We start from the raw sequence: 57,671 nt of genomic DNA, 5'->3' as shown, positions 1-57,671 counted from the left end.
GTGACCCGACCTTGATTTGGATATTCTTCACGAGTTACGGTTGGGTAATAGATCAGTTTTTCTTTTGCGCCAAGTTCCGAGAAGAACTCATGATTTGGCACTTCATTCAGGATTAAATCTTGATAAGCCAGTTCTGAAATAAAACGCGTACCGTGAACCACGATAATTTTTTCAAAACGTTCGTAAGTTTCAGGATCGCGAATAGTGGACAAAAATGGCGCAAGTCCTGTACCTGAAGAAAGAAGATACAGGTTTTTGCCTGGATTCAGGTCATCCAGTACCAATGTGCCTGTCGGTTTTTTGGAAATCAAAATCTCATCGCCGACTTTAACTTTCTGTAAAATCGAAGTCAGTGGACCATCAGGCACTTTAATTGAGAAAAACTCTAACTCTTCTTCGTAGTTGGCGCTTGCAATTGAGTATGCGCGCATTAACGGCTTGCCATTGACTTCAAGGCCGATCATTACAAACTGACCGTTTTTAAAACGCAAAGCAGGATCACGAGTCGTTTTAAAAGAGAATAAAGTATCATTCCAGTGGTGGACGTGAGTAATCTTTTCGACGTTAAAAGCAGCCATTAAAGGTCTCAATAAGTTATCAAATTAGAACAGCTTGCTATTCTAATCTAAATTCATTCTCGATAAACTGAATATATTTAATTGAGCTTATCAAAAAAAGTGATGATGACTGAACTGACGCTACCGATTATTGGCTATATGCGTTCTCCCTACAAAGAAAAATTTGGTATCCCGCGCCAGCCCAATCTGGTTCAGGTCGAAAGTTATATTGAAATGGCCGGACCCTATAATGATCTGCTCGCCTTTGAGGGAATTGAAGAATTCAGCCATCTCTGGTTAGTCTGGCAATTTCATGACAATAAAAACCAACACGAGAGCAGCCAGTTTCGTCCACAGGTTCGTCCGCCACGTTTGGGCGGCAACAAGAAAATAGGCGTATTTGCTACGCGCAGTATGTATCGTCCCTCACCAATTGGCCTTTCAGTCGTTAAACTCAAAGAAGTTAGTAAGGTGGGCAAGCATGTCCGGGTATATGTCACAGGGAGTGACTTACTCGATGGCACACCCATTGTAGATATCAAACCTTATATTCAATATTCGGATGCGATTGTTGAAGCGCAAAGTGGTTATGCGCAGGATGAGCCTGAGCGTAAAGCCGTCATCTGGAGTGAAGAGGCGGAGCAGCAAAAACTGCATTTACTGAAATGCGGGAAAATCTCATCACAGGGTATTCAGGAGCTGGAAGCGGTTTTATCTCTAGATCCAAGGCCAGCCTATCAGGATGATAAGGAACGGATTTATGGGATGAAGTTTGCTACGGTAGATACCCATTTCAAAGTTCATACTCAGCAAGTGATAATTACTGCTATTCATCACGCTCCCTCCTGATTTATAGACTCCACCACACTAGTCCAATCAATACTGCCATTTGAATAAGCTGGACTGGGGCAAAATACAGGGCAAATTTAAATCCACCAGTCAGGGCAGCATTTACTGATTTGGCCACTGCATGGGCACCCAGACCTAATAATAGGGCATAAATAAGATGGGTGTTGGAAGGATCTCCCTGAATCACCACACCTGCCATTGCGGCATGAACCTCAAATAATGAAGCAAGCAAGGTGCCGGCCAATAAGCCGGCATTGCCAAGCCACAATTCCAGCGCATAAATTCCGGCCTGAATCAGGGTTAAAGTCACTGCAATAATGACAGCTTCTTTTAGGCTGAACATCGGGCTGTCCGCAGATTCGAGCTCTTGGACCGGTTTGGCCTTGCGCAATAATAGAAATGCGCAGGCGACCAGAATAACCATGCCCACAACGGAAGGAAGGAGCAAGAGTTTAAGCCAGGCCCAAGACACACCTCCAACGACAATAAGCAGCAAGACCAGGGTGGAGACACATGACATCAGTGCAGCCCCGGCATTTGGCTGCGCATCCATTTCACCTTTGCGTACCTGCAGGCCTAATTGGGCAATGGTCGCAGTACTGGAAACAAAGCCTGAGGCCAGTGAAGAGAGCATCAGGGCATTTTTAGTGGATAAAAAACGTTTCGCAATATGGGCTAAAGCTTGCACGACTAAAATCAGGGTCAGTAATTTCAAGATAACATAGGGGTTAAGAACTTCTCCCCATAATGGACGGTCAGGGGTAAGCGGCAAACCGATCAGTATAAGTGCAAGTAGTAACAGTCCATCCCTGAATTCAGCCTCTTTAATCCATTTTCCCGCAAAATCATGCATGGAGTGCTTGGCCATCAAAATAATGGTTAACAAGACGGCCAGTCCCGCAGACAGCGGAATATTCCAAAGACACATTGCCCCTATAAAATAAGTCATGAGGAAGGCGAGTTCTGTAGTAATGCCCGGGTCTTCAGGCTGATTACGAAGGGAAAAAATGACTATCCCTCCAATAATAAGCGCACCAGCCAGCCCGATGACCATGCCGAATAAAAAACAGAGTGCGCCCAGCAGAGCACTGAGCGCAAAGGAGCGTAATCCTGCAAAACTGGGGTGGCTTTCGCGCTGTTTATGACGTTCTCGTTCCAGGCCTATAAGCAGGCCACAGCCAAGTGCGGCAGCCAAGAGGGTTATAAGGTCCTGGAAAGAGCTGATGCTATTAAGGGGCACTGCGCTAAAATCCATATTCGGCCTCAGCGATTTAAGACGGACTGGTTAAAATATAGAAGATAAACTCCAACTTAAACAAGCAGGAAATGGTTATGTTCCGAAACAATGTGATGGTTTTGGCATTGCATGAAGAAATAGGAACATAGTGGATCGGCCAGTGTAGATAGAGCCTGCGAAAAACTGCAAAAAGTTGTTATAGTGGAGTCAAGTTTGGGGACTGATAATAATGAAATTTGACTTTGAAATTGATACAGCCTGGTGTTTAGAGCAACTTTTTAAAGACGGTAAAATCAGTGAACGCGACCGAATGCTGGTACAGACGACGCATCGGCAACGTGAACAATTAAAATGGCATCCTTTGCAGTGGATCGCCAATTTTCATCTGGTCGATCAATCCCATCCTCAAACGACACTCACCCTGAACCGTTTATGTCAATGGCTGGCAGAAAAAACCGGCTTGATGTTCTATATCATTGATCCACTCAAAGCTGATGTGCAGGCATTGACCAATGTCATGTCACAGGAATATGCATTACGTAACCGTATTCTGGCAGTAGAAATTCAGGCAGACAAAGTTCTGATCGCTACAGATCAGCCTTATAAAACTGAATGGATGTCGAATCTTCAGCAGAATATTGCACCGAAGAAAATTGAACGGGTACTGCTTAATCCGGAACAGCTCCAGCGTTATATGGTTGAGTATTATCAGGTCAGCCGTGCAGTGAGTGGATCGCAGAAATCCTCTGCCTATGACCGGGAAAATAAGGGCGTCGAAGCCTTGCTGCAACTGGGCGATTCCCAGAATCCGGACGCCAATGACCAGCATATTGTCAAACTGGTGGACTGGGTGCTGCAATTTGCCTTTGAGCAGGGCGCCAGTGATATTCACATGGAACCGCGTAAAGATACGGGCAAGATCCGTTTCCGGATTGATGGCGTACTGCATACGATTTACAACATGCCGGCCAATACCCTGACCGCGGTCATTTCCCGGATCAAGATTCTGGGCCGGATGAATGTGGCAGAAAAACGTAAACCGCAGGATGGCCGACTAAAAACCCGCACGCCGAAAGGACAGGAAACTGAACTACGTTTATCGACCTTGCCGACGGCCTTTGGTGAAAAACTGGTCATGCGTATTTTCGATCCGGAAGTACTGGTCAGAAGCTTTCAGCAACTCGGTTTTGAAGGTCATCTGCTCAACGACTGGAACAATCTGACCAGCCACAGTCATGGCATTATTCTGGTAACGGGCCCGACCGGTTCCGGTAAAACTACTACGCTTTATTCAACCCTGAAGCAGCTGGCGACGGAACAGGTTAACGTTTGTACCATTGAAGATCCGATCGAGATGCTGGAACCCAGCTTTAACCAGATGCAGGTCAATAATGGTATTGATCTCGGTTTTGCTGATGGCGTGCGTGCGCTGATGCGTCAAGATCCGGACATTATCATGGTCGGGGAGATCCGTGATCAGGATACTGCCAATATGGCGATTCAGGCGGCATTGACCGGTCACCTGGTTCTATCGACTTTACATACCAATGATGCACCGTCGAGTCTGACCCGTCTGCATGATCTGGGGGTGCAACCTTTTCTGACGGCCGCGACTATACTCGGGGTTTTGGCCCAGCGTCTGGTACGTCAGCTGTGTCCACACTGCAAACAGGAAAGTTTCCTGAACGAGCAGGAGTGGCAACATCTAGCCACGGATTATCCTTTACCTCGGCCAGAATTTGTCTTTAAGGCGGTAGGCTGTGAAGAATGCCGGCATACCGGCTATAAAGGCCGTATCGGGATTTATGAGTTTATGCCGCTGAGTCTGACCACCAAACAGTTGATTGGTGCCAATGCTAACCTGAACGAGCTGCGTCAGCAGGCCAAAAAAGAAGGGGTAGAGCCGCTCAGAATTGCCGGCGCGCGCAAGATTCTGGAAGGTGTCACTACGCTTGAAGAAGTCCTGAGAGTGGTACCCTTAAATTAATTTTAAAAATGAGGCAATCTTAAGATTCAATTCATCTTTGGCTGTTTTAATAGCATCATCGAAACAAGGGCAGAACTTTAAAAGAGGTGATTGCGATGAAAATGATGATAAATACAGTTTTGGCAGCTGCATTGATGGGTTCTATTGCAACTGCTGCAGTAGCAAGTAGCGAAACAGTTGTGAATCAGGCCGCTTTTGCCAAATCGACTACGGTCAAACAGGCACTTGCGATGAAAGATGACAGCAAAGTCCAGCTCAAAGGTTATATCGTAAAAGCAGTCGGGGATGAAAAATACCAGTTCCGTGACAGCACAGGTACTATAACTGTTGAAATTGATGATGAACTTTGGCAAGGTAAACCGATTTCAGCCAAAACCCCGGTAGTGATTACAGGTGAAATTGATATTGACTATAAACCGGCAAAACGTGTTGAAATTGATGTTGAACAGGTTCGCTTTTAATCTCGACTAAGTTACCAAAATTAATCTGAACACAGCAACAAAAAGCCACATGCAAGTTACCAAAAAGCATGTGGCTTTTTTGAGTCTGGTGCTTTTTCAGGGCAAGATAGAATAAATAAGCAGAGGGAGCACAGCATGCGTATTCTTTTGGCAGAGGATGATCAGTCTCAGGCAGAAAGTATCCAGACCTGGCTGGAAATGGATGGTTATGTAGTTGATCGGGTTGAGCGTGGTGATCATGCTATTCTGGCGATTGAGCAGCATCAGTACGATTGTATTTTGCTGGACCGTGGTCTGCCGAATGCAACAGGTGACGATATTCTAAAAAATTTGCGTAGCCAACAGCGAGATACCCCGGTAATTTTTATCACTGCCAAAGACAGTATCAATGACCGGGTTCAAGGCCTTGATTTGGGGGCCAATGATTATCTGGTCAAGCCTTTTAGCCTGGAAGAGCTTTCCGCACGGGTACGAGCCCAGCTCAGACTGAAACAGCAAACACCGAATCATATTCTGCACTGGCAGGATCTCAGTCTGGACACTCAGGCCAAAACCCTGACCAAAGCGGGACAAGCGATCAATCTGACTGCGAAGGAATTTCAGATTCTATACAAGTTGATGCAGCAGCCTGAACATATTGTCACGCGTGAGCAGCTGGAAGAATCGCTGTATGCCTGGGGAGATGAAATTGAAAGTAATGCCATTGAAGTATTTATCTATCAGCTGCGTAAAAAAATTGGCAGTCAGATGATTAAAACCATTCGCGGTCTGGGCTATCGCATGCATAAAGCTGAGGCCTAAGCTCATGTCGGCTCCAATTTCCTTGCAAACTAGGTTAATTAAACATGCGCTGTTCAGTTCCATATTGGCTGGAGTATTGGCCTGGCTGTTGTTATTGGGGATTGCCAGTTATCAGGCCAATCAGTTGCATGATGAATTAATGGAACAGATTTCTGAGCTGTTACTCGGTGATGTCACCCAAGCCAAAGACACCCAGGTTGATGAGCTCAGCGAAGAGTTTGATATCCAATATATTCTGTTACTTGATCAGCAGGTACTGACTACTTCTGTTAATCATGAGCTAATTAATGCCATTCCCGTGACACATAAGAATGGCTTTCAGTTTGCTTATGAAAATGGCCGTTTTATCCGTATCCTGAATGAAGAAGAGAACGGTTTACAGGTAAAAATCGTACAGCCGCTTGCAGTACGCTTCAATGAGCTTTGGCAAACCACACTCGGTTTTGCCGGAATTTTATTTATTTTATGGCTCATGCAATGGCTGATTCTAAGGGTCTCGGTCAAACGCCAGTTGCGGCCATTAAACAAGATTTCGCGTGCCATTGGTTCTAAAACTGCCCAGGATCTCAGTCCGATCAAAATGCCTGATCCTGAAATCACTGAGCTGCAACCGATTGTACGCCAGCTAAATGCCATGCTCGGCCGGCTGAAGAAATCATTGGCTGCTGAACAGCGTTTTACTGCAGATGCTTCACATGAGCTGCGTTCGCCACTGTCTGCCATTCAAATGCGTCTACAGGTTTTAAAACGAAAATATCAAGATGATGCTCAGCTCCCCCAGGCATTGCAGTTGATCCAGAATGATGTCAATCGTGGTACGCAGGTGCTGGAAAACTTACTTTTACTGGCGCGACTTGATCCGGAGCGAACCGGGCAATTACCCATGCAGGCGGTCAATCTTAAAAATCTGGTTCAGGAGGCTTTACAGGCCTTACAGCCTTTTGCACAGGAAAAGGACATTCACTGGAACCTCAACCTTGAAGATGTCGTTATTGAAGCGAATCCAGAGCTGATGTTTAGCTGTATTCGCAATCTGGTCGACAATGCCATTCGTTATACGCCGTCACAGGGACGGGTTGTGATTAGAATGGTTAAAACACCGCATCCACAGTTACTGATCGAAAACTCAGGAGAGGGAATTGCTGCCGATGTACTGGAACGTTTGGGTGAACGTTTTTATCGGGCGTTAGGAACACGCACTCAGGGTTCAGGTTTAGGCCTATCGATTTGCCAGAAAATTATGGCACTGCATGCAGCCAAAATTGATTATGCGCCATCGGACTTGGGCGGACTTAAAGTGTCATTGAATTTTAAGCCTGAAAGTGAAATTTCATGATGGGCAAAATAAAAAAGCAGTATGCGCTGATTCATACTGCTGCTTCCCACGTTTGTTATTATTAGAACTGATTTAATTATTTGGTCAGAATGAGACGGTTGTTGCGGGTCAGACGCAAACGATATTCTTCGCCAGCATGCATGATCCGGATTTCACGACCCAGTGCAAACAGATTGTTGGAGTGCAGCATTGGCAAGGCATGATGAGTATCATTGTTACGGGTAAATAGGCTAAATGGGGCGTTCATTCCGTCGACTCCGTGGTGTGTTTTGGATTGATTTAAATGATAATCATTATCGAATAGGTCTGTCAACGAAATATTGAGCAATTTATAAAAAACTCTAATTTGCTTACAATCTGTAAAACTTTACCGGTTCTGTACATCATGACTAAAGCTACGATTCATGTCGCAATTGCTCTTTTATTTTATCAAAATCAAGTTCTAGTCGGCTGGCGTGAAGCCAGGCAGCATCAGGGCAATAAATATGAATTTCCAGGCGGAAAAGTTGAAAAGGGTGAATTACCAGTCGAAGCCTGCCGACGCGAAGTGATGGAAGAGGTCGGTATTGATATTGAACGCTGGCATGTCTCTGATTTTATCTCCCATGAATATGAAGATCTCATCGTCAATTTGCATATTTTTCATGCTTCAGTGCAGCCTGCGCAACTGGCTGAAATTAAACAGCCCTGGCGCTGGTATCATCGGGAAGAGCTTGGACAGCTGAATTTTCCGAAAGCCAATCACTCTATGATTCAAAAGCTGCAATGGCCGCAGCGGATCAAGATTTCTGAAGATCTGAATATCTTATCAAATCTGGATACAGACCAAATGCTGTATTGGCGCGTAGACCTAACGTCTGAACGGATCATGCAATTAGCACAATGTCCGGTAGATCAACTCTCCAAGTTAATTGTTAACCAGCAGCTTTGGTCACACTTGAATGAATTGCAGCAGCAAACGATTCGCACGATCCATCTGAAACAAACCCAATTGATGGAATTGAAACAAGGCGACTTGAAATCTGGTTATCGTTACTTGGCAGCTTGCCACGACCTGAGCGCTTTGATACATGCAGAACAGATCGGGTGTGAAGCTGCACTCCTCAGTCCGGTACTGGCGACCGAGACGCATCCGGACACCCCTGCACTAGGCTGGGAGCGATTCGAGCAAATGGCAGAGCAGGTACAGATTCCGGTTTTTGCTTTAGGTGGATTAAGAGCGGAAGACCTACATTATGCAAAACGCCAGCATGCCTATGGCATTGCCGGCATTCGTTATGTGTAAATGCTGTATTTGAATGTAAGCTTTCTTTTGGTAAGTCAATTTCTATAAAAATGGCTTTAAAGCTTTTTTAATGCCTGCTGGGCTTGTTGAATCGATTTGGCATTTTTTTGCTGCTGTGCAGATTTGAGACGAACTTGCCAGAGCTGCTTTTTCATGGCACTGGACTGGGCATAACTCAGGCCGCGTAAGGCAAAGGCATCCGCTCGTGCTGGCTGATTTTTACGATTGGCAATCATCCCCAAATACAAATACGTTTCGGATGCCTGAGGAGCCAGTCGCTGTGCCTGAGTTGCAGACGCTTCCGCTTGATCGTACTGCTGCTTGCTGTATGCCTGTTGGGTTTGCAGCATCAGACTCTTGAATGCCGGCAAATTACGCCCATCATCAAACTTTTGGCTTTTCTGCTTTTGCTCAGGAATTACAATCTTCTGACGTTTGATCTCAGGACGCTCATAAGGCGTAATCACTACACCGTCTGGTGTAGGTGTTTTAGGCTTTTCCGTTGCAGGCTTGGCAGGGCTTGCTGGCTTTTCAGGCTCTACTATGGTTTGGCAGCCCACCAGACTGAGGATGAGCAAACCAGGGAGGATTTTTTTAAACATATACATGGACTCAATTATTGGCTATAACTTCCACTGGCGATAATACGTGTTTCGCTTTCAAGATCACGTTCTATTTCTGTTTCACTTTCTTGTATATAGCGATTCATGTCATCCTGTTCTGCATCAGATGCTGGAGGTTCTGAGTTAATATCATAAGGCTCAGTCGCATAATGCGAGATTCCGCAGGGAGTTGCCTGACTTGGTAGGGCATGCCGCGAAATCGGGATGTACATGGCACCTTCACAACCTTGCGCAGACAATAAACCCGTATAACGATCCAGCCAGTGCCATTGTATTTCATTCGGCTGTGGCAGATTCACCGGTTTCTGACGTAACTGTTTCATGACATTGGTCCAAACCGGCAAAGCACCTGAAGAACCGGTTAATCCAGTGACTTTATTGTTATCCAGCCCCAGCCAGACCACAGTCATATAATTTCCCGAATATCCAGCAAACCATGAGTCTCGACTATCATTGGTCGTACCGGATTTTCCGGCAAGATTCAGAGTCCGTGGCAAGCTGTTATACGCTGCACGACCTGTACCACTCGCCATAACCTGCTGCAAGCCATAATTCAGGGCATAAGCGGCAGCCGGATCAATGGTTGGCTGTACACTCAGACTATAACGATCGAGAGATCGGCCATTGGCATCGACCACAGAACGGATGGCTTTCACTGGATATCTAAAGCCGCCTGTAGCAAAATTCCCATAGATATTCATAACTTCCATAGGCGACATATCCACTGCACCCAGATAGATAGATGGATAGGAAGGTATGTTTGAAGTCACGCCAAATTGTTTGAGATGATTAATAAAAGTCGACAGGCCAAATTCCTGACCTAAACGAACGGTCGACAGGTTATAGGATTGGGAGAGCGCCTGAATCATCGGCACCATGCCATGTCCGCGCCCGCTATAATTTTTGGGTGTCCAGGTTTTTCCGTCACTCTTGATACTGATTTCACTGTCTTCGATCGGACTGGCCCAGTTGTAGCGATTAGACTCCAGTGCAGTCAGAAAAATGACCGGTTTCAATAGCGAGCCGACCTGACGCTTGGCATCTACTGTACGGTTAAAGCCAGTAAAATCTTGGGTAGAACCCACAGCGGCTACCAGTTCTCCATTTTCCGGATGTGCTACCAATACCGCACCCTGTAAATCTTTCAGGCGTCCTGGATTGGATTTACTTAAGCGTGCCACGGTATCTTTAAAACTTTCTTGAATTCGGGTTTGGGCTAAAGGATCTAAAGTGGTAAATATTCGCAGACCCTGATTGGTTAAATCGGTTTCCTGATAGTCGGTACGTAACTGACGGCGAACGATATCCAGGAAATCCGGAAAACGCGCTGGACCTAAAGTCGGTTTTGAAATGACATTAAGAGGGCGGGCTTTTTCTGTTTCATACTGATCCTCTGTCAGATACCCCATGACCAGCATGTTATGTAGGACCACATCACGACGTTTTTTGGCAATTTCCGGATTACGCCACGGGTTATACAGGCTTGGACCCTGAACCAGACCTACTAGAAAGGCCTGTTGGGAAATATTCAGTTCACGTAGCGGCAGGCCAAAATAGAACTGTGAGGCCAGACCATAACCATTAATGGAATAGTTACCATTTTGGCCCAGATTCACTTCGTTTAAATAGGCTTCCAGAATTTCATCTTTGTCATAATGCAATTCAATCAGCATTGCCATAAGGGCTTCATTAACCTTACGCTTTAAAGTACGTTCAGGGGTTAAATAGAAATTTTTGACTAGCTGCTGGGTCAGAGTTGAACCGCCCTGACGTTTACCGCCGGTAATGTTGCTGACCACTGCGCGCGCAATCCCGCGAGGAGATACGCCATAATGATGGTAAAAATTACGGTCTTCAGTGGCAATTAAGGCGTCAATTAAAGGCTTAGGAACCCGGTTAAGTTTAATTAGCACGCGGTCTTCATTATGCTGCGGGTAAATACCGCCAATCAATAGAGGTTCCAGACGGGCAATGCCGCTAGAAGAAGGCTTGGTCGCACTTACTTCAGCAATCTGATCGCCACTAAAACTGACTTTTAATACCTGTTCAGGTTCAACCCGATCACCAAAATCAAAGCCACGGGTATGTACATACAGGGTATTGCCAGTGCTGACAAAGCTGCCAGATTTGGTATAACTATCTGAATTTTTATAACCTAATAATTTGAGTTCTTGCTGGAAATCCTGCTGACTGACGGGGGCATTGACATACACTTCCATCGGGCGTGCGAAAACCTTGGCTGGAATGTCCCAGCGTTGACCTTCAAATTTTTCACGCACGATATTATCTAATCTAATCAAATAGATGCTAAATGCTACAAATGCAGAAATGACTAGAATGGAGAAGATTAAGGCAATTAACCCCATACCTCGTTCAGATTTCATAAATGATAATAAGACCCTGTGAAATTGTGCTAATCATGCGAAGCTTTTCGTTATTTTGCAATATTTAATCAAATATTGAGATTAAAATTAAAATTAAACTTCACATTTTCTCCTTAATTTCAGTCTATTTCAAATTAAATCCTAGACAGCTTTATCATGTTATAAATTGTCATCCTATTCATGCTTAATGATATGATAAGCAGGATTCGAAGCGGAGCGACGACACTGGTGCAAATTTCCCACAAGACATTTCGAAATATCGGGTTAATCGGACGCCCGGATAAATCTTCAGTGGTTGAAACCTTATGCCTGATTCATGATCATCTGCTCAATTTAGGTCTACATCCTGTTTTTGATGCCGCTACAGCTGAACTGGTACCTTATCAAAATACCCAGACTGTCAGCCGGGCCTTGCTGGGCGAAGTAGTTGATCTGGTAATTGTGGTAGGTGGGGATGGTTCACTGTTACATGCAGCGCGGGCATTGGTAAAATACAATACGCCAGTGATCGGGGTGAACCGTGGTCGTTTGGGCTTCCTGACCGATATCAAGCCAACTGAAGTCATCTTTAAACTAGATCAGGTATTAAAAGGTGATTTTCAGGCAGAACGCCGTTTCCTGCTGGAAATGGAAGTTCGCTCCAAAGGTGAAATCATCTATGATGCGATTGCCCTGAATGATGTGGTCTTGCACTCCGGTAAATCGGTACACATGATTGATTTCGAGCTGAATATTGATGGACAATATGTCTATCGCCAGCATAGTGACGGTCTGATTGTATCTACACCGACCGGTTCAACAGCCTATGCGCTTTCCGGTGGTGGGCCGATTGTGCATCCAAGTATGGATGCAATTGTGCTGGTGCCGATGCATCCGCATACCTTGTCTTCACGTCCGATTGTGGTCGGAGGGCATAGTGAAATTAAACTGATGATTCGTGAAAATCGCGTACTGCCGATGGTGAGTGCGGATGGACAACACAGTGTGTCTTTGAATGTTGGCGATAGCGTCCATATTCGTAAGCATCCCTTTAAACTGAATCTTCTGCATCCGCCAGGTTATGACTTCTATAATGCATGTCGAACCAAACTGGGCTGGAATCAGGACTTCGACTATCTTAAGCAGGATTAAATATGAATATTGAACAAATGCTTGCCGTACTCAATCCTGAGATTGTAGAACGCTTAAGAACAGCCATTGAAATTGGCAAGTGGCCAAATGGTGTAGCACTGACTCAGGAGCAGCGTCAGACCTGTATGCAGGCTGTCTATGCCTGGGAAATGAAAAACCTGCCAGAAACCGAACGTAGCGGTTATATCGATCGTGGCACTAAAGAAGAAGGCGAACAATGTGATGATGATCATCACAAAAATGAGCCGGAATTTAAACCGATCCGTTTCGTTTAATCGAAACCGAAAAAAAGACCACAGATGTGGTCTTTTTTAATGTCTGTTTTTTGGTTTGATCAAACTGAAAGACGGCTATTCCAGAGTTCTCTGGCTTTTTGCATCGCCGCTTCATAGCTGTCATATTCGCCCATGGTATACAGTGCAATGCCCATAGTTTCAACCACTGCGATTTCCCCATATTCATGTGAGCGTTGACCTTCCCATACTTGCTTAAACACAGCTAGATCCAGCTCTTCTTCAATCGGACTACGGTTGTCAGTCAGTTTTGGTAATTCGTGCTCATAAAGTTCGCCATTCTTAATTCCACAGATTAAAGTTTTGGCATCCGGGTTACGTTCGAACTCACCACCTTCACCTTTAATGACTGCACTATTTTGATAGCCTAACTTGTAAGCGGACTGCTGATGTGAACTACGATAAGCAGGGTGGAAAATGGCTTGTAAAGTCGCTTTGGCATTAAATGGATTAATCAGGCGTGCCAGCGTGTGAATTGGAGAGCGCAGTCCCATGACATTTCGCAGTCCAATCAGCTCAGACAGAATCGGAGAAATTACCTCTAAAGGTAGATAGGCGAAGTGTCTTTCTTCAAGCTGCTGCTCAACTTCCACATCATTCTGGCAGATTGGATAGCCTAAGTAAGTCAGCACCTGTTCGGTGTAAACACGGTTCATGGTATGGCCTGAAGCACCGTGCATAACAATCTTATAGCCCTGCTTGGCCAGAGTAAGGGCAGACAGAATAAACCATGGGTAATGTTTACGTTTTCCAGCATAAGAGGACCAGTCCAGATCGACCTCCAGTGCTTTGAAGTTAAGCTGATCACGGGTTGCCTGAACAAAACCTGCTAATTCATCGACGGATTCTTCCTTGACCCGTAATAACATCAGAAAAGCACCAAGCTGTACATCCAATACTTGATTGTTCAGGATCATGCTAAAAGCCTGATAAGCTTCTTCATAGCTTAAGGAGCGTGCACCATTTTTTCCCTTGCCAATAATACGAATAAACTGGGCAAAAGGATGTTCGGTATCTTTATAAATATTTCGCTTTGTGTTCATACAGATAGATCAGTCATATTCATCAAGTATTGGCATATTTTACGCTGATATTGGTATTTCACCTTCTTATTTTGCAGAATTATTATAGTTTTATAAGACTATAGTATAAGGGATATTGCCTATTATTTAGTCAAAATTAACATTTCGGGTTAAACAAAAGTCTAAAAAGCAGTTAAAATTTCCCGTGATTATTTGTGTTTGCTTCATCTCCTGATCAATGCACTGACTTCTTTTTGAAGAGCAGGGTTGCTGTGATTGTTAAACGTACATACACATTCTATTTTTAGTATCAGATTAATTCTTGATACATAGGCACTTTTTTGTTTCAGACAATCAAGTATTGGACGCTTATTTTCTTAAATAAGTAAAAACTGAATATTGCTTCTTTTTAGAAGTATATCGCGAAGTAAGGTTATGGCTAAAAAACCAATTTATAAGTCGCTTTATTTTCAAGTGATTGTAGCCATTATTGCGGGTATCCTGGTCGGACATTTCTCGCCAAGTGGTACACAAATTATTAATGGTGCAGAACAATATGTTCCGGGTCTAGGTGAGCAGCTAAAGCCACTTGGTGATGCATTTATCCGTTTAATCAAAATGATCATCGCCCCTGTAATTTTCTGTACTGTGGTCAGTGGTATCGCAGGCATGGAGAGCATGAAATCAGTCGGTAAAACTGGTGGTGTGGCTCTACTTTACTTTGAAATCGTTTCAACGATTGCTTTGGTGATTGGTCTGCTGGTTATTAACATCGTAAAGCCAGGTGTTGGCATGAACGTTGATCCAGCCAGTCTGGATACTGCGGGAATCTCGAAGTATGTAACTTCAGGCGAGTCGCAGTCTACCCTTGATTTCCTGATGAATATTATTCCGAATACGGTAGTGGGAGCTTTCGCTGAAGGTGAAATCCTGCAAGTGCTTTTATTCGCGATCCTGTTCGGTTTTGCGCTGCATAAATTGGGTGCACAAGGGAAGCCGGTACTTAAACTGATTGACCAGATTTCACATGTGTTCTTTAACATCGTGAATATGATCATGAAACTTGCTCCAATTGGTGCATTTGGTGCCATGGCATTCACGATTGGTAAATATGGGATTGGATCACTGGCGCAGTTGGCTCAACTGATCATCTGTTTCTATATCACATGTTTGCTGTTTATTTTCATTGTTTTGGGTTCAATTGCACGTTTCACAGGTTTTAGCATCATGAAAATGATTCGCCTGATTCGTGAAGAGTTACTGATTGTACTCGGTACGTCCTCCTCTGAGTCGGTACTGCCTCGTATGTTGAAGAAACTGGAGCTTGCGGGTGCTGAAAAATCAGTGGTTGGCCTGGTGATTCCAACAGGTTATTCATTTAACCTGGATGGTACGTCAATTTACCTGACCATGGCAGCGATCTTTATTGCACAAGCCACCAATACACAGCTTGATTTATCTCACCAGATTACCTTGCTTCTAGTATTGTTAATTTCTTCTAAAGGTGCAGCAGGTGTCACCGGTTCGGGCTTTATTGTGATGGCGGCAACTCTGGCAGCTGTAGGAAATATTCCTGTTGCGGGCCTGGCCTTGATTCTGGGTATTGACCGTTTCATGTCTGAAGCGCGTGCTTTAACTAACCTGGTCGGTAACTCTTTGGCTACTTTAGTTGTGGCGAAATGGGTTGGTCAGTTAGATATGGATAAGCTCAACTATGCATTAGCAAATCCAGCTGAAATTGATGAAAAAATGGCGCAAGAAGGCAATAACGCTCACTAAGTTAGAGTGAGTCTTTAAGGTCTTAAAAAAGGAAGCTTCGGCTTCCTTTTTGTTTTTTTATCTGACTGTGAAGTTAGCAAAAAAACCCATCAGGCACATGACAGTAGCTATAAAAATAGTTAGCCTGTGGACAGGAAATAAAATGATAAACACCATAAGGATACAAGAATGCTGGCTTACGATGCTGACCTGGAACTTTTCCGCGACAATTTCAAACGCTTTATGAACGAACATGTAGCGCCTTACTATGAACAGTGGGAGCGTGAGGGCATGATGCCGCGTTCAGTCTGGAATGTGCTGGGTGAAAATGGATTCTTGTGTGTCGATGTGCCAGAAGAATATGGTGGCTATGGTGTGCCGACGCATTACTCCCTGATGCTGATTGAAGAGTCGGCACGAGCAGGCTATAGCGCAATTTCAACCGGTTTGTCTTGCCATTCAGATATTGCTGCACCGTATATTCTGCATATCGGGACTGAAGAACAGAAAAAATACTGGTTGCCAAAAATGGTTTCAGGCGAAGTAGTGGGTGCGATTGGCATGACCGAGCCGGGCGCAGGCTCAGATTTGCAGGCCATGCGTACTAATGCCATCTTGCAGGATGATCATTATTTGCTGAATGGTTCCAAAACCTTTATTTCTAATGGCCAGCATGCCGATCTGGTAGTTTTGGCAGTGAAGACTGATCCGCAAGCCCGTGCCAAAGGTGTGTCTTTAATGCTGGTCGATACGCATCTGGAAGGCTTTAAAAAGGGTCAAAATCTGGACAAAATTGGACTGCATTCTCAGGACACTTCTGAGCTGTTCTTTGATAATGTCAAAGTGCCTAAAGAGCAGTTGCTGGGGCAAGCAGGTCAGGGCTTTGCTTATCTGATGCAAGAACTACCACGCGAACGCACAGCTATTGCTGCGACAGCTTTGGGTGCGATTCGTGGTTCTATCGATGTAACGACGCAATATGTGAAAGAGCGCCAGGCTTTTGGTCAGGCGATTGGACAGTTCCAGAATACCCGTTTTGTTCTGGCACAGGCCAAAATTGATGAACTGGCAACAGCAGCTTTTTATAATCAGAATGTCGAGCTGTATATGCAGGATAAACTGGACGTAGAAACTGCAGCCGCTTTGAAGAGCTTTTCGACCGATATGCAGATGAAAATTGCTGACAATTTGCTCCAGCTCTTTGGTGGTTATGGCTATATGACCGAATATCCGATTTCACGTTTCTTTGTGGATGCACGAATCCAGCGGATTTATGGCGGCACCAATGAAATCATGAAGGAAATCGTGGCACGGGGGCTGCTGGGGCGTTAACTGCTCAAGTACTAAAAAGAGTCCTGAAGGGCTCTTTTTTACGCGAGAAATAATCCAAATGGTAAATGTTCTTTTAATTTTTATGATTTTAAGACATTCAAACATTCATTAATAAAAATAGGTAAATCATTGGGCAGGCGTGATGAAATCAACTGATTATTGTCATTTACCAGCTCGACATCATAGTAAGTGCCACCGGCATGCCGTACACGGCTAGCATGCGCGCGAATACTGGTAATAATTCGATTTTTCAGTACATCTGCTTCGCACAGGAGTAAAGAGGCATCACATAAACTAAAGATGGTTTTTTTGGCCTGATTAAAGGCTTGGATAAATTGCAGCACCCGGAGATCGGTAGATAAAGAAACTGCAGATTCACCGCCAGGAATCAGTAAGGCATCAAAATCATCAATACTGATTTGTTCGATGCCGCGGTCAATTGTCACACTTGACTGACCATGCAGGCCGTAGACTATTTTTCCTGCATTGAGCTCAATGTTGCAGATGCTATGCTGTGCTGCCAGCAAGGCTGCAACAGGTTCAAGATATTCCTGGTCTTCAAAATTATTCGTTACAAGTACAGCTATTCTTTTTGGCATGACTGACACCCAAACGTGTGTTTTAAATTAGACTATCTACGATTGGTTAAAAAATCGTCTCCGCTTTGTAATCAAGTGGTGGTGGAATGTAAAAATATTAGCTAAGTCAAAGATAAACCTAGAAAAATGAGGTTGGATAGAGTGCATTTTATTGTGAAATCTATATAAGATATCATTCTCTTAAAAGCTAAGGTCATATCGCAATTATTTTAATTTTCTTATGCTTAAAACCGTTATCTAGATTAAGAAATAGTGATATTTCATCTTGATAAAAATCAGTTAAGATGAGCATGCAAAGTTTACAATTTGATAATGTAAATTCGGTGGAAATAGTGAAAGAAATGTTACCAGATATGACTAAAGTGATGAACGGTTAAAATCAACTCCTTATTTTTAAGAATTAATCTACTAAAGTTATATTGTGTAACATTTACAGCACACTATTGTTATACTGCACAGATAAGGTTTATACAGGGCGACATCACGATGATCAACGACGATCAAAACACAACGGCTTCTTTAGATTTGGCTAAAATTCGTGAAGATATCGATTCAGTTGATCAGCAGATCCAGCAGTTGATTAACCGTCGCGCGCGTTTGGCCGAGGCAGTCGCAAAAGCGAAATTTGCTTCTGAAGAAAATCCGCTGTTTTACCGTCCGGAACGTGAAGCACAAGTCCTGCGCAATGTTATGGAGCGCAATGAGGGGCCATTGTCGGATACCACCATGGCACGTCTGTTTCGCGAAATCATGTCAGCATGTTTAGCGCTTGAAGCACCACAAAGTATTGCTTTCCTTGGACCTATTGGTACCTACACACACTCGGCAGTACTCAAACACTTTGGTCATGATGCCGTGGTTCGTCCATTACCCACCATTGATGAAGTGTTTCGTGAAGTAGAGGCGGGCAGTGCACATTATGGTCTGGTACCGGTTGAAAACTCGTCTGAAGGTGTGGTGAACCATACTTTGGACTGTTTCAAAACCTCGCATCTGAATGTCATTGGTGAAGTTGAATTACCGATTCATCACCAGTTCCTGATCTCGGAAAATACCCGTAAAGACAGTATCAAGCAGATTTATGCACATCAGCAAACTCTGGCACAATGCCGTAAATGGCTAGATGCCCATTATCCAGGGGTAGAGCGTGTTGCACTCAGCTCAAATGCCGAAGCTGCACGACGTATTCAGAATGAGTGGCACTCTGCCGCAATTGCCTCTGAAATTGCTGCGAACATCTACAATCTTGAGATCATGCACAGCAATATCGAGGACAATCCGGAAAACACCACACGTTTTCTGGTGATTGGTCGTGAAAAAGTACCACAAAGCGGTAATGACAAAACTTCACTGCTGGTATCAGCACATGACCGTGCTGGTGCATTGCTAGAAATTCTGGCGCCATTTGCCAAACACAACATTAGTCTTACCAGTATTGAAACCCGTCCTGCACTTCCTGAAAAATGGGCTTATGTGTTCTTCATTGATCTTGAAGGTCATATTGAACAGGAGCATGTGAGAGCAGCGATTGAAGAAATTCGCCCGCTCGTGAAAGAAGTTCGCGTGCTTGGTTCATATCCTGCAGCTGTTTTATAAAAGCAGCCTTTCGTGATCAGTGCGAGGGTGCTGATCGCTGTTTCATCTGTAAATCGGAAGTATAAAATGTCGTTTGTCCCAGCCAATCCAGGCATCTCTAAATTAAGACCATATCAACCAGGTAAACCGATCAGTGAACTTGAGCGTGAGTTGGGCATCACTGATATCGTGAAACTGGCTTCAAATGAAAACCCGTTGGGCTGTTCAGATAAAGTCAAGGAAGCAGTTGCTGCCGAACTGGCGGAAATTGGCCGTTATCCTGACGGTGGTGGTTTTATTCTGAAAGACCAGATCAAGGCTCAGTTTGGTTTTAATCATGACCAGATTACTTTGGGCAATGGTTCAAATGACTTGCTGGAAATGTTTGCCCGCGCATTCGTTTCTGAAAAAGATTCCGTGATTTACAGCCAGCATGCATTCGCTGTATATGCATTGGTAACGCAAGCAATCCATGCCGAAGCGATTGAAGTACCAGCAAAAGGCTTCTCGCATGACCTGGAAGCCATGGCTGCAGCAATAAAAGACAATACCAAGCTGATCTTCATTGCCAATCCGAATAATCCGACAGGCACCTGGTTCGAAGAAGCTGAATTTGAAGCTTTCATGCAGAAAGTATCGGCCAATGTCATCGTGGTGCTGGATGAAGCTTATGTGGAATATTTCCCAGAAAACTTCAATAGCCTGAAATTCCTGAAGCAGTATCCAAACCTGATTGTCAGCCGTACATTATCTAAGTGTTATGGTCTGGCTGCACTGCGCGTTGGCTTCGCATTGTCGTCTGTTGAAGTAACGGATTACCTGAACCGTATCCGTCAGCCATTTAATGTTAACCATTTAGCAATGGTAGCTGCAGTTGCTGCGCTGAAAGATGAAGCATTCATCGAGAAATCTCGTGAAGTGAACAAGGCAGGTATGGCACAGCTTGAAGCGGGCTTTAAAGCTCTGGGTCTGAACTATGTACCATCCCGTGCCAACTTTATTCTGGTCGATGTACAGGCTGATCCAGCAGAAACATTTAACAAATTGCTGAAAGAAGGCGTAATTGTTCGTCCAGTGGGTATTCCGAACCATCTGCGCGTATCAATTGGTACTGAAGCTGAAAATGCCAAATTCCTTGCTGCACTTGGCAAAGTACTCGGCTTAGAGGCGAAAGCTTAAGTTATGTCGCAGCCACTGTTTGAAAAAGTTGCCTTCATCGGACTTGGGCTGATTGGTTCAAGTCTGGCACGTGTGATTAAGGCCGAGCATTTAGCCAATGACATCGTGGCATCGACACGCTCACAAAAAACGCTGGAAGATGCCAAAGCCTTGGGATTAATTTCCCAAGGTTATGCAGATCCTGTGGAGGCGGTCAAAGGTGCGGATCTGATTGTCCTGGCTTTGCCGGTACGTGCCACGCAAAAGGTATTGGAAACCATCAAGCCACATCTGGCTGAAGGTACTATTATTACGGATGTCGGTAGTACCAAAGGTAATGTGGTGGATGCAGCCAAGGCTGTATTTGGTGAAGCATTACCAGCAGGTTTTGTACCTGGACATCCGATTGCGGGTGCCGAGCATACCGGGGTGCATGCTGGTAAGGTCGATCTGTTCGCCAATCACAAGGTGATTTTGACACCATTACCGACCAGTGCAGCATGGGCAGTCGATAAACTGATTCAACTGTGGCAGGCAGCAAAAGCGGAAGTGATCTGTATGGATGTAGAAAAGCACGATGAAGTGCTGGCCCATACCAGTCATCTTCCGCACTTGATGGCGTTTAACCTGGTCGAACAACTGGCCAAGCGCGAAGACAATCTAGATATTTTTCGTTATGCTGCCGGTGGCTTTCGTGACTTTTCGCGTATTGCGGCCAGTGATCCACAAATGTGGCATGACATCTTTTTTGCCAACAAAAAAGCAATTCTCAATGCCGTGGATGGCTTTGAGGCCCAGCTGGCAATTATCCGCAAGCTGATTGAAGATGAAGATTCCCAAGCATTGATGGGCTTACTGGGACATGCACAGGCAGCACGCCAGCATTTCAACCATATGCTCGCCAAGAAACCTTTCATGGAGAAAAATAACGTGACACAACAATTTACCATTCAGCCGGGTGCCAAGAAATTCCAGGGCAAATTTACCGTGCCAGGTGACAAATCTGTGTCACACCGTTCCATCATGTTTGGTGCGATTGCTGAAGGCACTACGCATGTCACCGGTTTCCTTGAAGGTGAAGATGCTTTAGCGACTCTGCAAGCTTTCCGTGATATGGGGGTGAGTATTGAAGGTCCTAAAAATGGTGAAGTGACCATTCACGGTGTAGGTATGCATGGCCTGAAAGCACCACAATCTGCGCTATATATGGGTAACTCGGGCACTTCGATGCGTTTGCTGTCTGGCATGCTGGCAGCGCAGAAATTTGACTCAGTCATGACCGGTGATGCTTCATTGTCCAAGCGTCCCATGGAACGGATTGCTAAGCCTTTACGTGAAATGGGTGCACAGATTCAGACTACGGGTGAACGCGGTACGCCACCGGTATCGATTACTGGAAATCAAAACCTGAAAGGAATCCAGTACGATTTGCCAATGGCTTCTGCCCAGGTGAAATCAGGTATTCTGCTGGCAGGTCTTTGGGCTGAGGGTGAAACTTCGGTAACTGAGCCTGAACCCACCCGTGACCATACTGAACGTATGCTGCGTGCTTTTGGTTATGACGTGAAAACTGAAGGTAACCGTATTTCACTGCAAGGTGGCGGTAAGTTAGTCGGTACCAATATTCAGGTTCCATCTGATATTTCATCTGCTGCTTTCTTTATGGTTGGGGCTGCGATTACCGAAAACTCGGATGTGACTTTAGAAGCTGTAGGTATCAACCCCACCCGTACCGGTGTGATCGAAATCCTGAAACAGATGGGTGCGGATATTACGGTTGAAAACGAGCGTATTGCAGGTGGTGAACCGATTGCAGATATCCGTATTCGCGGTACACGTACCTTAAAAGGCATTCATATGCCGGAAGATCAGGTGCCATTGGCGATTGATGAATTCCCGGCACTGTTCATTGCCGCTGCATGTGCCGAAGGTCAAACGATTCTGACCGGTGCTGCAGAACTGCGTGTCAAAGAATCTGACCGGATTCAGGTGATGGCTGATGGCCTGAAAACCATGGGCATTGATTGTACACCAACAGAAGATGGCATCATCATTGAAGGTAAAGGTAAAGCAGGTGACTGGTCACCAATCTTTAGCGGTGGTGAAATCGAGTCACATCATGATCACCGAATTGCCATGAGTTTCTCAATCGCAGGCTTACGTAATTCTGAAGAAATTCGTATTGTGGGAACGGAAACAGTAGCGACCAGCTTTCCAACCTTTACTGAACTGACTTCACAGGCCGGCCTGACGATTGAAGTCACAGAATAATTCTTAAATTTATGTGAAACAGCCAAGCTTTTGCTTGGCTGTTTTGTTTATATTGCTTATGCTAAACCCATATAAGAAAAAAGCCATTTGGAAGTAGCGATGCGAAAATTAAAATTCATGGCCAATACCCAAAGCCAGCAACCACGGGATGGTCAAGAAACTCAGGAATACGTAGCACATTTACTTGCTGAGGAATTAGGTAAATACGGTTTTCAGACCTTAAGTCAAAGTGGTGCACAAGTGGCAGTAAGCGTAGATGAGCATGAGCTGCCATTATCGGTAAGTTGTGAAACCAGAGATGAACAGGGCCATCTGGTCTGTGAAATTGCTTCATATCCGGATGAAGAACAGGACTGGCTGGATCGGATTACCGAGCAAAGCTTGTTAAACCAGCTGGCACAGGCTGTTGAAGCATCGCTTAAAAAACAGGAAAGTTTTAGTGAGTTTGAATGGAAGAATTAGGGACTGTTAATATTTCCTAATAGCCATCAGACAAAGTACAAGCTGGAGCCCCTAAACTTCAAAAGTTCTACTCTAGCTTGTTAGCTTATATTGCAATACTTCAAGGTTATTTCATCCACGCACATATATTTTCAGCTAAGTGACTGACCTTACATCGGTGCCAGTTCACACGTGTATAGTGGGATTTCGAATGATATTTATTGGAAATATCAACCTGAGTTTGGTTTTCCTCTATTCTTTTTTGGGTGAGTCAAAATCCTGGCTTTTATCCACATACATTATCTTCGTTCCAGCCAAGTTCGAGTGATTAAGTCAATCACCTCACATCCCGCAAATTTTACTTTCATTAATCACAAAGCTCCGATGGCTTTTATGTGACTGACTTGCTAAGTGTATTTAGTACTATTTCGACTTATACACTGCGAAATTGCCTGAATCTTAATTGTTATCATATCTTGATGATGTGCCACGTATGGCTGAGAAGAGTATGGTTTTACTCAAGACCAGTTTCATTCATTAACAATTTAAATATATTTACTCACTTACTAAACTTAAATTTTCGATTAAATTTTTTGATCAGAGAGTCTGATTTTTCAAAATATTTTTGGTAAACCCAGTCAAAGGCGGTGAAGTCGAATTTAAGAGAAAATAACCCAATAAAAACTCTTAAATTAGGTTCGAACTAAATATCAAAATTTTAAAAAATAGTTTTTAGCTTTGCGTAATTTTGACCTGTGAGTAATAGATAAAACTTTGCTGAGAAGGAACGAAGTCTGAAGACTAAATTCTACTTTATCTTCATTTTTAGGCAGCAAATTTCGCCATACTCTCCTAAATCTATAAGACCATAATAAATATAATAATAGGCGTAAGTATGAACATCAAAACAGTTCCAACGGCTCTTGCATTCGCTGTCGTTAGCCTCATGCTAACTGGATGTGGTGGATCTAAATCTTTGCCTAATGTAACTTCTCAGCCACTTGACAATGATCTAGATAATGGAAATGGTGCAACACCAACACCAACACCAACACCAACACCAACATCTTACACTTATGATAAATCCAAGTTTGATGTTGTTGATATTGCGAAAGGTAATAATAAGATCGCAATTGGTGTAGCGGATACGGGTGTCCAGAAAAATACTTATTTGCAGGATTCTGTTGAGAAAGTATTAAAATACATTAATGATTATCAGGCGGGTACTTTTACGGTTGAAGATTTAACGACAGCCGGCATTTCTGTACAAGACACAAGCCCTAGTCTGCATGGGACATTGGTTGCTCAAATCATAGCGGGTAAGATTCCGGATCAATCTAATTTTATGGAAAAAGCCATGACAGAAGGGCTGGCAAAAGATATTTCACAAATATATGGTATCCAGTCTGCCGATCGTGAATTGGGATATGCAACAACTGCAGGTCATCTTCAGGCCATGAATGACCTGAATAAAAAATATGCTGTGAAGTTATTTAATGCTTCTTTTGCAACGATGTTTGCATCTGGTGATTATAAGCAGCGTCTGCTTGATTACACTGCCGAATTGGTCAAGGGAGATGCTCTGGTGGTGTTTGCTACAGGGAATGACGGGTTTGCCAATCCCTCGGTTGAATCATTACTTCCAGTGGGCAATGAAGCTGTTGAAAAAGGTGTGATAAGTGTGACGGGTCTAGATGAAACAGGTCAAAAAATTTTCCGTAATGCTGATGGTAAGGGGGCGAATGCCTGCGGAGATTCTGCTCGCTGGTGTTTGGCTGCGGATTTCAGGTTCGGCCCGCTGTATAGCAATAAACTGCAAGGGTTGGTGTATTTTTCAGGAACTTCAGCTGCAGCGCCTCAAGTGACTACAGCTGCAGCATTGGTATGGTCTAAATATCCCTGGCTGAATGCTGATCAGGTACGTCAAGTATTGCTGACCAATGCTGATTATCTGGATGATGGTTCAGGTGAGAACAAGCTTTATAACAGCACTACTGGATGGGGGCGTTTAGACCTTGAGGGCTCGTTGAAAGGGATTAAGTTATTCAGCAAAGAGTTTGGTAATACTTTCGATGCCAATGTGATCGGCACCAGTGTCTTTTCCAACAATATTGGGGGTAATGCAGGCCTGACCAAAAAAGGCAATGGCATTCTGGTTCTGTCAGGCGCAAATACTTACCAGGGTTCAACCAGTGTCGAAAATGGCAAGCTGCGTGTTACAGGTTCAATCACCAGTCCAGTAAGTGTCACTAAGGCAGGTGTACTTTCGGGGAATGGTATAGTAGGGTCAGTGGTCAACGGCGGTAAGGTAACGACTGCCGATGGCCGTCTGACAGTAAACGGCAACTATACCCAAAACGCATCAGGTGTCTTGAACTATGATCTGCATCACTACCTCACTATTAAAGGTAATGCTGCACTGGCGGGTTCGCTTGACGTGTCTGCTGCCAGTCGTGACATCTTGACCAAAGGCGAGCATACCGTTTTAACTGCCAACAAGGTTACTGGCACATTTGAGCAGTATAAATCGGTTTCCCCATTCCTTGCAGTGTCAGGCTTGGAGCATCATGCCAACAAGGTGACGGTTGATGTGGATTATGCCAACGCGGTTGCTGCGGGTGCGGTATCAAGTGGTATCTCTGTGGTATCGGGCGAGCTTTTAAATGACCTGATGGACAAGGCCAATACCCAGGCCTTAAATGGTCAGGTGACTGATCTGACCAAGTATGTGGGAACAATCCAGTCTGTTCAAAGCCGTGAAGCGGCTCAGGCAATCCTGAATTCCAATTCAGGTGCGGTATTTGTTGAAACTCCATCTGTACTGCTACGCAATGATTCACTGGTGAATGCTCAGATTGCACAGCGTTCACATCAGTTGTTGTATGCGGGGCAAGGCGGGGTTTGGGCGAATGCAAGTTACCTGAACAACCAGAATTCTGCAAACGGTTGGGATGATGTTGAATCTCATGTCAGTGTGCTGAGTGTGGGTGCGGATACGATGGTTCGGGATGACTTGGCGGTAGGCGCTTATATAAGCGAGTATCAGGACAAGTCTGATTTTGAGCAAACCAAAGCATCTGCTGATGCTGATGTCACTAACCTGGGGGCCTACCTGAAATGGCAAGCTGCTGACAATCTGTATGTTGCGGGTAAGATGCAGTTTGGTTGGGGTGATGTGGAGTTTAAGCGTGTGCTGACCGATGCTGTGGTATCTGTAGATTCCCGATCAAAAGCTGATCTGAGCAAATACGGTGTATATGGCGAGATCGGTTATGATTACTTCACCGAGCAATTGAGTGTAAGTCCTTATCTGGCACTGAGCTACAACACTGTTGATCTCGACAGGGTGAAAGAAGCAAATGTGTTGGGTGTTGCGGTCAGTGATGTGACTGTCGCTGAAACCAAAGCTCATGTCGGGGTGCGACTGGATTATCAGCTTACTCCAAATGTGGTGCTGACTGGTTATGGTGAATATGCCAATGCATTTAACCGTGACTATGACAAGGTTGCGCTGTCAATGAATGTGGATAGCACTCGCAATGTCCTGTTCACACCACCGAGCTTTGATAAAGACTATCTGTTGTATGGTATAGGCTTTAATTATCAAAGTGGTCAGAACTGGAACATCTTTGGAGATGTCAATGGCAATGCTCTTGATTCTGGTGATTACCAGTTGCAGCTTGGTTTGAAGTACGGGTTTTAAAAAAATTGAATAATAAAGATACTATTTAAGTTAAGGAGTTTCAGCTCCTACAGGATTAATAATGATAAAGGATCTTAAGCTGCTTTTATTTACACGAATTTTATACTGTTATGAGTCGTTTTCAAGGTGGCACTGATATGGTCAATAAGTTCATTCCTATGTATTACTCTAATAAAATTCGCCCTCAACTCGAAAGTGAACGTCTGATCCTGAATTATTTTAAACCGGTTGATGCCGTAGAAGCTTATGCTTCGATCACACCGAGTCTGACACGTTTTATGGCGTGGGATGTACCAGAATCTGAACAGGGTTTTGCAGCAATCTGGCAAAATTGGCTGGAAAATATGACCGATCATAAAGAATATATATATGTGATCCGTCATATAGAAACACAAGAATTTATTGGACTATGTGGTTTACATCGACTTCATGACGAAATACCTGAAGTTGGTATTTGGATCCGTGAAACTGCGCATGGTCATCATTATGGACACGAGGCAGTGCGTTGTATTGTAGAATATGCTTTCAATACATTAGATATTAAAGGCTTAAGCTATCAAGTAGCCGAAGAAAACTGGGCGAGCCGGAAAATTGCAGAGCGCTTGCGCGGAAAAATTACCAGTTATCTGGATAAACCCAAATATCGGGCAGTGATTTATGCAATTCTTGCAGAAAATTTTGTCTCTGAATAAAAAAAACCCATCAGATGATGGGTTTTTTTATTCAGCCAAGCGCTAAGTACCGGGTCATTGCAATTCGCAATTGCTTTAAGTAGCCGGTAAAGAAATGGTTGGCACCAGGTAATACGGTCACTAGATGACGCTGTGGTTTTGCCCATTCAATCATATCTGACAGCAAAGTTACTTCATCGGCTTCCCCATGAATGAACAGAATGTCGCCTTTAATTGCTGGTGTAATATAATGGCGAATACCGGCAACAGTAGCGGTCGGTAGTCCACATAAAATGGTTTGCTTCGGTTGTAGTTCTATTGGCAAAGCTGCGTAGCTCTTTGCCATAACATGCGCACCAAAACTAAAACCGCCTGCATAAAAAGGCAGGGCAATATGTTGAGTACGGGCGAACCGGATGACTTCCAATACATCGTCGGTCTCACCGAAGCCCTCGTCGTGTATACCTTCACTTTGACCAGAACCACGGAAACTTGGACGATATACAATACAATCACGTTCCAGATACATTTGTGCCAGTAAAACCGGAACCTTGTGTTGTGGTGTTCCACCTTGCAATGGATGAGGGTGACAAACTACCGCGAATCCTTTCACTTCACCCTGAGGATAATCCACAAAAACTTCAATCTGACCTGCCGGTCCTTGAAGAAAAATTTGCTCGGACATATAAAAACCGATGATTAACAGGAGAATTTCGCATTTTAACGATTATGGTGAATAAAAACATGAATTGGAATTAAAATAAGTCTACTGATATAGTTTGATTAATCATTTTTTGACCAGGTTGCCATGCTCGCTTTAATTTCTCCAGCTAAAACTCTTGATTACAATACCCCCCTACCAACTGACCAATTTACTCAAGCGAGATTATTACAGCATTCGCAGGATTTGGTTAAAGTTTGTCGCACACTTTCTGCATCAGAAATTTCAAGCTTAATGAGTGTCAGTGAAAAAATTGCTAGTTTAAATGCTGCACGTTTTAATGACTGGCAACCAGATTTTAATTTGGCCAATGCCCGTCAGGCGATTTTTGCATTCAAAGGCGATGTCTATACAGGTCTTGATGCTTATAATTTGAAGAATGAAGACCTGCATTATGCCCAAGACCATTTGCGGATGCTGTCCGGTTTATATGGGCTCTTGCGTCCTCTGGATCTGATGATGCCTTATCGCCTGGAAATGGGTACTAAATTGGCCAATATCCGGGGGCATAACTTATATGATTTCTGGGCTCATCATATTACTGATCTGATTAATCAAGACTTGGCAGCAGTAAAGTCTGAAATTCTGGTCAATATCGCGTCTGATGAATATTATAAATCGGTTAATGAGCGCAAAATTCAGGCAGATATTATCAAGCCGGTATTTCTAGATCAGAAAAATGGCAAATATAAAGTGATTAGTTTTTATGCTAAAAAAGCACGCGGTCTTATGGCACGTTTTATAATTGAAAATAAAATTGATCGGATTGAAGGGCTAAAAGCTTTTAATGTCGATGGTTATTACTTCGATGCAGACAGTTCACTCAAGAAAGAACTGGTGTTTAAGCGCGATGAACAACTGAGTGCATAAATAAACGATTTCCCATATCCAGCATGAGTACAAGTATGCTGGATATGAGAGCCCTATTATAAGGTACATGTATAATCTTTAATGATTTGACTTTGTGAGGCAGATAAAGGACAGATGCACAGAATTAGCGAAAAGCACCATTGAGCTTTCAAGAATAGCCTGCAGAGTTTCCCAAGAATAAAATTGTCACTACACACATCTAAATAACTCGAAAAATATCATTTATTTAACGTTTTTTCTCAAAAAATAAAGATGAGGTCTTTGGGGAAAACCCTATGAAATTATGCAAAATACTCTTCATGAAATGCGTGATATTTCATTTATCAGAATAGTCCTACTTCAAAATTATTTTTCTAAATTAATTAAAAAACTTTTAACTACAGATACTTATTGTTGACTTGAAAGTGCATTATAAAAAAACAGTTTAAAAAAAAGAATTACAAGTTAATTAAGTAATAGTAAACAAAAACTCAGAAAAGTATTGGTTTAAGGCTTGAAAACTGCCTTTCATCGGGTTAAATGTAAAGTATGTCACAAGTTTGTTATGTTTTTTGTTAGCATAATTTCATAATGTTACAAAGCGGCATAATAAGAATGAAAATATATGCTATTCCTGTCTTTGCCTTAATAATCAGTTTATTGGGATTTTGCGTCCATAAACATTCAGAAATAAGGAAATATGAAAAGATCCGTCATGTCTTGAGTGAAGGGCGTGATTCAAACAAATTATTGGAATCCAACCGGCATCGGCATTAATCCAGCTTACTTATCTTCAGGGTTTAAAATTTAAATAAAATAATAAAATTAAATTAATAATAAATATAATGAATTTTTGAAGTATTCGCTTAGAATATATTAATTTCTAATAAAGTGTAAAAATCTAAGAAGCAATAAGAAATCAGTGTGTTATAATTTGCCCACAATCAAGATGAAGCAGATATCATCTTGTTAACCATTTGATTTAAATCTTGAAATTAAGCTGCATAAAAATTATGCAGCTTTTTTGTTTAGATTTTTTGGGTTTTTATAGCATAGCCCTGGGTGGGCTGTAAGCTGTTCCAACATTTTAACCCGTCAAATGGCTATGCTGGCATATTCGTTGCTAACACATCCTTAAAATTGATGAATTTTTTTATAAAATTTCATTTATTTGACAGCATGCTTAAAGCATAAAGTTTACTCAATAGGGGCTAGGTCATGACGACTCCTAATCCATCTTCAGAAAGTATGCTTGAACGTCTGTTCAAACTGAGTGAAAACAAAACCAGTTTCCGCACAGAAGTTCTGGCAGGTGTAACCACGTTCTTAACGATGTGTTACATCATTATTGTCAATCCAATGATTTTGTCCGAAACGGGGATGGATCATGGGGCTGTCTTTGTTGCCACTTGTCTTGCAGCAGCAATTGGCTGTTTGGTCATGGGTTTGATTGCGAATTATCCAATTGCCCTAGCACCAGGTATGGGCTTGAATGCCTTCTTTACCTATTCTGTATGTTTGGGAATGGGAGTGCCTTGGCAAACCGCATTAGGCGCAGTTTTTGTGTCAGGTCTGGTTTTTATTGCGATCAGCATGTTCAAAATACGTGAGGCTATTGTCAATGCTATTCCGATGTCGCTAAAGCTCGCGATTGGAGGAGGTATTGGATTATTCCTGGCGCTGGTTGCGTTAAAAAATGCCGGTATTATTGTGGATAATCCGGCTACTTTAGTCGGCTTGGGCGATCTGAAACAACCCTCGGTATTACTGGCACTTTTAGGATTTTTGCTTGTGGTGGTAATGCACCAGTTCAAAGTCCGTGGTGCAATTATCATTAGTATTCTGGTGGTGACGGCTATTGCAACTGCACTAGGTTATAATGAATTTCAGGGTGTAGTGGGTGCAATTCCATCACTTGCTCCAACATTCATGCAAATGAATTTTGAAGGTCTATTCACTGCCAGTTTAATTGGCGTGATTTTTGTCTTCTTCCTGGTCGATCTATTTGATTCCACCGGTACACTCGTAGGTGTTTCGCACCGTGCAGGCTTGTTAAAAGATGGCAAACTGCCACGTTTGAAAAAAGCACTTTTTGCTGACTCTACTGCAATTGTTGCAGGTGCAGCTCTAGGGACTTCATCGACGACACCATACATTGAATCTTCTGCAGGTGTAGCAGCTGGTGGGCGTACAGGTCTAACCGCTGTAGTCGTCGGTATCCTGTTTGTTGCCTGTTTGTTCCTTGCGCCATTGGCACAGTCTGTACCAAGCTTTGCAACAGCCCCAGCGTTGTTATTTGTTGGTGTCTTAATGATTCAGGGTATCGTACATATTGATTGGGAAGATATTACAGAAGCAGTTCCTGCATTTTTAACCATTGTATTTATGCCATTTACCTATTCGATTGCGGATGGTATAGCAATGGGCTTTATTAGCTATGCATTGATCAAGTTGCTGACTGGTAAAGCAGCAACTGTGCCGTATATGGTCTGGATTATTGCACTACTATGGACGCTTAAATTCGCACTATTTGGCGGCTAATTTTTCTGGATTTGGAAAGGGTGTAGACTCAGTTTGCACCCTTTTTTTATTATTTAAGGGTTTCACGAGGAGAAATGATGAACCGTCTCGAGTTGATTCGAGCTTTGCCAAAAGCAGAACTTCATGTGCATATTGAAGGCACCTTTGAGCCTGAGTTAATGTTTGCAATCGCTCAGCGTAATCAGATTGCTATCCCGTATAAATCTGTCGAGGAAGTTAAACAGGCGTATAACTTTCATAATCTTCAGTCGTTCCTTGATATTTATTATGCTGGTGCTGCTGTACTGATTCATGAACAGGATTTTTATGATCTGGCATGGGCGTATTTTGAAAAATGTGCTGAAGACCGGGTCGTGCATACTGAAATGTTCTTTGATCCACAAACCCATACTGATCGTGGCGTTGCTTTTGCAACCATGATCAACGGCTTGCAAAAAGCCTGTGATGATGCCAAAACTAAACTGGGTATCAGTTCACATCTGATCATGTGCTTCTTGCGTCATTTAAGTGAAGATGCTGCTTTTGCAACACTGGAACAGGCCTTGCCTTATAAAGACCAGATTATTGCAGTCGGTCTGGATTCAAGTGAAGTCGGGCATCCACCGTCAAAGTTTGAACGTGTTTTTGCTAAAGCACGAGATGAAGGCTTCTTAGTGGTTGCGCATGCAGGAGAAGAAGGCCCGGCAGCCTATGTCTGGGAGGCGCTGGATTTGCTCAAAGTCAATCGTATCGATCATGGAGTTCGTTCGGAAGAAGATTCTGAGTTAATGCAACGCCTGATTGCAGAAAAGATGCCATTGACGGTTTGTCCGTTGTCAAACCTGAAACTTTGCGTCGTGGATGACATGCAGCAGCATAATATCCATCGCCTCTTGCAGCAGGGCGTGCATGTTACGGTCAATTCAGATGATCCATCCTATTTTGGCGGTTATATGAATGACAATTTTATTGCCATTGCTGAAGCGCTGGACTTAAGCAATGAGGAAATCAAGCAGTTGGCCATTAACTCATTTGAAGCCTCTTTTATTACCGAGGCCGATAAAGAACAATGGATCAACCAGATCCGTGCCCTGGTTTAAGTTTTCAAATAAAAGGCAGGGTACGCTCTGCCTTTGTTTTTATAGATGGATATGAAATTGAAACATGTAATTCTACTCATCAGTAGCGTGTTGATATCTGCCTGCTCAAATGCGGATATGACTTTGACACAACGTACCTTAAAACCCGTGATTGAATACCAATGTGGAAAAGAGCTGAAAGCATCTAAATTCTGGACCGCCTCGACTTATTTTATGCAGGATAAAAATAAAGCTGAACTTGAACAGAATGTGTGTTCCTGTGTGGGTGAGCATGCGCTTAAAGATATTCCAGCCAGCACTTTGCTTAAAGCAACTCTCGATGAAGAGGTAAAGTCAAAGCTTACTCAACAAGCAATCGCAAACAGTCTGAAAGGCTGCATGACCGAGTTCTTGAAATAAAATCAGCTTTGCAATGAAAGCTGATTGAATGTAGTTTTGCAGTTTATTTTTTAGACGATTTAGATTGTCGCATCATGCTGGTGAGTACGTGATCCTTATCGATAAAATGATGTTTCAGTGCTGCGGCAATATGTCCGGTTAAAAGGAGTCCCACCGCCCAGGAAAGCCAGATATGCAGAGGTTTTGCGATGGCGGTCACAGCCGGATTTTCTGCAATCAGTGCCGGAAGCTTAAATAAATACAGCACCGGTGCTGGGTAGCTCAGACTCCAGCTATATAAACAGCCGGTGACGGGTAGGGCAATCAGCATGAAATACAAAGCCAGATGACCTGCATGTGCTAAAGTTTTCAATGACATAGTGTCAGATAGTTCGGGGGCAGGATGGGTGTAGCGCCAGAAGATTCGTACAACCAGCAGGAAAATAATGGTGGTGGCGATATTTTTATGCAGGGTGATGACATCGCCTTTAAAGCTGCTATCGACCTCATAACTTAAAAAATTCCCGCTATAAAAACCAATCAGCCACGCCCCAATAAAGATAATCGCCATGATCCAGTGCAGCCATTGCGCCGTGCGTGTGTAATATTGTACTTTTTCCATGTGATTTTCTGTGGCTCTCAAAGATGGATGCACCTTAGCAAAGGGCGAATCAGCTCGGCAATTCCAAATCTGCAACGCTATGGTGGCTTTCATGCAACATCCATTGAAATGGCTGGGTGCAGATTAAACATTCAGGATGATTTTTAGATTTCTTATTCAGGTGAATTTCGGCACAATAGCGTCACGCTTTATATATGAATAAACAAGGAACAGATCTGTGAAAAAATTATTGATTGCACTGGCTCCAATTGCTTTGATTTTATCGGCTTGTGCAACAACAGGCAGTCCTGAGACCCAAACCACGACTCAGCAACTGGGTGGGGCTGCGCTTAAAATCGCGATCAATGCAAAATGTACGACTGAGCTGAATAATATTCCGGCATGGCAAACAGCAACACGTCTCATGACTACAACACAAAAACAGGATATCCAGACTGAAATTTGCGGCTGTGTCAGTGAAAAAGCACCACAGAACGTAACGGCGGTAGATCTGGCAACTGCAGCAATTGACCCGGCAGCACGTGCGACGATTGTCGGCAATGTAGTGGCAAAAACCATTAACGCTTGTGTAGCTGAAGCTGTAAACTAAGCCAAGATTAAATTGAAATAGGCTGACCGGTTCAGCCTATTTTTTATGGAAGAAAGACATGAAAATTGCTGGTGTAGATGAAGCAGGGCGTGGGCCATTAGTGGGTTCGGTTGTCGCTGCGGCAGTTATTTTGGATCCGAATAACCCGGTTGAGGGTTTAAATGATTCAAAAAAGCTTACTGAAAAGAAGCGTGAAAAGCTTTTTATCGAAATTCGGGAAAAAGCCTTGGCATGGGCCATTGCTGAGGCTTCTGCAGCAGAGATTGATGAGTATAATATTTTACAGGCCTCTTTGCTAGCGATGCGTCGCGCTGTAGAAGCTTTGCCAGTTCAGCCTGAGCATGTACTGGTCGATGGCAACAAGATTCCACAGGGCCTTGCGATGAGCTGTGATGCTGTAGTTGGTGGTGATGCGCTGCATGCTGAAATTTCAGCAGCCAGTATTCTGGCTAAAGTAACCCGAGATCATCAGATGATCGAGATGGATCAGAAGCATCCGCAATTTGGTTTTGCCAAGCATAAAGGTTATCCAACCAAGGCGCATTTTGAAGCGATTGCCCTGCACGGTGTTATTGATGAGCATCGCCGCAGTTTTGGACCGGTAAAAAAAGTGCTTGCAACATTGCAGCAAGAGGTAAAACTTTAGACTTTATTAAATTTTTTAATTATTTAGAGTACTTATATAAAATACAGAGAAATTTAAAGCGGCTAAAAAAGCCGCTTTATGATTTACACAAAAATTAACGGTTAAAGTTATTTTGTGTCTGATTATCATCTTCAAAAGAAGGCTGGTAATCTTGATCGATATGTTGAAGATGTTCATGCATTGCGCGTTCATGCTGGATACGCTGGTATATCTCTTCACGGTGCACAGAGACTTCTTTAGGAGCATTCACCCCAATACGAACCTGATTACCTTTTACACCAAGTACAGTCACGCTGACTTGGTCACCAATCATTAAAGTTTCCCCGACGCGTCGAGTCAGAATCAGCATGTTTTTCTCCTTGCAAAATGCAAAACCTGCAATCTATTGAATGTAAAATAAAAAGCACAACCAAAAATTATAAAATAATATCTGGATAGAAATTCTGTCACCTGAATGAAAGACTTTAATCTATCTCAGTTGGTTAAAAATCCTCATGCTTAATATAACAGAGCCACTATAAAAAAAACTATAGCGGCTCTGCATTTTTGTAGAGTTTTATAAAATAGTGTCAAACAATGACAATATTTTGTTTTTTCGCTTAAGCGCGTGCGCTAGATTCGCCTTGTTCGCGGTCTAGACCAAATGCGGTATGCAATGAACGTACAGCAAGTTCAAGATAATTCTCTTCAATGATGACTGAAATCTTGATTTCAGAAGTCGAGATCATCAGGATGTTAATACCTTCGTCAGCTAGGGCGGTGAACATTTTGCTCGCTACACCTGCATGAGAACGCATGCCTACACCTACGATCGATACTTTTACGATGTCATCACGAGTCGCAACTTCACGTGCGCCAATTTCTTTAGCGGTTGCTTCAAGAATTGCTTTTGCTTTTGCAAGTTCGCCACGGTTTACAGTGAATGTGAAGTCAGTCGTACCATCTTCTTCTACGTTTTGGATGATCATATCGACTTCGATATTCGCAGCGCCAATCGGTGCTAAGATTTTAGATGCAATACCTGGAATGTCAGGCACACCTAGGATAGTCAGTTTAGCTTCGTCACGGTTAAACGCGATACCAGAGATAATTGGCTGTTCCATGTTGTCTTCCAATTCAGTCGTAATAAGTGTGCCAACGTTGTTTTTAAATTCTTCGTCAAACGCGCCATCATTGTCATTGTCAAAGCTTGAAAGTACGCGTAAAGGTACTTGGTATTTACCCGCAAATTCAACAGAGCGAATTTGTAGAACTTTTGAACCAAGTGATGCCATTTCCAGCATTTCTTCAAACGAAATACGGTCGACTTTTTTCGCTTTTGGTGCAACGCGAGGGTCAGTGGTATATACGCCATCAACGTCAGTATAGATTTGGCATTCGTCAGCTTTGAGTGCAGCAGCCAGTGCCACACCTGAAGTATCAGAACCGCCACGACCTAAAGTTGTTGTGTTGCCTTCAGCATCAAAGCCCTGGAAGCCGGCAACTACAATTACACGACCCGCGTCCAGATTTTTAGTCAATACGTCAGTATCAATCGACTCGATACGGGCTTTGGTAAATGCGCTGTCAGTCTTAATGCCAACCTGGCGTCCAGTCAAAGATTTAGCTTCAACCCCGATCGAATTCAACGCCATTGCAAGCATGGAAATCGTTACCTGTTCACCCGTAGAAACCATTTGGTCTAGTTCACGCGGATCAGGGGTTTCGGTAATGGCTTTCGCTAAAGCGAGCAGACGATTGGTCTCGCCACTCATTGCCGATACAACCACCACTACCTTGTGGCCGTGGTCATGCCAGCGCTTTACACGACGAGCAACATTTAAAATGCGCTCTGGAGTACCCATAGAGGTACCGCCATATTTTTGAACGATTAATGCCATAGTTGTTCCATATAAACCATGACCCTGATATTCCTATCAGGGTCAGTTACACAAAATGAAGTTTTTATTTTGCTGCAAGCCAAGCTGGTAAATCAGCCATCACTGAAGCAAACTTCTCGTTAAGTGGTGCGCCACCTTGTGCCAAGTCAGGTTTACCACCACCTTTACCACCGAGCTCAGTTGCCAAGTGTTTGATGATGTCACCTGCTTTAATAGAAGCAGTAAAGTCTTTTGCAACAGATGCGATCAAGCTCACCTTGTCACCCTCTACACCTGCAAGAACAATGACTGCATTTTCTAATTTTGATTTCACGCCATCATGCAGGTTACGCAGTGCTTTCGCATCCATACCGTGAACAGTCGTGATGAGTGTTTGACGACCTGCAATTTCTTGAACCTGACCTAAAAGTTCACCAGCTTGCAGGCTTGCTAATTTTTGATTGAGTTGTTCAATCTGTTTTTGCAAGCTTGATGCTGTATCAACCAGCGCTTCAACTTTCTCAATCGTTTGATCTTTTTGAGCTTTTAACAGGCTATTAATAGTGTTGATATCACGATCCGCTTTTTGAGCTACTTCAACTGCTTTGGTACCAGTCACTGCTTCGATACGACGTACACCCGCTGCCACACCACCTTCAGAGGTAATCTTGAACAGGCCGATATCGCCAGTGCGCTTCACATGAATACCGCCACACAGTTCGATGGAGAAGTTTTTCTCTTCAATCACAGAACCCATAGACAGTACGCGAACTTCTTCACCGTATTTTTCACCGAACAGCATCATCGCACCTTTTGCTTTCGCAGATTCGATGTCTAGCAGTTCAGTTGTTACTTCAGTGTTTGCGATGACTTCAGCATTCACAAGACGTTCAATTTCTTGAAGCTGTTCAAAAGTCACAGGCTGGTCATTGGCAAAGTCGAAACGTAAAATGTCAGATGCAACCAATGAGCCTTTTTGCTGGACGTGTGCACCCAGGATTTGACGAAGAGCAGCGTGTAACAAGTGAGTTGCAGAGTGGTTGCGTGCAGTTGCGGCACGAATGTCTGCTTTTACCGTTGCTTCTACATTTTGAGTAACTTTCAAGTTACCCATGGTCACGATCCCTTGGTGTACAAATGCACCGCCAGATTTCTTGGTATCCTGAACTTCGAAAATACCGGTATCGTTTTTGAAGAGTCCTGTATCACCGATTTGACCACCGCTTTCTGCATAGAAAGGAGTCTGGTTCAATACGATTAGTGCTTCGTCGCCTTCAACTACTTCGTCAACTTGCTCGCCATCTTTATAGATTGCGATGATTTGACCTTGACCAGCAGTGGCGTCATAACCTTCAAACTGAGTTTCACCTTCAACTTTCACAACAGAGTTATAGTCGATTGCGAATTTGCCTGCATCACGAGCGCGTTGACGTTGTGCAGCCATTTCAGTTTCGAAACCAGCTTCGTCAATTGTTAAATCACGTTCACGTGCAATGTCAGCGGTTAAGTCAGTCGGGAAACCGTAAGTGTCGTAAAGTTTAAATACCACTTCACCTGGAATCACAGAGCCTTTCAGGTTTGCCAGTTCGCCTTCAAGCAATTTCAGACCTTGCTCAAGTGTTTTGGCAAACTGTTCTTCTTCTTTCAGCAGTTGTGCTTCGATGCGTGCTTTGTTGGCTTCCAGTTCAGGATATGCTTCGCCCATTACTTCAATTAAAGGCTGTAACATCTTATAGAAGAATGAACCTGTCGCACCCAGTTTATTACCGTGACGAACTGCACGACGGATGATACGACGCAATACATAACCACGGCCTTCATTAGACGGGTTTACACCATCCGCAATCAGGAAGCAGCATGAACGTGCATGGTCGGCAACCACTTTTAAAGATGCAGGATAATCTACGGGCTTGCCTTCAGCTTGTGCTTTTGCTTCAAGTTCAGAAGTGTCTAAACCGATGATTTCAGCAGCCGCTTTTAACAAGTGCTGGAACAGGTCGATTTCATAATTTGAGTTAACGTGCTGAAGAACAGCAGAAATACGCTCCAAACCCATACCTGTATCAACAGAAGGTGCTGGAAGAGGGTGTAACACACCATCTGCAGTACGGTTAAACTGCATGAAAACGTTGTTCCAGATTTCGATGAAGCGGTCACCATCTTCTTCAGGCGTGCCCGGCAGGCCACCCCAGATATGATCACCGTGGTCAAAGAAAATTTCAGAACAAGGACCGCAAGGACCGGTATCGCCCATTGCCCAGAAGTTGTCTGATGCGTATTGACCGCCTTTGTTGTCGCCAATGCGGATAATACGGCTGGCATCTAGACCGATTTCTTTGTTCCAGATATCAAATGCTTCGTCATCAGTGTGGTACACAGTGGCGTAGAGTTTATCTTTAGGTAGTGCTAACCATTCATCGCTCGTTAAGAATTCCCAGGCAAATTTGATCGCATCACGCTTGAAGTAGTCACCAAACGAGAAGTTACCCAGCATTTCAAAGAAAGTATGATGACGGGCGGTATAACCGACATTGTCCAAGTCGTTGTGTTTACCACCTGCGCGTACGCATTTCTGTGATGATACGGCACGGACATAATCGCGTTTTTCTAGACCTAAGAAGCAATCTTTAAACTGGTTCATACCCGCATTGGTGAACAGCAAAGTTGGGTCATTGGCGGGTACTAGAGAACTCGACGCGACACGTGTATGCCCTTGCGATTCAAAGTAACGCAAAAATGCTTCACGAATTTCAGCTGATGTCATAAAACGAGTACTCACAACCAAGTCACTCCATAATTTCCGATTTGGCAAAAACACCACAGTCTGACAAGCATACAAAAGCTCTGCTGCAATGTGGGGCTTAAAAATTTAAAACGCCAAATTATAACGGAAAAAGCAGTACGCACCAATCATTTTAAAACCAATTGCTAAGGATTTATGTGCTTAGGTTTTTTGCTAAATAGTTAAATTGAATCTTTCTAAGGGCAAAATTCCGATAATTTCATCTCTTGAAAAATAACTGGAATTTTAAATGATGCAGAGAGAACCTGATCTATCAGAAAGAAAATAATCGAAAATCAGTATTTTCACTGAAGTTTTTTAATGTACGGCGCCAGAAATCCTTTAACATAGAAGAGTTCTAAAATAGGCATATTAAAGGTTGAGTCATGCAACGAGTGGCAATCAATGGATTTGGGCGTATTGGACGGAATGTACTACGTGCATGGTTTGAAAATCCGAAAGATTTTAACTTTGAAATCGTAGCCATTAACGATATTGCCAATGTTGAAACCCTGATTCATCTGTTTAAATATGACTCAACCCATGGCCGTTTTTCAGGGCAGGTAGATCTCAGCTATGATGCTGAACATATTTATCTGCATATCAGCTATAAAGATGCCACTTTAAAAGTACAGGTTTTGTGTGAGGCCCAGCCGGCAAAGCTGCCTTGGCAAAATCTGGCTGTAGATGTAGTACTTGAGTGTACCGGGCTGTTCCGTTCCCGTGAAGCCGCGACCCAGCATATTCAGGCAGGGGCGAAACGTGTGATTATCGGTGCCGCACCTTTTGATACTGTGGATGCTGCGATTGTCTATGGTGTCAATCATCATGAAGTCAAAGCATCGGATCAGATCATTTCCAGTGTTTCTTGTACTACACAGGCTTTGGTACCACTGGTCAAAATTGTCGATGATGCATTTGGTATCAATAGCGCCCTGATGACCGAAATCCATGCTGTTACGGCGGATCAATCGGTACTGGATCATGCACATCGTGATTTGCGTCGTGCACGTGCCTCGGGCCATAACATCATTCCTACGACTTCGAGCGCACTGGGTGCCTTAAAGCGGGTAATGCCGAAAATGGAAGATCGTATCGATGGTTATTCGATTCGGGTGCCGACTATTAATGTCGCTGCAATTGATTTGACCTTTGTTTCTCAGTCACCGATTACCGATCACAAGCTGAATGAAGTTCTGATCAAGGCTGCCCGGCAGGACTTCGCAGAAATCATGGCGGTAACAGATGAGCCTTTGGTATCCAGTGATTTTAATCATTCTCCATATTCACTGATTGTGGATTTGACTCAGACGCTGGTGGTTGGACACCAAGCTAAAGTTTTTGCCTGGTATGATAATGAATGGGGCTATGCCAACCGTTTATTAGATTTATGTGAATCATTTCATTAAGTTCGAGTTATTTAAATCCCTAAAGCACCGAAGATAAGGTGCTTTTTTCATGTCCAGAATATTTTGCCAGCCAATTTTTAGGAGAATTTGGCTGTAATTGATCGAAAATCAGTATTTGAAGCTGAATTAGTTAGATTATCTGCAGTATTTTTCGTTAAGATAAAAACAATAAAATGAAATAAGAGCAAGCACATGATGATGGTTTGGGGTTTTATTATACTGCTGACTTTGGCGGTGATTTTTCTGATCTGGCTGCAGTTTAATCAGAATGATGAGCCACGTACCGAGCAAGGTGTGCCAGTTGAAGAAAAAGTCGCGCATCTTGAAGAAAACTTAAAAAAGACTCTGGAAATTATGCAGGATCTGGCCAAAAAAATGCATGTCCAGCAGGAAGTACTGGATCAGACCACAACAAAGCTTCAGCAGGTTGAGTTGCAAAATGCGGAGCTGGTCAGTTTACTGACTAAAGTGGTTGATCCCCAGAAATCATCCCACCCCCTTTAGAGATCTTTTGAAAGGAGGCAGTACCAGACTATAGAGAGCATTCAGCCAGATAAAACCATTTTGCATAAACTGTGAAATGGAGGGGATAAAGTCAAGTACTGGCACAGCTGATAGACCCAATTCTCATTTGATTACGCGCGATTGTTTTTCAGACGCGGATGAGCATATCTGGATTCTGATAATAAGTTCCAGATGCATTATTTAACTCAAATTCTCTGCCGTCACAGGATAAAACTGAAATCTCAGTGTAAACGGTAAAAATTATGATGGGACTATCCTTGATTTAATGCTGGGTTTTGTGTTTTTAAGATGCAATAAAATGCTGATAGTTGACACAATTGTTGATCCTTTCATCAGGTGGCGAAAATTATAAAATTTGCGATGCACAGCCAAAACTATCGTGCTAGACTAGGAGAAATCGGGTGTGCTCCCGATTTTTTTATGCGGATTCGTTCCGCGCTGACAAGAATTTAGGTTTACAACATGCCCATTTCAGAGACATGGTTATTACCTGATGGTGTAGCTGATGTATTACCAGAACAAGCGCAAGTCATTGAAAGCCTGCGCCGTAAATCACTGGATTTCCTTGCATCTCGAGGTTATCAGCTGGTGTACACGCCATTCATTGAATACATCGAATCTCTATCTTCTCTCTCAGAATCGAATCAAGATTTAGACTTAGCCACTTTTAAGGTGATCGATCAGCTTTCTGGTCGTTTACTTGGTGTGCGTGCCGATATGACACCACAAGTGGCTCGTATTGATGCGCATGTACATCCAGTGGAAGGTGTTGCACGTTACTGTTATGCAGGAACTGTCTTGCATACCAAACCTCGCGGTTTTAATACCTCGCGTGCGCCACTACAGTTGGGTGCAGAGCTATTTGGTTCAGACAGCATCGATGCCGATGTTGAAATGGTCGACTTGATGATCAGTCTGATTCAGGAGGCAGGCCAGGCAGATGGTATTCATCTGGACTTAGGTCATGTCGGTTTATTCCGCAGTCTGGTGGCTCAAGCAGGATTGAACAAAGTTGCTGAACAGCAATTATCTGATTTATACCAACGCAAGGCTTTACCGGAATTAGCAGAATTCACGGCAGAGCTGAAATTTGGTCAGGATTTTTATGCACTTGGGCGCTATGCCAGTGACCTGGATGCATTGCAAGCAAATCTAAGCGCTGAAGTGCTGGCAAATCCTGCATTCAAGCAAGCTTTTGATGCACTACAAATCACTAGGGAAGAAGTTCAGACCCGTTGGCCAGACTTGAGCATTGGTATTGATGTAGTTGAATTGCGTTCGTACCATTATCATACTGGTCTGATGTATGCCGTGTATGCGCCGAACCGTGCAGCTGCACTGGCACAAGGTGGCCGTTATGATGGCATTGGTGAGCATTTTGGGCGTGCCCGTCCTGCAACCGGTTTCTCGTGTGACTTATATGCTTTAAGTGCAGGCCAGTTTGATACGATACAGGTGGTCGTTGCACCTAAAGGCAGCGATGCAGAACTTCTGAAGGCGATTCAGAACCTCCGTGCACAAGGCTTGAGTATAATTCAGTTACTGGGTAATGATGATTTAAGCTCTGTACCATATGCGACGCACCAGCTGGTGAGTGTAGATGGCGAGTGGACAGTCAAAACGATTTAATTGCTTGGCTCAGTGTTCATGTCACTGAGTGGGGCTTTCAACTTTAACAGCATGATGTAATGAGGCTATTATGGGCAAGAATGTTGTGGTACTTGGTACCCAATGGGGCGACGAAGGTAAAGGTAAAATCGTCGACCTGCTCACAGATCAAGCGGCAGCGGTAGTTCGTTATCAAGGCGGACATAACGCAGGTCACACTCTTGTGGTTGGTGGTAAGAAAACTGTCTTACACCTCATTCCATCAGGTATTTTACGTGAAAACGTATTGTGCTTAATTGGTAACGGTGTGGTTCTTTCTCCTGAAGCGCTCATCAAAGAGATGGACATTCTTGAAAAAGAAGGCGTTCCTGTTAAAGAACGTTTACGCATTTCTCCAAACTGTCCACTTATCCTGCCAAACCACATCGCACTTGATCAGGCGCGTGAGAAAAAACGTGGTAATGCGAAGATTGGTACGACAGGTCGTGGTATCGGTCCTGCATACGAAGATAAAGTGGCACGTCGTGCAGTACGTGTTGCTGACCTGGTACGTGGTGGTGAACATCTTACAGCCCAGCTGACTGAACTACTGGACTACCATAACTTCCAGTTAACTCAATACTACGGTGTTGAAGCAGTTAAACTGGAAGATGTGCTGGCACTGTGTGACGAATGGCGTAAGGTTGTTGCTCCACTGGTTGTGGACGTAACTACTGAATTGCATAACTACCGTAAAAACGGTGACAACATCATGTTCGAAGGCGCGCAAGGTTCACTTCTTGACGTTGACCACGGTACATATCCGTATGTAACTTCTTCGAATACAACTGCTGGTGGCGTAAGCTCTGGTTCAGGTCTGGGTCCTTTGCACCTTGACTATGTACTGGGTATTACCAAAGCGTATACAACGCGTGTAGGTGCAGGTCCATTCCCAACCGAGCTGGTGTATGACGCTGCAAATGACACAGGTGATGCGATTGGTAAACACCTCGGTACGATTGGTAATGAATTTGGTGCCTCTACTGGCCGTCAACGTCGTTGTGGCTGGTTCGATGCTGAAATTCTACGCCGTTCAGTCGATGTAAACTCACTTTCTGGTATTTGCCTGACTAAACTTGACGTTCTTGACGGTTTGGAAGAAGTGAAAATCTGTGTAGGCTATGAAGCTGCAGATTCTGGTTGTGTGGGTTCTTCTGATGCGCTTGCATTCGAAACTTTAAAACCGATTTACGAAACTATGCCAGGCTGGTCTGAGTCAACTTTTGGTGCGAAATCACTGGATCAGTTGCCACAAGCTGCATTGAACTATGTAAAACGTCTTGAGCAATTGATTGAATGTCCAATCGACATCATTTCAACGGGTCCAGACCGTGAAGAAACCATCATTCTTCGCCATCCATTCGATGCTTAATTTGTTTTAAGCTTCAATAAAAAAACCCATCTTCGGATGGGTTTTTTTATAGGTTGAAATTATGTAGCTATTTCAAGACTAAAGTTGCATCGGTAATCAGGCATGATGTGCTTTAACATATCGATATATAAAGAAAGAAAAATGAGTATCAGGATGCAAAAAAATATATCGGCGACCATGTTTTATTCATTATTATTCGCGATGGGCGGGGCACCAACAATTGCCATGATGATTATTCGTGCGCAAACCCAAAATCCTGAGATTATTTATACTGTACTCATTGGTCTCAGCGTCATTATTGCCTGTATCCTAGTGCCTGTTATCTTGCTGCAAAATGCTTTTTTATATTTCAAACGTAAAGATGAAATACTTGAACAGAAAATAAAACCTCTCAGTCAGGGGTATCTGGGCTTAAATATTATTTGTCTGATTTACTGGTTAGCGATACAGTACTTGGCTTAAAAATTACATAATTTATAAGAAGATGGAGTAATTATACGTTTAGCTACTGCATGCTTTCCCTTATAATTTTTACAATGTAAATTAAGCTTGAGCTAAGGTAGAGTTAATTATAATGAAGAATAAACTTTTATTAAGTATGGCCACTGCCACAGTGGTGACATTGTCGGGTTGTACTACCATTGCCGATATTGCCGGGGCGGATACTGCGACTTTAAATGCATCTGCCAGCCAAAGCTATAATGCCATGGTGAATGATGCGCGCAATAAAGGTCAGCTGGATACCAGTTCAGCCACATATAAACGTATTAATACCGTGTTTAATCGCTTGAAGCCGATTGCTAACCAAATGAATCAAACCGGTACGCCATTCCAGTGGCAACTGGCTGTACTTAAATCTGACCAGGTCAATGCCTTTGTTGCCCCGGGTGGTAAAGTCGTATTCTACACTGGTATTGTGAATAAACTGAATCTGACTGATGCTGAAATTGCAGCAATTATGGGTCATGAAATGGTACATGCCTTAGAAGAGCACTCTAAGCAGAAAATCGGCGCGCAGGCCCTCACTGACCTGGCCTTGGGAATTGGCCTGAGTGCAGCAGGTGTAGGTCAGGGCGGCGCTGCAGCTGCACAGCTGGGTAGTCAGATCGGGATTGGTTTGCCGTACTCGCGTAATCTGGAAAGTCGTGCTGACCAGGGCGGTTTGATGCTGATGGCGCGTGCAGGCTATAACCCGAATGCAGCCATTACCCTGTGGGAAAAAATGAATAAATTAGAAGGTGGCGGCGGAGTCGCTTTCCTGTCTACGCATCCATCGAATAGCCAGCGTATTGGACAGATGCGTCAGCAGTTGCCAGCAGCAATGCAGATTTATAACCAAAACAAATAATCCAATGATTATTCTTTGAAAGAAGATCTTGATGGGATTAAAAGGGCAGGGTATTGATCCTGCCTTTTTTATGGCTCATTTTTTGATGGACATTGTTTGAGCTATTTTTCTTGGCAACAAAAAAGGGCAAAGTTTGCACTTTGCCCTTTATCACACCCGATCAGAAGATCTTAGTGTTGGTGACCACCTGCACCATGTACATGGCCGTGATCTAATTCTTCTTGAGAAGCTTCACGAACAGATACGATTTCAACTTCAAAAGTCAGATCTTGACCAGCAAGTGGGAAGTTAGCATCAACAACAACATTGTCGCCTTCAACTGCTTTAACAGTTACGATTTGCACGCCGTCATCAGTTTGAGCCTGGAACTGCATACCTGCTTGAATATTGTCTACGCCTTGGAACATTTGCGCAGGAACTTCTTGAACTAGGTCTGGGTTGTATTCGCCATAACCTTCAGCAGCTGGAACGTTTACAGTGAATTTATCACCTACAGTTTTACCTTCTAGCGCGTTTTCTAATCCTGGGATGATATTACCTGCACCGTGCAAATAGGCAAGTGGTTCACCTTGAGATTGATCGAGAGTTTCACCCTCTGCGTTAGTCAATGTGTAGTGGAAAGAAACCACGTGGTTATTTGCAATAGCAGTCATGTTAATTGATCCATTCAATTTTTTAAGGGTACATCATAAAGTGAAATTGCGTTTTTGTAGACTAAAATTAGCAAAAAAACGCAATTCGACAATTTTATTGACGATTTTTTCATTGATTGGGCCAAATTCTGGAATTTCAATGCAATTTCAGCTTTGGAGAAATTTTCCGTGTAACAAAATCTTTTGCGGTTAGAATGCCTGCATGCGCATACCCATGAATGGTTGCCTGATGAATCCGGTACAAGGACACATACATTGATTTGGCGACAAAGCCTTGCACATTGACCTGACCGAGTAATTCCCCAACGGCTTTATTCTGACTTAGGGAAATGAGTGAACCTTTGTCAGAAAATTTAAACATGGGTAAGTAGTTTTCCTCATTGATCCGTGCTTTTAAGGCATTGGCCAGAAAGTTGGCCTGCTGGCTGGCGACTTGGGCGCGTGGACCCAATACCGGTTCATCTGCTGCAGGTTGGCAATGTGCACAGTCACCAAAAGCAAAAATGTCTGGATCAGACTTGGTCTGCAGGGTGGAATAGACTTTCAATCGGTGAATATTGTCCTTTTCCATATCTTGTAGTTGCACCAAGACTTCAGGTGCTTTGATACCTGCGGCCCAGACTTTAATCTCGGCATCCAGACTTGAACCATCTGTAAAATAAATCTTGTCTTCATCGACCTTGGCCACCCGATGACCGGTCAAGACTTCAATGCCAAACTTTTCCATCTGTTGCATGGTGTGTTCAGCAACTCTAGGTGAGAGCGCCGTCAGAATGCGGTCCGCCGCTTCAATTAGGGTGATTTTGACTTTTTTCGGGTCAACCTTGTTTAAACCATATTTAAAGAAATTATGTTTGGCTTCTACCAGCTCCGCTGCCAGTTCTACCCCAGTTGCTCCAGCACCAATAATCGCGATATTCAGTTCACGATTCGAAGCTTCATGCTGTGCGTTCAGATAGAGATGCAACATGTCCTGCTGAAAAACATCCGCCTGTTTACGGCTGTCGAGAAAATGACAGAATTGTCTTACCCCTTCAGTATTAAAATCATTCGAGGTAGAACCCAAGGCCAGTACCAGTGTGTCATAGGAAATATGCTGGTTTTTCTTGGATTGGGCTATTTTGGAGAAATACTCTGTTTCGACCAAGATTTGTTTGGCTTTACGATCTAGTCCTGTGAATGTACCCAAGACAAATTCATAATGATGTGCCGCTGAATGAGCAAAATAATTGGTTTCTTCTTGATGTGGATTTAAGGTACCTGCAGCCACTTCATGCAGCAGCGGTTTCCAGATATGTGTCAGTTTTTGATCGACCAGAATAATCCGGGCTTTACCGCTTTTACCCAAGCTATCACCCAACTGAGTCGCCAGTTCCAGACCACCGGCACCACCACCCACAATCACGATTTTATGTGCTGTCATATATGATTAACCTGTTTATTTTTTTAATAAAAATAAGAGAAATAGAAAGAAAATATACTATGGCATGGGCCAGATCGCGTCTTGGTTAAAATTGTTATACACATTACAAAACGTAGCAATTCTGTGAGAGCAGGTAAGTTTCCCTGTCTTGAGGGAGTGATGCAGGGAGAAAAGAAAATCTGCCAGAAGATCAGCGAGTAGATCTTCTAGCTTAAAGAAAAGTAACTTGAGATGTAGGGCTATTATCTATCTAAAGGATAAAGCTTTACGCTTGGCGTATTGTCTGAAAACAAACCGAATAAGCCTTGTAGCCAAGTAAAGAATTTCTGAAACAGGTTGGCTTCTTCAATTTCGACATGATCCTCAATCTGAATGGTACGAATCAACTGATTATTCTGATAAACCTGAATAGTCGCCAAAGGCATCATGGTCGCCAAAGGTGCAATGAGTTCAGATGCTTTCACTTCAACATTGATATGAGTTTGCGTTTCCTGTAAAGGCTCGATACTTTTTAAAACGCCATCACCTGTATTCAGCATGACACGCTGTTGGGTTTGATCAAACTGGTTCAGGTCGATACTATACCCCTGATCATATAAAGAAGTGGTAATAATCTGCGGTTGCTTGGTCTGCACCTTAAACATTTTTAAGGTTGATTTGATTACAGGCAGCTCAGCCAGTAGCTTTTTATCTTTGATCGCTACTTCATTGCGGGTATAGGTATAGGCCAGATTCATTAGCTTATGCGATACTTCAGCGCGTTTTGCCGCACTTTTAGTACCCAGTACTACCACAATCAGACGTCGGTTCGGCATTTCAATATCTGCCGTGACACGATTGGCCGTCAGCGCCAGGTTGTAGCCTGCTGCACGGGTAAAACCGGTTTTTAAACCATCCACGGTAGGATCTACCTGAAGCACACGGTTGGTTGCGCGATGAAAATGTCGGTTATAGGTAAAGCTTGGCTGTTTGGAATAATACAGATAATCCGGAGTTTCATTGACGACTGCCATAGATAGTCTGGCCAAATCTGCGGCAGTAGAATAATGTTCAGGCATGGTAATACCTGCCGGATTCTGGAAATTGGTATGCTGCATGCCCAGCGCTTTGGCTTCCTGATTCATGCGTTCAACAAACTGCGGAATACCACCCGAAATTTTCTCAGCCAGCGTCACCGCAGCATCATTGGCAGACATGATAATTAAGCCCGCCAGAAGCTGATCGACTGAAATCTGATCACCTTCTTTCAGGTACATCTGTGACTCATCCCACATCACAGTTTTCACCACAGAAGTCGCGGTTAAAACTTCATTTTTATTTAATTTTCCGGCCTCAATTTCCTTTAAGGCAATATAAGCCACCATCATTTTGGTTAGCGAGGCCGGAGCACGCTGAACATCAGCATTGTGCTCGGCAATAACTTGACCAGATTGTGAATCCAGAATGGTCCAGGCTTCAGCTTCAACGCTTTCAGGCATAATATTGAGTAGGGCAGCATGGGAAAATGCAGAAATAAATAAACTGAATACCGCAATCAGTGAGATGATGTATTTCAATGGTGTTCCTTGATAACCCGCTGGGTGTTGAACGATTTAATTTTCACGCATGCTATGCCTTTTTTATACAGATAGCTAGTCGTAAATGTAGACAAATAAGACAGCTAAACCATCTTGGCTTAAAAAATGCTAAGCTAAGCTATATCTCATTTATTTTAATTTTATATCGTCTATTATGTTGCATTATCAAATCGAATTTGACGATTATCGTCAGCATCTTATTCACGTAACTGTTCGCTTTCTTGCTGATCCGACGCAAGTCTTGTCATTGCCGACCTGGATTCCAGGAAGCTATCTGATCCGGGAATTTTCCAAACATATTGAAGCGGTCAAGGCTTATGATGAAGATGGGCGCCAGCTACAAATCCAGAAGTTTGAAAAGAATAAATGGCGTTTATTCAATACCGATCATGAGCTGATTACGGTGGAATATGATGTCTATGCCTATGACCTGTCCGTTCGTGGTGCATACGTGGATCAAAATCGTCTCTACGTGAACCCGGCTTGTGCATGTCTGGGGCTGGAAGGTCAGGAAAATAAAGAAATTGAACTGGAAATCTTCCTGCCAGATGAATTAAAGCATTTCCAATTGGCAACAGGCATGCAGGCCAAAAGTCTGGTCAAAGGCCGTTTCACGCTGAAAGCTAAAAACTATGCCGAACTGATTGATGCGCCATTTGAGCTGGCAGAACAAACCCGTTTCAGTTTTGATGCCAATGGGATTCCACATGAATTTGTGGTGTCAGGCAAACATGCCATGAATGCTACGCGTATGCAGCAGGACATTGAAAAAATCTGTCGTACAGAAATTTCCATGTTTGGTTCAGCGCCATTTGCGGACTATACCTTTATGACCATGGCAACAGGCAATAGCTATGGTGGTTTGGAGCATCCAAATTCTACCAGTCTGATTTCACCACGTGATGACTTGCCGAAAGCCAATGAACCTGAAGAACCTTCAAAAGATTATCAGCGTTTCCTCGGCTTATGTAGCCATGAATATTTCCATTCATGGTTGGTGAAGTTTATTCGACCTGAAAACTTCGTGAACTATGATCTAAACAGAGAAGGCTATACGTCTTTGCTGTGGATCTTTGAAGGTTTCACCTCTTATTACGATGATTTGATTTTGCTGCGTAGCGGCGTGATTAATCAGGAATCATATATTGCTTTGTTAAAAGCACAGATTGACCGTTATTTGCAGAATCCGGGACGTGCGATTCAGTCAGTGGCTGAATCCAGTTTTGACGCCTGGGTGAAATTCTACCGTCAGGATGAAAACTCCAATAATGCCGGAACCAGCTATTACAACAAAGGTTGTCTGGTAGCGCTATGTCTGGACTTGGGACTGCGTTTACGTGGTTCAAGTCTGGATGCCTTAATGCGCCGTTTGTATGAAAATGCGCAAAATGGTATTCAGGTGCACGAACGGACAATCTTTGAATTATGCAAAGAACTGACAGGTGATGATTGGTCAGAACAGATTAATCACTTGATCAATACGACAGATGAACTACCGCTGGATCAGCTCTTACCTGAGTTTGGTATCGGTTATAGCCTGAAAAATGACAAGTCTTTGCCATTCGGCTTAAAACTGGTTGATAAGCCCGAAGGTGTACTGGTTCAATCTGCTCGTCGTGATGCTGTGGCTGTACAGGCCGGTCTTTCTGCCAATGACGTGATTATTGCGATTGACGGTCTAAAAGCCACCACCAAGCTTCTCGAAAGCTATGCAAAACAGAACGGTAGTTTTACAGTATACGCGTTCCGTCGAGATGAGCTGATGACTTTTGAAGTTCAGGCAGGCGGTGCTGAACTGACCGAAGTTGAACTGAAAGTTGAAGATCAGGCCAAAGCTGAGAAATGGTTGAAAGCTTAATTCAATTTAAAACTTTAAAACTTTAAAACCGATGCTTAGGCATCGGTTTTTTATTGACTAAATATCAACATGATATTTATTTGATGAGAGGTCAGGAAGTTCCATTGAATTTAGCTGCGATTTAATGATGCTGATTCCTCATTTGAATTCATAAAATGCTAGTACGACCATTATTGGCTTTGCGTTCTGCTATAGCAGTCAATGTATCGCAAAGACCTCTTGGTCCTGATTAAACATCTGGTTAGCTTGCTGATCCAATGTAAAGCTCCTTTTTTGAATACATTTTATTTTTTAGATCACTAAATATGAATCGTAAATGGCATTTCAATAAAAGAATAACAAGAAAAAAAAGGAAGGCCCAAAGAGGGTGGGCCTTAAGTGGGAGAGCTTAGTTGCCGCGATAGGTTGAATAACCATAGGGGCTTAATAGCAGCGGGATATGATAGTGATTGACTGAGCCATCTACTTCAAAAATCACCGGTACTTCCGGGAAAAAGCTGTTTTGCTTTTGGGTTTTAAACCAGTCACCAGTTTTAAAAGTCACTTTGTAGGTTCCTTTATCAAAGGTTTTATTCTCTGGGTACAGTGCTGTGATACGACCCTGAGGATTGGTCCTTGCTTGTGAAAGCTGTACCCATTTGCCATTTTTCTGTGTTTCCAGCGTCACTTCTACATTCGGAGAAGGTAGGCCATTTTCCAGATTCAGCACGTGTACACTCAGCGGGTTCTGGGCAAAAGAAAGAGTTGCTGCAGTAGTGGCAAGAGTCGCGATTAAGATTTTTTTCATGTTATGTTCCTCGTTGGAATGACGGAATAATGTTTAATCAAAGGAATAAAAAATTACTAATTAAAAGAAATCAAAGCTGCTTTAAGGTGGTTTGAATGCCGCTATTGGCACATTGATGATCCTGTACTGAACCGCCCGCACCTGCGACGCCTACAGCGCCTACAATCTGGTTTTGGTAAATGACAGGGACGCCACCACCCAGTAATAGCAATTCAGGCAAGCTATTCAGATTCTGTGCATCCGGATTTTTCTGGGCATTGCGCATAAAATCCAGTGTGCTGGTTTTAGTTGAATACGCGGTGAAAGCTTTCCGTTCCGCTGCAATCAGGTTGTGAATGCCGACAGATTCATGGCGCTGGCTGGCCAGCAGGTTGCCACCCTGATCCAGAATAATGACTGCCGCCGGCTTGGCCTGTTTCTGGCAAGCAAGCATGACGTTGCTGGCCATGAGCTTTGCTACTTCTAGCGACATGACTGGCGCCGTTTTAAATTCTGCATGTGCCAGTGAGCTGAATAGTAATACGCTGCTGAGCATGGTCAGGGTTGTGTTGGCAATTGAAATTTTCATGGTTATCTTTCATGCAATTGGCTACTGGGACTATCTTAGAAAAAAATCCGCCAGTACAGCATGACAATCAGATTACCAATTTGTAATCTAGAACTAGCTAAAAACAGCTAAACTACTGACATGCATATTTTAATTGTAGAAGATGAAGTCAAGATTGCTGAATATCTGGCAAAAGGACTGAATGAGTCAGGTTATAGTACGGCCATCGCAGAAAATGGTGTGCGTGCATTATCGTGTTTGCAGCAACAGTCTTTTGATCTGGTGCTGCTTGATGTGATGCTGCCGGACCTGGATGGCTGGCAGGTATTACAAACCCTGCGAACTTTTAGCCAGATTCCGGTATTAATGCTTACCGCCCGCGATCATGTGCTAGATCGGGTTAAAGGACTGGAGCTTGGTGCCGATGATTATCTGACCAAGCCTTTTTCCTATATTGAATTACTGGCCCGAATTAAAAGTCTGTTGCGCCGTGTGCCGCGTCTGGAGCAGGAGGCCTATCAGATTTCAGATATGGTATTGAACCGCTTAAAGCATGAGGTTTACCGTAACGGACAAAAGATCGACTTGAGCCAGAAAGAATTTGCCCTGTTGCAATTGTTAATGGAACATCAGGGACAGGTGATGACCCGGAGCCAGATTGCGTCCATGGTCTGGAATATCAATTTTAATACTGATACTAATGTGGTCGATGTGGCTATTCGCAGGCTGCGTAGCAAAATTGATGATCATTACACGCCAAAACTGATCCATACCGTACGTGGTATGGGTTATAAGCTAGATGAATGTCCATGAAAAACCCTGTGTTATTGCCGTTGGCAACACGTTTAAGTATTGCATTTGCACTGGTGTCTTGCGTGGTGTTTCTGAGTGTGGCGTTGCTGTCTTATCAAAATATGCAACAGATGATTCAGACCCAGCAGGATCAGGCGCTGGCTGCGCGTATTTCCCGGATTGAGATTTTTCTTGAAGATGCCCAGAGTTTCAAGCTTTTGGTCCAGCATCCCAAATTATATGAAAATATGCTAGGACAGGAAGATAATTTATTGCTGCTGCAGCATCAGAATAGTCGTCTGATCGAGATCAATCCTTTACAGGTTCATATTCCGGCATTGCATTATTCCTCCAAATTACAGTTTCAGAATAATCAGGCTGAACATCCTTCAACACGTCTGGCTTTTAAACAGGTGCAGTTTGATGGTCGCAATTACCAGCTGGTAGCGGGTAAACAGTTGGCAGAAGGACAAAGGGCACTGGCAACCTATTTATCAAAGCTGGTGCTCTATAGTCTGCTTGGTATATTGCTCTCGACCTTTATGGCCTGGCTGGCTGGACGCTATATTCTCAAGTCAATGCGTCAGCTGATGCTGGCGACAGCACAGGTTAATATTCAGCAGCCCAATCAGCACATTCATGTGCAGAGTAATACGCTTGAGGTGCAAGAGCTGAGTCAGGCCATGAACGATATGCTCGGTAATATTCAGTCTGCATATCAGCAGTTGGCACGTTTTTCTGAGGATATTTCGCACGAACTTCGCACGCCATTAAACAATCTAATCGGGCAGACACAGATTCTGTTATCGCGGCCGCGCGAGCCTGCTGAACTGGAAAATCTGCTCTATTCCAACCTGGAAGAATATGAACGTCTAAGCCAGATGATTGAAAGCATGCTGTTTATCGCGCGGGTAGAGCATGGTGGATTTACGGTTGAAAAACAGCATTTCAATCTGAATGAGATGCTGCAAGAATTACTTGAGTACTTCAGTTTTCTGGCTGAAGAAAAGCAGATGCATTTAAAAATTAATGTTCCATCAGATTTAAGTCTGACTGCCAGCACCGCATTATTACAGCGCGCAGTTGCCAATCTGATCAGCAATGCCATTACTTATGGTCAGCCGGGGAGTGAGATTAGTGTGTCGGCACAGCGACTGAACCATAGCATTAAAATATCGGTGCTGACGCCAGAGGTATGGATTGCAGATGAGCATCATCCGCATTTATTTGAGCGTTTTTATCAGATAGATGACAGCCGACATGAAAAAGCCCAGACGGGTGGTCTGGGCCTTGCCATTGTGCAGTCGATTATGCAGCTCCATCAGGGGGGAGCAACTGTAGAAAATACGCCGTCTGGCGTGGTATTTAGCCTGTCACTACCTGATGAATAGGCTGGGCTTTAACCACGACCCCGGCCACGACCACGTGGTGCCTTGGTATTTGGACGAGTAGTACCATTGGTGCGACGTTTCGGCTTTTCGCTTTCATCCATTTGCCAGATGCGTTTGGTGCCAGACTTTTTCACGGAACCATCTTTGTTCTTGCGAACGATTGGTTTGCCACCCGTACCCCCCGGCTTCTTCACATAAGAACGTGAACGATATGGTTCTTCAGCAGGGATATTCTGGAAGTCAGGGTAAAGTAATGGCTCAATTTCTCTGGTCTCGCCCGGCTGCAATCCCATACGAACCAAATCAATCTCACCAATTTTGGTACGGATCAAACGTAAGGTCGGGAAGCCGACAGCAGAAGTCATGCGACGAACCTGACGGTTACGACCTTCACAGATCGAAATCTCCACCCAAGACGTTGGAACAGAAGCACGGAAACGAACAGGAGGATTACGCTCCCACAACCATTCCGGTTCAGACACTTTTTCAGCACGTGCAGGAAGCGTCATGCCATCTTTCAGCTCAACACCTTTACGAAGCTGTTCAAGGGCCTCGTCAGTAATATCACCTTCAACCTGCACCATATAAGTTTTGAACTTTTTATTGGCAGGATTGGTGATATATTGGTTGAGACCACCGTGATCGGTGAGAAAAACCAGACCTTCTGAGTCCATGTCCAAACGGCCAGCAAGGCGCAGATCTTTGTCGTTGACGAAATCGGCCATGGTAGGATGCTTTTCATCCGGACGGAATTGGGAGAGGACGTCATAAGGTTTGTTTAGAATGACGATTTTCATAGGAAATAACTTCTATAATTACATTAATTTAAAAAATGTAGAGGTTTATTTAAAAGGGAAACTTTGTTATTTCCCGTATAAATCTCAAAAACAACAAATCTGGATTAGAATATTATGCGTTAAGAACAGCTGAAAGTATTGCCTAATTGGCAATTATTTAAGATTTGTCAGCGGCATTAGGGAGAATACTAATAATGGGATATCAAAAAATCGTAGTACCTGTGGATGGTACCAAAATTACCGTAAATGCAGACCTTTCACTCAACGTACCAAATAATCCAATTATCCCATTTATTGAAGGGGATGGAATTGGTGTTGATATTACACCAACAATGCAGGCTGTGGTAGATGCTGCTGTGCAAAAAGCATACGCCGGGAAGCGTTCCATCGAATGGATGGAAGTCTACTGCGGTGAAAAAGCTAATAAAATTTATGGCATTTATATGCCTGAAGAAACTCTGGAAGCGCTGCGAGATTATGTAATATCTATTAAGGGTCCACTGACTACGCCAGTCGGTGGGGGTATTCGTTCCCTGAACGTGGCATTACGCCAGGAACTGGATTTATATGTCTGTGTGCGTCCGGTACGCTGGTTTGAAGGTGTTCCGTCACCGGTACATCATCCGGAACTGACCGACATGGTCATTTTTCGTGAGAATTCAGAAGATATTTATGCCGGAATTGAATGGAAAGCAGATTCTCCCGAAGCAAAAAAAGTGATCAAGTTTCTGAAACAAGAAATGGGTGTAACCAACATTCGTTTTGAAGACAATTGTGGGATCGGGATCAAGCCTGTCTCCAAAGAGGGTAGCCAGCGTCTGGTGCGTAAAGCTATCCAGTTTGCTATTGAGAATGACAAGCCGAGTGTGACCTTGGTACACAAAGGCAATATCATGAAATACACTGAAGGGGCGTTTAAAGAATGGGGCTATGAAGTTGCGCTAGAACGTTTTGGTGGAGAGCTTTTGGATGGTGGACCGTGGGTTAAAATCAAAAATCCAAGAACAGGTAAAGACATTATTATTAAGGATGTCATTGCCGATGCTTTCTTGCAGCAAATCTTGATGCGTCCGGCAGATTATTCCGTGATTGCCACACTGAACTTAAATGGTGATTATATTTCTGATGCGCTTGCTGCGGAAGTCGGGGGAATCGGGATTGCACCAGGTGCCAATATTGGCGGTTCGATTGCAGTCTATGAAGCAACCCACGGGACAGCGCCTAAATATGCCGGACAAGATAAGGTGAATCCAGGCTCGATTATTCTGTCTGCAGAAATGATGCTGCGCGATATGGGCTGGACAGAAGCTGCCGACCTGATCATTAAGGGGATTTCAGGGGCAATTGCGGCAAAAACGGTGACCTATGATTTCGAGCGCCTGATGCCAGGTGCAACTTTACTTCGTTGTTCTGAGTTTGGTCAGGCCATCATTGACAACATGGATGCTTAAAACTGTAATTTATAAATCAAAACCTGCATTAACTGCGGGTTTTTTTATAGCTGCTTTTTCACTAAAAGTTTAAGTGATTTTAGCTGAAAGTTAAAATGGGTATCAGGCTGCAAATTTATGTAAGAAGTGTAATAAGCCCCAAAATGATTCGCTCATAGCTGAATGACTTAGTGAAATTTGTATTACATTAACGTATTTGGATACAGCTCAGCGATTGGCTTATTTTGTATACACGGTACAGTAATGAATGGAACTTCCAGTGATATAGAGACGGTTCTCTAAAGGAGTATATAATGGCGAAAACTAGAGCGAAGCATAAGCAGGTCCAGCAAAAAGACAAGCAGAACAATGCTCAGAACGAAGAGCAACAACAGCAACAACAACCATCGAAACCATCTCGCGCAAAAAAACGCAGGTAATCTCTTTTTTAACCTAAATAACAAAGCCCTCATTTGAGGGTTTTGTTATTTAAAAGCTTATAGGACTTACGCATTGACGGATTTAAAAAAGTCTCAAACTACTTTATAACGTATCTGTGATCAGACGAACTAAAC

General features: G+C 43.5%; 51 protein-coding genes (1 of these 51 running past the window's edge). 33 read left to right on the top strand and 18 right to left on the bottom strand.

Going from position 1 to position 57,671, the window contains the following annotated elements; translation table 11 throughout:
* Window positions 1-578, bottom strand: partial view of a ferredoxin--NADP reductase gene (locus VXQ92_RS13610; RefSeq protein WP_064096606.1) — the 5' portion only. The gene continues 202 nt to the left of window position 1, outside the view; the window shows 578 of its 780 coding nt (coding positions 1-578); it begins with the start codon at window positions 576-578; its stop codon lies beyond the left edge, outside the window.
* A gap of 105 nt (window positions 579-683) precedes the next feature.
* Between VXQ92_RS13610 and tsaA the strand changes: the two genes are divergently transcribed.
* A complete protein-coding gene (gene tsaA, locus VXQ92_RS13605; protein WP_416682133.1) occupies window positions 684-1,406 on the top strand; it encodes a tRNA (N6-threonylcarbamoyladenosine(37)-N6)-methyltransferase TrmO in 723 nt (240 codons plus the stop codon).
* Between the two features lies 1 nt (window position 1,407).
* Here the strand turns inward: tsaA and VXQ92_RS13600 are convergent, their stop codons facing one another.
* On the bottom strand, window positions 1,408-2,661 hold the full coding sequence (locus VXQ92_RS13600; protein WP_191731021.1) for an MgtC/SapB family protein: 1,254 nt from the start codon (window positions 2,659-2,661) through the stop codon (window positions 1,408-1,410).
* Window positions 2,662-2,872: 211 nt separating this feature from the next.
* Here VXQ92_RS13600 and VXQ92_RS13595 point away from each other — a divergent pair, with 211 nt between their 5' ends.
* From VXQ92_RS13595 to VXQ92_RS13580, 4 genes are all read left to right on the top strand, one after another.
* Window positions 2,873-4,630 (top strand): GspE/PulE family protein, encoded by a 1,758-nt coding sequence (locus VXQ92_RS13595; protein WP_064096608.1) that lies wholly within the window; start codon window positions 2,873-2,875, stop codon window positions 4,628-4,630.
* A gap of 95 nt (window positions 4,631-4,725) precedes the next feature.
* Window positions 4,726-5,091, top strand: a complete 366-nt coding sequence (locus tag VXQ92_RS13590) for a NirD/YgiW/YdeI family stress tolerance protein (RefSeq protein ID WP_064096609.1) — start codon at window positions 4,726-4,728, stop codon at window positions 5,089-5,091.
* A 135-nt stretch (window positions 5,092-5,226) separates the two neighbouring features.
* Window positions 5,227-5,892, top strand: a complete 666-nt coding sequence (locus tag VXQ92_RS13585; protein WP_416682125.1) for a response regulator transcription factor — start codon at window positions 5,227-5,229, stop codon at window positions 5,890-5,892.
* Between the two features lie 4 nt (window positions 5,893-5,896).
* The gene (locus VXQ92_RS13580; RefSeq protein WP_416682123.1) at window positions 5,897-7,228 is read left to right on the top strand and encodes an ATP-binding protein; all 1,332 of its coding nucleotides are present in this window, start codon (window positions 5,897-5,899) and stop codon (window positions 7,226-7,228) included.
* A 76-nt stretch (window positions 7,229-7,304) separates the two neighbouring features.
* Here VXQ92_RS13580 and hemP read toward each other — a convergent pair whose 3' ends face one another.
* Complete coding sequence (hemP, locus tag VXQ92_RS13575) at window positions 7,305-7,475, bottom strand: hemin uptake protein HemP (RefSeq protein WP_004645578.1); 171 nt, start codon at window positions 7,473-7,475, stop codon at window positions 7,305-7,307.
* 138 nt (window positions 7,476-7,613) lie between these two features.
* Between hemP and VXQ92_RS13570 the strand changes: the two genes are divergently transcribed.
* On the top strand, window positions 7,614-8,513 hold the full coding sequence (locus VXQ92_RS13570) for an NUDIX domain-containing protein (protein WP_416682121.1): 900 nt from the start codon (window positions 7,614-7,616) through the stop codon (window positions 8,511-8,513).
* 56 nt (window positions 8,514-8,569) lie between these two features.
* Here the strand turns inward: VXQ92_RS13570 and VXQ92_RS13565 are convergent, their stop codons facing one another.
* Together VXQ92_RS13565 and mrcB are read right to left on the bottom strand one after the other, a co-directional pair.
* The gene (locus tag VXQ92_RS13565) at window positions 8,570-9,115 is read right to left on the bottom strand and encodes a tetratricopeptide repeat protein (RefSeq protein ID WP_416682120.1); all 546 of its coding nucleotides are present in this window, start codon (window positions 9,113-9,115) and stop codon (window positions 8,570-8,572) included.
* A gap of 14 nt (window positions 9,116-9,129) precedes the next feature.
* Window positions 9,130-11,520: a penicillin-binding protein 1B gene (gene mrcB / locus VXQ92_RS13560; RefSeq protein ID WP_416682118.1), complete on the bottom strand. Its 2,391-nt coding sequence runs from the start codon at window positions 11,518-11,520 to the stop codon at window positions 9,130-9,132.
* A gap of 192 nt (window positions 11,521-11,712) precedes the next feature.
* Between mrcB and VXQ92_RS13555 the strand changes: the two genes are divergently transcribed.
* Together VXQ92_RS13555 and VXQ92_RS13550 are read left to right on the top strand one after the other, a co-directional pair.
* Window positions 11,713-12,651 (top strand): NAD(+) kinase, encoded by a 939-nt coding sequence (locus VXQ92_RS13555; protein ID WP_416682117.1) that lies wholly within the window; start codon window positions 11,713-11,715, stop codon window positions 12,649-12,651.
* A 2-nt stretch (window positions 12,652-12,653) separates the two neighbouring features.
* Window positions 12,654-12,926 carry a YeaC family protein gene (locus VXQ92_RS13550; RefSeq protein ID WP_004784238.1) on the top strand — a complete coding sequence of 91 codons (273 nt, stop codon included), beginning with the start codon at window positions 12,654-12,656 and terminating at the stop codon, window positions 12,924-12,926.
* 59 nt (window positions 12,927-12,985) lie between these two features.
* Here VXQ92_RS13550 and VXQ92_RS13545 read toward each other — a convergent pair whose 3' ends face one another.
* A complete protein-coding gene (locus tag VXQ92_RS13545) occupies window positions 12,986-13,987 on the bottom strand; it encodes a glycosyl transferase family protein (protein ID WP_416682116.1) in 1,002 nt (333 codons plus the stop codon).
* 414 nt (window positions 13,988-14,401) lie between these two features.
* Here VXQ92_RS13545 and VXQ92_RS13540 point away from each other — a divergent pair, with 414 nt between their 5' ends.
* Together VXQ92_RS13540 and VXQ92_RS13535 are read left to right on the top strand one after the other, a co-directional pair.
* The gene (locus VXQ92_RS13540) at window positions 14,402-15,745 is read left to right on the top strand and encodes a dicarboxylate/amino acid:cation symporter (protein ID WP_064096617.1); all 1,344 of its coding nucleotides are present in this window, start codon (window positions 14,402-14,404) and stop codon (window positions 15,743-15,745) included.
* Between the two features lie 168 nt (window positions 15,746-15,913).
* Window positions 15,914-17,056 (top strand): acyl-CoA dehydrogenase family protein, encoded by a 1,143-nt coding sequence (locus tag VXQ92_RS13535; RefSeq protein WP_416682114.1) that lies wholly within the window; start codon window positions 15,914-15,916, stop codon window positions 17,054-17,056.
* Between the two features lie 80 nt (window positions 17,057-17,136).
* On the opposite strand, the gene VXQ92_RS13530 is transcribed toward VXQ92_RS13535, so the two are convergent.
* Entirely contained in the window at window positions 17,137-17,655 is a 519-nt protein-coding gene (locus VXQ92_RS13530) for a DJ-1/PfpI family protein (RefSeq protein WP_064101842.1), read from the bottom strand.
* 486 nt (window positions 17,656-18,141) lie between these two features.
* Here VXQ92_RS13530 and pheA point away from each other — a divergent pair, with 486 nt between their 5' ends.
* The 6 genes from pheA (at window position 18,142) to VXQ92_RS13500 (ending at window position 27,495) form a co-directional block, all read left to right on the top strand.
* Window positions 18,142-19,251: a prephenate dehydratase gene (pheA, locus tag VXQ92_RS13525; RefSeq protein ID WP_064096620.1), complete on the top strand. Its 1,110-nt coding sequence runs from the start codon at window positions 18,142-18,144 to the stop codon at window positions 19,249-19,251.
* Between the two features lie 66 nt (window positions 19,252-19,317).
* Complete coding sequence (gene hisC, locus VXQ92_RS13520; RefSeq protein ID WP_416682113.1) at window positions 19,318-20,409, top strand: histidinol-phosphate transaminase; 1,092 nt, start codon at window positions 19,318-19,320, stop codon at window positions 20,407-20,409.
* 3 nt (window positions 20,410-20,412) lie between these two features.
* Window positions 20,413-22,659 (top strand): bifunctional prephenate dehydrogenase/3-phosphoshikimate 1-carboxyvinyltransferase, encoded by a 2,247-nt coding sequence (locus VXQ92_RS13515; protein ID WP_064101844.1) that lies wholly within the window; start codon window positions 20,413-20,415, stop codon window positions 22,657-22,659.
* Window positions 22,660-22,758: 99 nt separating this feature from the next.
* Window positions 22,759-23,121, top strand: coding sequence for a hypothetical protein (locus tag VXQ92_RS13510; RefSeq protein WP_064096623.1), 363 nt, complete (start codon window positions 22,759-22,761; stop codon window positions 23,119-23,121).
* 874 nt (window positions 23,122-23,995) lie between these two features.
* Window positions 23,996-26,803, top strand: a complete 2,808-nt coding sequence (locus tag VXQ92_RS13505; RefSeq protein ID WP_416682111.1) for an autotransporter domain-containing protein — start codon at window positions 23,996-23,998, stop codon at window positions 26,801-26,803.
* A 158-nt stretch (window positions 26,804-26,961) separates the two neighbouring features.
* The gene (locus VXQ92_RS13500; protein ID WP_416682131.1) at window positions 26,962-27,495 is read left to right on the top strand and encodes a GNAT family N-acetyltransferase; all 534 of its coding nucleotides are present in this window, start codon (window positions 26,962-26,964) and stop codon (window positions 27,493-27,495) included.
* Between the two features lie 31 nt (window positions 27,496-27,526).
* On the opposite strand, the gene VXQ92_RS13495 is transcribed toward VXQ92_RS13500, so the two are convergent.
* Window positions 27,527-28,159: an alpha/beta hydrolase gene (locus VXQ92_RS13495; RefSeq protein WP_064096625.1), complete on the bottom strand. Its 633-nt coding sequence runs from the start codon at window positions 28,157-28,159 to the stop codon at window positions 27,527-27,529.
* Window positions 28,160-28,282: 123 nt separating this feature from the next.
* Here VXQ92_RS13495 and yaaA point away from each other — a divergent pair, with 123 nt between their 5' ends.
* From yaaA to VXQ92_RS13475, 4 genes are all read left to right on the top strand, one after another.
* Complete coding sequence (gene yaaA / locus VXQ92_RS13490; RefSeq protein WP_064101847.1) at window positions 28,283-29,065, top strand: peroxide stress protein YaaA; 783 nt, start codon at window positions 28,283-28,285, stop codon at window positions 29,063-29,065.
* A 1,197-nt stretch (window positions 29,066-30,262) separates the two neighbouring features.
* On the top strand, window positions 30,263-31,585 hold the full coding sequence (locus VXQ92_RS13485; protein ID WP_064096627.1) for an NCS2 family permease: 1,323 nt from the start codon (window positions 30,263-30,265) through the stop codon (window positions 31,583-31,585).
* Between the two features lie 77 nt (window positions 31,586-31,662).
* Window positions 31,663-32,664, top strand: a complete 1,002-nt coding sequence (locus VXQ92_RS13480; RefSeq protein WP_416682130.1) for an adenosine deaminase — start codon at window positions 31,663-31,665, stop codon at window positions 32,662-32,664.
* Between the two features lie 45 nt (window positions 32,665-32,709).
* Window positions 32,710-33,063: a hypothetical protein gene (locus VXQ92_RS13475; protein WP_081408795.1), complete on the top strand. Its 354-nt coding sequence runs from the start codon at window positions 32,710-32,712 to the stop codon at window positions 33,061-33,063.
* A 43-nt stretch (window positions 33,064-33,106) separates the two neighbouring features.
* Here VXQ92_RS13475 and VXQ92_RS13470 read toward each other — a convergent pair whose 3' ends face one another.
* Window positions 33,107-33,664, bottom strand: a complete 558-nt coding sequence (locus VXQ92_RS13470) for a cytochrome b (RefSeq protein ID WP_416682108.1) — start codon at window positions 33,662-33,664, stop codon at window positions 33,107-33,109.
* A gap of 217 nt (window positions 33,665-33,881) precedes the next feature.
* Between VXQ92_RS13470 and VXQ92_RS13465 the strand changes: the two genes are divergently transcribed.
* Both VXQ92_RS13465 and rnhB read left to right on the top strand, forming a co-directional pair.
* Window positions 33,882-34,253: a hypothetical protein gene (locus VXQ92_RS13465; protein ID WP_416682106.1), complete on the top strand. Its 372-nt coding sequence runs from the start codon at window positions 33,882-33,884 to the stop codon at window positions 34,251-34,253.
* Between the two features lie 22 nt (window positions 34,254-34,275).
* On the top strand, window positions 34,276-34,899 hold the full coding sequence (gene rnhB / locus VXQ92_RS13460; RefSeq protein ID WP_416682128.1) for a ribonuclease HII: 624 nt from the start codon (window positions 34,276-34,278) through the stop codon (window positions 34,897-34,899).
* Between the two features lie 94 nt (window positions 34,900-34,993).
* Here rnhB and csrA read toward each other — a convergent pair whose 3' ends face one another.
* The 3 genes from csrA to alaS form a co-directional block, all read right to left on the bottom strand.
* Window positions 34,994-35,248, bottom strand: coding sequence for a carbon storage regulator CsrA (gene csrA, locus VXQ92_RS13455; protein WP_064096631.1), 255 nt, complete (start codon window positions 35,246-35,248; stop codon window positions 34,994-34,996).
* A 250-nt stretch (window positions 35,249-35,498) separates the two neighbouring features.
* Entirely contained in the window at window positions 35,499-36,779 is a 1,281-nt protein-coding gene (locus VXQ92_RS13450) for an aspartate kinase (protein WP_144725025.1), read from the bottom strand.
* Between the two features lie 64 nt (window positions 36,780-36,843).
* Window positions 36,844-39,537 carry an alanine--tRNA ligase gene (gene alaS, locus VXQ92_RS13445; RefSeq protein WP_416682104.1) on the bottom strand — a complete coding sequence of 898 codons (2,694 nt, stop codon included), beginning with the start codon at window positions 39,535-39,537 and terminating at the stop codon, window positions 36,844-36,846.
* A gap of 389 nt (window positions 39,538-39,926) precedes the next feature.
* Here alaS and VXQ92_RS13440 point away from each other — a divergent pair, with 389 nt between their 5' ends.
* From VXQ92_RS13440 to VXQ92_RS13415, 6 genes are all read left to right on the top strand, one after another.
* Window positions 39,927-40,949 (top strand): type I glyceraldehyde-3-phosphate dehydrogenase, encoded by a 1,023-nt coding sequence (locus VXQ92_RS13440; RefSeq protein ID WP_144725027.1) that lies wholly within the window; start codon window positions 39,927-39,929, stop codon window positions 40,947-40,949.
* A 192-nt stretch (window positions 40,950-41,141) separates the two neighbouring features.
* Window positions 41,142-41,453 (top strand): hypothetical protein, encoded by a 312-nt coding sequence (locus tag VXQ92_RS13435; protein WP_064096635.1) that lies wholly within the window; start codon window positions 41,142-41,144, stop codon window positions 41,451-41,453.
* A gap of 483 nt (window positions 41,454-41,936) precedes the next feature.
* Complete coding sequence (locus VXQ92_RS13430) at window positions 41,937-43,103, top strand: ATP phosphoribosyltransferase regulatory subunit (protein WP_416682103.1); 1,167 nt, start codon at window positions 41,937-41,939, stop codon at window positions 43,101-43,103.
* A 70-nt stretch (window positions 43,104-43,173) separates the two neighbouring features.
* On the top strand, window positions 43,174-44,493 hold the full coding sequence (locus VXQ92_RS13425; RefSeq protein ID WP_064096637.1) for an adenylosuccinate synthase: 1,320 nt from the start codon (window positions 43,174-43,176) through the stop codon (window positions 44,491-44,493).
* Between the two features lie 153 nt (window positions 44,494-44,646).
* On the top strand, window positions 44,647-44,955 hold the full coding sequence (locus VXQ92_RS13420; RefSeq protein WP_416682102.1) for a hypothetical protein: 309 nt from the start codon (window positions 44,647-44,649) through the stop codon (window positions 44,953-44,955).
* 112 nt (window positions 44,956-45,067) lie between these two features.
* Window positions 45,068-45,841, top strand: coding sequence for a M48 family metallopeptidase (locus tag VXQ92_RS13415; RefSeq protein WP_064096639.1), 774 nt, complete (start codon window positions 45,068-45,070; stop codon window positions 45,839-45,841).
* A 170-nt stretch (window positions 45,842-46,011) separates the two neighbouring features.
* Here the strand turns inward: VXQ92_RS13415 and slyD are convergent, their stop codons facing one another.
* From slyD to VXQ92_RS13400, 3 genes are all read right to left on the bottom strand, one after another.
* Window positions 46,012-46,494, bottom strand: a complete 483-nt coding sequence (gene slyD / locus VXQ92_RS13410; RefSeq protein ID WP_064096640.1) for a peptidylprolyl isomerase — start codon at window positions 46,492-46,494, stop codon at window positions 46,012-46,014.
* Window positions 46,495-46,630: 136 nt separating this feature from the next.
* The gene (locus tag VXQ92_RS13405) at window positions 46,631-47,917 is read right to left on the bottom strand and encodes an NAD(P)/FAD-dependent oxidoreductase (RefSeq protein WP_416682099.1); all 1,287 of its coding nucleotides are present in this window, start codon (window positions 47,915-47,917) and stop codon (window positions 46,631-46,633) included.
* Window positions 47,918-48,159: 242 nt separating this feature from the next.
* Window positions 48,160-49,473 (bottom strand): D-alanyl-D-alanine carboxypeptidase PBP6B, encoded by a 1,314-nt coding sequence (locus VXQ92_RS13400; RefSeq protein WP_416682098.1) that lies wholly within the window; start codon window positions 49,471-49,473, stop codon window positions 48,160-48,162.
* A 175-nt stretch (window positions 49,474-49,648) separates the two neighbouring features.
* On the opposite strand from VXQ92_RS13400, the gene VXQ92_RS13395 reads away from it, so the two are divergent.
* The gene (locus VXQ92_RS13395; RefSeq protein ID WP_416682096.1) at window positions 49,649-51,352 is read left to right on the top strand and encodes a M61 family metallopeptidase; all 1,704 of its coding nucleotides are present in this window, start codon (window positions 49,649-49,651) and stop codon (window positions 51,350-51,352) included.
* 388 nt (window positions 51,353-51,740) lie between these two features.
* On the opposite strand, the gene uraH is transcribed toward VXQ92_RS13395, so the two are convergent.
* Window positions 51,741-52,139, bottom strand: a complete 399-nt coding sequence (uraH, locus tag VXQ92_RS13390) for a hydroxyisourate hydrolase (protein ID WP_064096644.1) — start codon at window positions 52,137-52,139, stop codon at window positions 51,741-51,743.
* A 70-nt stretch (window positions 52,140-52,209) separates the two neighbouring features.
* A complete protein-coding gene (locus VXQ92_RS13385; protein WP_416682093.1) occupies window positions 52,210-52,707 on the bottom strand; it encodes a GlcG/HbpS family heme-binding protein in 498 nt (165 codons plus the stop codon).
* A 120-nt stretch (window positions 52,708-52,827) separates the two neighbouring features.
* Here VXQ92_RS13385 and VXQ92_RS13380 point away from each other — a divergent pair, with 120 nt between their 5' ends.
* On the top strand, window positions 52,828-53,499 hold the full coding sequence (locus VXQ92_RS13380; RefSeq protein WP_416682091.1) for a heavy metal response regulator transcription factor: 672 nt from the start codon (window positions 52,828-52,830) through the stop codon (window positions 53,497-53,499).
* On the top strand, window positions 53,496-54,869 hold the full coding sequence (locus VXQ92_RS13375; protein WP_416682090.1) for a heavy metal sensor histidine kinase: 1,374 nt from the start codon (window positions 53,496-53,498) through the stop codon (window positions 54,867-54,869). The genes VXQ92_RS13380 and VXQ92_RS13375 overlap by 4 nt, the downstream gene beginning before the upstream one ends.
* Before the next feature lie 8 nt (window positions 54,870-54,877).
* Here VXQ92_RS13375 and VXQ92_RS13370 read toward each other — a convergent pair whose 3' ends face one another.
* Window positions 54,878-55,666 carry an rRNA large subunit pseudouridine synthase E gene (locus tag VXQ92_RS13370; protein ID WP_064101859.1) on the bottom strand — a complete coding sequence of 263 codons (789 nt, stop codon included), beginning with the start codon at window positions 55,664-55,666 and terminating at the stop codon, window positions 54,878-54,880.
* A gap of 194 nt (window positions 55,667-55,860) precedes the next feature.
* On the opposite strand from VXQ92_RS13370, the gene icd reads away from it, so the two are divergent.
* Together icd and VXQ92_RS13360 are read left to right on the top strand one after the other, a co-directional pair.
* Window positions 55,861-57,117, top strand: a complete 1,257-nt coding sequence (icd, locus tag VXQ92_RS13365) for an NADP-dependent isocitrate dehydrogenase (RefSeq protein WP_064096649.1) — start codon at window positions 55,861-55,863, stop codon at window positions 57,115-57,117.
* A gap of 293 nt (window positions 57,118-57,410) precedes the next feature.
* Complete coding sequence (locus tag VXQ92_RS13360) at window positions 57,411-57,536, top strand: hypothetical protein (protein WP_263600643.1); 126 nt, start codon at window positions 57,411-57,413, stop codon at window positions 57,534-57,536.
* Window positions 57,537-57,671 lie beyond the last annotated feature (135 nt).

The organism is Acinetobacter sp. 228 (genome assembly GCF_048147885.1).
The sequence above is the reverse complement of the archived record's forward strand: the minus strand, read 5'-3'. Positions and strand labels throughout refer to the sequence as shown.

Excerpts from the sequence above, each read along its gene's own strand:
- tsaA (WP_416682133.1), top strand. The coding sequence starts at position 684 with ATGACTGAACTGACGCTACCGATTATTGGCTATATGCGTTCTCCCTAC.
- VXQ92_RS13600 (WP_191731021.1), bottom strand. The coding sequence starts at position 2,661 with ATGGATTTTAGCGCAGTGCCCCTTAATAGCATCAGCTCTTTCCAGGAC.
- VXQ92_RS13595 (WP_064096608.1), top strand. The coding sequence starts at position 2,873 with ATGAAATTTGACTTTGAAATTGATACAGCCTGGTGTTTAGAGCAACTT.
- VXQ92_RS13590 (WP_064096609.1), top strand. The coding sequence starts at position 4,726 with ATGAAAATGATGATAAATACAGTTTTGGCAGCTGCATTGATGGGTTCT.
- VXQ92_RS13585 (WP_416682125.1), top strand. The coding sequence starts at position 5,227 with ATGCGTATTCTTTTGGCAGAGGATGATCAGTCTCAGGCAGAAAGTATC.
- VXQ92_RS13580 (WP_416682123.1), top strand. The coding sequence starts at position 5,897 with ATGTCGGCTCCAATTTCCTTGCAAACTAGGTTAATTAAACATGCGCTG.
- hemP (WP_004645578.1), bottom strand. The coding sequence starts at position 7,475 with ATGAACGCCCCATTTAGCCTATTTACCCGTAACAATGATACTCATCAT.
- VXQ92_RS13570 (WP_416682121.1), top strand. The coding sequence starts at position 7,614 with ATGACTAAAGCTACGATTCATGTCGCAATTGCTCTTTTATTTTATCAA.
- VXQ92_RS13565 (WP_416682120.1), bottom strand. The coding sequence starts at position 9,115 with ATGTTTAAAAAAATCCTCCCTGGTTTGCTCATCCTCAGTCTGGTGGGC.
- mrcB (WP_416682118.1), bottom strand. The coding sequence starts at position 11,520 with ATGAAATCTGAACGAGGTATGGGGTTAATTGCCTTAATCTTCTCCATT.
- VXQ92_RS13555 (WP_416682117.1), top strand. The coding sequence starts at position 11,713 with ATGATAAGCAGGATTCGAAGCGGAGCGACGACACTGGTGCAAATTTCC.
- VXQ92_RS13550 (WP_004784238.1), top strand. The coding sequence starts at position 12,654 with ATGAATATTGAACAAATGCTTGCCGTACTCAATCCTGAGATTGTAGAA.
- VXQ92_RS13545 (WP_416682116.1), bottom strand. The coding sequence starts at position 13,987 with ATGAACACAAAGCGAAATATTTATAAAGATACCGAACATCCTTTTGCC.
- VXQ92_RS13540 (WP_064096617.1), top strand. The coding sequence starts at position 14,402 with ATGGCTAAAAAACCAATTTATAAGTCGCTTTATTTTCAAGTGATTGTA.
- VXQ92_RS13535 (WP_416682114.1), top strand. The coding sequence starts at position 15,914 with ATGCTGGCTTACGATGCTGACCTGGAACTTTTCCGCGACAATTTCAAA.
- VXQ92_RS13530 (WP_064101842.1), bottom strand. The coding sequence starts at position 17,655 with ATGCCAAAAAGAATAGCTGTACTTGTAACGAATAATTTTGAAGACCAG.
- pheA (WP_064096620.1), top strand. The coding sequence starts at position 18,142 with ATGATCAACGACGATCAAAACACAACGGCTTCTTTAGATTTGGCTAAA.
- hisC (WP_416682113.1), top strand. The coding sequence starts at position 19,318 with ATGTCGTTTGTCCCAGCCAATCCAGGCATCTCTAAATTAAGACCATAT.
- VXQ92_RS13515 (WP_064101844.1), top strand. The coding sequence starts at position 20,413 with ATGTCGCAGCCACTGTTTGAAAAAGTTGCCTTCATCGGACTTGGGCTG.
- VXQ92_RS13510 (WP_064096623.1), top strand. The coding sequence starts at position 22,759 with ATGCGAAAATTAAAATTCATGGCCAATACCCAAAGCCAGCAACCACGG.
- VXQ92_RS13505 (WP_416682111.1), top strand. The coding sequence starts at position 23,996 with ATGAACATCAAAACAGTTCCAACGGCTCTTGCATTCGCTGTCGTTAGC.
- VXQ92_RS13500 (WP_416682131.1), top strand. The coding sequence starts at position 26,962 with ATGTATTACTCTAATAAAATTCGCCCTCAACTCGAAAGTGAACGTCTG.
- VXQ92_RS13495 (WP_064096625.1), bottom strand. The coding sequence starts at position 28,159 with ATGTCCGAGCAAATTTTTCTTCAAGGACCGGCAGGTCAGATTGAAGTT.
- yaaA (WP_064101847.1), top strand. The coding sequence starts at position 28,283 with ATGCTCGCTTTAATTTCTCCAGCTAAAACTCTTGATTACAATACCCCC.
- VXQ92_RS13485 (WP_064096627.1), top strand. The coding sequence starts at position 30,263 with ATGACGACTCCTAATCCATCTTCAGAAAGTATGCTTGAACGTCTGTTC.
- VXQ92_RS13480 (WP_416682130.1), top strand. The coding sequence starts at position 31,663 with ATGAACCGTCTCGAGTTGATTCGAGCTTTGCCAAAAGCAGAACTTCAT.
- VXQ92_RS13475 (WP_081408795.1), top strand. The coding sequence starts at position 32,710 with ATGGATATGAAATTGAAACATGTAATTCTACTCATCAGTAGCGTGTTG.
- VXQ92_RS13470 (WP_416682108.1), bottom strand. The coding sequence starts at position 33,664 with ATGGAAAAAGTACAATATTACACACGCACGGCGCAATGGCTGCACTGG.
- csrA (WP_064096631.1), bottom strand. The coding sequence starts at position 35,248 with ATGCTGATTCTGACTCGACGCGTCGGGGAAACTTTAATGATTGGTGAC.
- VXQ92_RS13450 (WP_144725025.1), bottom strand. The coding sequence starts at position 36,779 with ATGGCATTAATCGTTCAAAAATATGGCGGTACCTCTATGGGTACTCCA.
- VXQ92_RS13440 (WP_144725027.1), top strand. The coding sequence starts at position 39,927 with ATGCAACGAGTGGCAATCAATGGATTTGGGCGTATTGGACGGAATGTA.
- VXQ92_RS13435 (WP_064096635.1), top strand. The coding sequence starts at position 41,142 with ATGATGATGGTTTGGGGTTTTATTATACTGCTGACTTTGGCGGTGATT.
- VXQ92_RS13430 (WP_416682103.1), top strand. The coding sequence starts at position 41,937 with ATGCCCATTTCAGAGACATGGTTATTACCTGATGGTGTAGCTGATGTA.
- VXQ92_RS13425 (WP_064096637.1), top strand. The coding sequence starts at position 43,174 with ATGGGCAAGAATGTTGTGGTACTTGGTACCCAATGGGGCGACGAAGGT.
- VXQ92_RS13420 (WP_416682102.1), top strand. The coding sequence starts at position 44,647 with ATGCAAAAAAATATATCGGCGACCATGTTTTATTCATTATTATTCGCG.
- VXQ92_RS13415 (WP_064096639.1), top strand. The coding sequence starts at position 45,068 with ATGAAGAATAAACTTTTATTAAGTATGGCCACTGCCACAGTGGTGACA.
- slyD (WP_064096640.1), bottom strand. The coding sequence starts at position 46,494 with ATGACTGCTATTGCAAATAACCACGTGGTTTCTTTCCACTACACATTG.
- VXQ92_RS13405 (WP_416682099.1), bottom strand. The coding sequence starts at position 47,917 with ATGACAGCACATAAAATCGTGATTGTGGGTGGTGGTGCCGGTGGTCTG.
- VXQ92_RS13395 (WP_416682096.1), top strand. The coding sequence starts at position 49,649 with ATGTTGCATTATCAAATCGAATTTGACGATTATCGTCAGCATCTTATT.
- uraH (WP_064096644.1), bottom strand. The coding sequence starts at position 52,139 with ATGAAAAAAATCTTAATCGCGACTCTTGCCACTACTGCAGCAACTCTT.
- VXQ92_RS13385 (WP_416682093.1), bottom strand. The coding sequence starts at position 52,707 with ATGAAAATTTCAATTGCCAACACAACCCTGACCATGCTCAGCAGCGTA.
- VXQ92_RS13380 (WP_416682091.1), top strand. The coding sequence starts at position 52,828 with ATGCATATTTTAATTGTAGAAGATGAAGTCAAGATTGCTGAATATCTG.
- VXQ92_RS13375 (WP_416682090.1), top strand. The coding sequence starts at position 53,496 with ATGAAAAACCCTGTGTTATTGCCGTTGGCAACACGTTTAAGTATTGCA.
- VXQ92_RS13370 (WP_064101859.1), bottom strand. The coding sequence starts at position 55,666 with ATGAAAATCGTCATTCTAAACAAACCTTATGACGTCCTCTCCCAATTC.
- icd (WP_064096649.1), top strand. The coding sequence starts at position 55,861 with ATGGGATATCAAAAAATCGTAGTACCTGTGGATGGTACCAAAATTACC.
- VXQ92_RS13360 (WP_263600643.1), top strand. The coding sequence starts at position 57,411 with ATGGCGAAAACTAGAGCGAAGCATAAGCAGGTCCAGCAAAAAGACAAG.